We start from the raw sequence: 56,302 nt of genomic DNA on the forward strand, positions 1-56,302 counted from the left end.
CGATCAGCAACGAGTCGAGACTCCCGCCACAGCCGGAATCTCATGCCTGCCCAGCGGAATCCGCACACAGCATTCGGAAAGCGAACGGCCTCTAAAGGCTCCCTCCGTTTCAACTCTATCGAACGTTGATTCGAACATGCGAGTTTCGGACACCGAGGACCAGCCATCTGGCTGCTGTGACTGAGCACTGCATCTGTCCAATGAGCACTGGACCGGCCGCGCTGTGTATTCGAGTTGGCGGGCGGGTTGGCCCTCGTCGAGGCTGAGCTGATGGGGTCAGAGACGGCGTGAGCGCTGGACCGAAAGGGTTTGGCGCGGGGGCCACACGTCGACGATGATCACCTCATGACGACCAGAAAGGGCCATGTCTTCTAGGCGCCCCGGTTCCCTCTCCACCGCACGTGCACCGCCGCCGACGCTAACCGCAGCGCCCGACCGCCGTGACCGCCCATCCAGGAGAGCCCGCCCGTGCAGAAGACTGCCCTCGCTTCCTTCGCCCACCTCCCCCGAACGCACCACGACCGCCACGTCCTGACCAGCACCGTCGACGTCTTCGGCGTCGCCCACTGGCTGCTTGCCGACCGAGCGCCGCAGCCCGGCGGCGATGCCCGGCCCTTCGACGCCCTGGTCGTCTCCGTCCATCCGGGCGGCAACATCGAACTCACCGAGCTGAGCGCCGTGCGGGCCCGCTGGCCGCACCTGGACCGCCTGCCCGACGGCGGGTTCGTCGTCGCAGCATCCCGCACCCGCCGGTACGAGGACGCCGACCAGGTCCAGGTCTTCGACGCGCTCGGCCGCGAGACCTCCTCCTTCTCCGTTGGGGACGCCATCGAGCACCTGCTCGTGGACGAGGCCGGCCACATCTGGGTCGGGCACTTCGACGAAAATCCGGCTGGAATCCGCCGCTGGAGCCCCACAGGCCACATCTACTGGACGTCAGAGGGCGCAAGCATCCCCGGCCTCTTCGACTGCTACGCCCTGAACGTGTCGGGCACCACCGCCTGGGCGTGCACGTACACGGACTTCCCGCTCGTCGAGATACGCCCCGACCGCCCCGACCGGCCCGTGAGGGTTTGGCCGAACCAGGTACGGGGCGCCAAGGCAGTGGCCGTCCACGGCGAGCGGGTCGCCTTCTACGGCGGCTACGGCGAAGAGGCGGACCGGCTCACCCGCGGAGAGCTCACCGAAGCATCCGTCCACCCAACGGACGTCGGCCTGCTCACCCTGCCCGACGGCCACCTCCCCGGCCGCCGCCGCGCCGTCGGCCGAGGAAGCAGGATCTACGTCCAGGCCGAGCCGTTCACCGCGTGGGGCGTGTTCGACCTCAGCAGCTGAGCCCCCCGAATGGAGTTGCCGCAGCGCGTGCCAGCGAGGATCCAGACGGTCTTCGACGCGCAGGCGCCCGGCGCTCTTCTACTGCGCTGGCCTCTAACGTCACCTGGGGGCCAATTCTGTGCATCGGAGTTGTCCATCCGTGCCAGGCACCGTGCTCGGTCACAGCTGCCGCGACGGGAGGCCGGCTGGGGTGAAGGCGGTGCCGAGGCCGCAGTGGTGCGGCCGCCGCGATAGCTCTCGGGCCTGCGGCAGCGTCCTCCCCGGGCCTCGCCCGCCTCCGGCTGGGCCCGCCGAGTACCCCTGCCCGAGGCGGTCATCGGGGAAAGACTGTGCGCGGGCAGGCAAGGTGCGAAGAGCGTAGGACTGGACGGGTGCACCTTTCACCGCCGGTCGAGCCGATGCTGGCACGCTCCGTGACGACTCTGCCGCCATCCGGGCCCAGGCCCATGCTCTTCGAGCAGAAGGCCGACGGGTTCCATGTCCTTGTGTTCACCGGTCCCGAGCCGTACCTCCAGTCCAGGCGAGGCGCCGACCTTCGCCCGGCCTTCCCGGAGCTCGCCCGTGCCGCGGCCGCGCTCGGTGTCGAGGCAGTCGTCGACGCCGAGTTGGTGGTCTGGCACGACGGCAGGCTGGACTTCACGGCCCTTCAGCACCGAGCCCGGCTCCCGCGGGCCCCGCGCAGAACTCGCCGCCCGCGATCAGCCCGCCCACCTGATCACGTTCGATCTGCTCGAGGTCTCCGGCGCCGTCCTCATGGACCAGCCCCTGCATCAGCGCAGGAGGGCACTGGAAAGCCATTTCGCATCCCTGGAGCTCGCAGCGCCCTGGGCGCTGTGCCCACAGACCGCCGACGCCGCAACAGCCCGCACATGGCTGGATCCGGCCTGGGGAGCAGCCGGCGTCGAAGGCCTCATGATCAAGGATTCCGGCTCCCGGTACCGGCCCGGGGAGCGCGGGTGGCTGAAGCTGAGGACGCGCATGACAGCGGAAGGCATCATCGGTGCGGTCACCGGCACCGCGCACGCCCCCCGCAGCCTCTTGCTCGGCCGGCTCGACGCGACCGGCCGTCTCCGGCTGATCGCCCGCTCCACACCGCTGCCTCGCACGGCGGCGCTCGAGCTGGGCGCGGTGCTGCGCCCGGCGGGAGCCGAGCACTCCTGGTGGGGCCGGGAGCTCTCGGCGGGCTGGAGAACGAAGGAGCTGCTGGTCTTTGAGCCCGTCATGCCCGAGCACGTCGCCGAAGTCGACGCCGATACAGCGCTTGACCTGGGCCGACACCGCCACCCGGTGCGCTACCTGAGGCTGCGGGACGACATGGCTCCCGGAGACATAAGGGAGTGACCGCCGCTCGCCGGACCGCTCTCGTGCTGCGCCCTCGGGTCGGAGAGTGAGAGCCGAGTCACAGCCGTAGCGCCCAATCGTGGACTACGGCGCGCCTCTCACCTAGTCATGATCAGAACTCCACTCGCGACCAGGAGGAGTTCCGCTGTGCCGGTCCTGCGCCAGATCACCACATGCACCGCGCCGTCGACCGTCGTCATCAAGCGCCGCACCCGGGCACGGGGCCGGACGGTGGACTACCGGCTCGAGGTCTGCCACCGCCATCGGTGGCTGGCGAGCAACTGGACCGGGCGCCGCGGTGCCGGCGGCGCGGGAGGCCGGTGTGGCACCGTCACGGACTACCGGCCCTTCGCCGCGATCGTGCAGTCCCATGCTGACTTGTGGCTCCGGGCGTTAACCACGAACGGTCCCGAGGACCACGACGGTGACCTCGCGGCCGCGCTCCGCGCGGGATTCGAGTGGCTGACCACTTACCGGGAGCCGACCGGCGTGGCGATGGCACTGGAGCACGCGGCTCGGGTCGCCGAGGCGACCGCAGCCGGCACCCTTGAGCCGGCAGAGGGCCAGGTGCAGGTCCTGGCCGCGCTCAGCCTGGCGGAAACGCTCGACGCCGGCTCACGGGGAGCATGAGCCGACGCCGTGCGACCGCATGTGCCGTCACATGCGGGCCGTAGGGTCGAAGCCGACCGGCCCGTCACGGGGAGGCCAGGCCGTGCACGTAGGAGTCTAGTTTGTCTGCCCTCAGCGTTGCCCTGACAGCCGCTGTCGGAGCCCTGGCCGGTGCTGCGGCCCGCCCAGTGGTCTTCGCACGCTCCGTCCCGGCGGCCGCGCCCGCACGCAGCGACTGCCCGCACTGTGGCAGCGGCGTCCTCGGACACCGGCTGCCGGTGCTGCCCGTCTCCGGGCGCTGCCCGGCATGCGCCCAGGCGATCGGGCCGGGCGCCTTCACGCCGGAGGCGGCAGCCGCCGTGGCGTTCGCCGTGATCGCGGCGGGCGGGGCGAGCGGCTGGGTCGCCGCCGCCCAGTACTGGGTCGCCGCGTGCGGTGTCGCACTCGCCCTGATCGATGTCGCCGTGCAAAGGCTCCCTGACGTGCTCACCCTTCCCGCCTTGTGCGGGACGTTCCTCCTGCTCACCGCGGCCCAACTGGCGGACGAGCACGGGAGCCTGGGCCGCGCGGCCGCCGCTGCTGCCGTGCTCACCGCCGTCTTCCTCCTCATCGCATTCACCAGTGCCATGGGGCTCGGCGACGTCAAGCTCGCACCGGCCCTTGGGGCGCTCCTGGGCTGGAGTAGCTGGACAGCTTTGTTCTGGGGAGCAGCCGCGGGCTTCGTCATCGGCGCGATCTTGGAGGTGGCGCGGATAGCAGTCGGCCGTGCCCGCCGCACGCATGTGTCTTTCGGCCCCTACATGGTCGCCGGAGCCCTCGCTGTTTCGATCACCGCGGCCTGACCGCTGGCCTCATAGTCGCGTCCTACAGGTTCTCGCCGGGGATCGACAGGTACGTCTCCTGGAGCTGCCGCAGGACAGGGTGCTCCACGGCGAACTCGGTGTCGTCGATGGCGGCCAGGGGGCGGACCCCGATCGACGTGTTTGTGGCGAAGGCTGCGGCCATGCCCTTGGCCTGTTCCAGGGTGATGGCGGCAACGCGATGCTCGGCGTACTGCTGTAGAAGAGCCATCGTGACGCCGGGGAGTACGGGCGCATTCGGCCACACGACCGTGCCGTCCTGGTCGATAAACGCTACGTTCCAGGTGCCGCCCTCGGAGACGAGTCCATCCCGTCTGACGAACAGAGCGTCGTCGAAGCCGGCCCGTTGGGCTGTAGCGCGGCTGTGCAGAGCACCGAACAGGCCGACATGCTTCACCTCGGGCAGGTCGCGCTCGAACACTATGCTCTTGGCGCGCAGCGGCTGCGGGGGCAAGGCGCCGGCCTTGCGGGACGTCACCAGGACGTGTGGCTCGTGGGCATCTGCGGGGCGCCCCATGTCCACCGTCGGATCAAAAATCGTGACGCGAACGACGCAAGGGAGCTGATGGCCCTCCAGGGCCTGCCGGACGCAGTGGCGGACATGACGGGTGTCCAGGTCTACGTGCCACACGTGCTTGCAGTCCCGTGCGAGGCGCTCGAGGTGCATCGACAGGCCCCGGATGCTGCCGTCATCGGAGACACGCATGGACGTGAAGTGCCCGGTGTTGGCCAGTGCCAGGCTGAGCAAGTCGTCTACGGATGCGGGCTTTCCATCAAGAGTTGCCATGCGATCCAGCATGTCAGCACCCCTTGTCGGCGTACATGTGAACGTGCCCAGTCACGTACGGATGGACGTGCTCAGTTTGTGAGGTGCGGTGAGCCGTTGCTGGGCAGTCTGCTGCTGATCTGTACGGGCGGCAGAGAGCGGCTCGTTATGGTTTTCGGCCCTCATCGGTGGTTGGAGCTTCGCCGGTTTGGCGGTCTGTATGAGTCTGGTGCGGTCAGCCTGTCGGAGATCGCGAAGGAGACCGGGCTGAACCGTCGGACGGTCCGGAAGTACCTGTCGGCCCAGGCCCCGGTGGCGCCGCCGCGGCGGGCGACCAGTGGTCGGGCACGCCCGCGGGTGATAGATGAGGTTGTCCCGCTGATCGACGCCCGGCCCCAGCCACCGGCTCAAGAACCGGCTCGCCGCCATCGAACGGGACACCCAAGTGGCCTGACCAGCGAGAACGGCGGCGTCCATCACCGGATAACCGAAATCTCCGGCAGCGGCTGCTGCCATTCACCCAGCTCGGCAACGAGTACCCGGCGGGCCAGCCGCCGGGCCTGACTCCACCCCTCATCGACGGACAACGCGTCCTTCGTCCATCGATCAGCGTTCTCCGCACCGCTCATCCCACTAAGAACAGCGTCGATCTCCTGCAGGTCAGGCAAACGACCGCAACCGAGTTGCCCTTCATCCGCCAAGGCTTCAGCCATACCAAAGGCGTGCTCGAAGTCCAGGGCTATCTCATCCGTCGCCACGTCGTGCTTGGTCAACCAGGCAACCTGGGACGGGGCATCAGCAGCCAGCACGACCAGCGACTCAAACAACAAGCGCCGACGGAACAAAGGACCAGGACTCTCCATAACACGATCGTCGCACGCGTCCACCTGCCCGAACCCACAAACGAACACCTGGCTGAGCACGTTCGTCCGTACTTCCTTGAGCACGTTCACCAGTACGCCGACACCCCTCGCTTCGGTGGCGCTCCGAGCCGAGTAACTGACGGGACAACGTCACTTGAAAATGCGTCACTGTCCGATGCTCGCTGGTCACCGGGCGAACGCGGTCGGTGATCTGCGCCATCCGTCTCAGCCGCACATACCCGCCTGGACGTCCCGGGTTCAGGCAGCAAGTGGCTGCTCAACCAGACAGCGTTTCTGAGGAGTTCCAGGCGGGGACGCCGTCTCGTAGGTACCGGGGGATTCCGTCAACGAGGGCACCGAGTGCTTGGGTCGTTCGTGCGCGCTGCCGTTTCGGGAGGAGGCGGAGGGCTTCATCGGGCGGGAAGAACCGGAAGCCATTGAGCTCGTCGTCCTTGATGGATAGCTTCTCGACTCGGTCATTCGGTAGGACACCGCCGTCGAAGACGAAGGCGAGGAGGTCATCCCACGGGCCGTGGGGACCCACCCAGTCCATGCAGAGTAGGCCGCGCATCTGGACGCAGTCGGCTTCGAGCCCGAGTTCTTCGCGGAGTTCCCTCGCGACAGTGTCGAGAGGTTCCTCGTTGGCCTCAGCCATGCCGCCAGGCAGATCCCACCCCTCCTTGTAGGCCGGGTCGACCAGGAGCACGTGTCCTTGGTCGTTTCGGATCAGGGCGTCCGCGACCACGCGTTTCCGGGCCTGCTTGGCGTTGCCCTCAGCGAGGTACACATCACGACCGGGATCTCCCGGTTGAGGTGCGTTGCTCACACCTGAGACCCTTCCGTGACGATGAGGCTGGCCAGCAGCAATCTACGGTGCCGGGCCACGACGGTCATATGGTCAAGGACTTCTTTGACGTGTCTGGAGCTGGCGTACGGCTCGAGTGCGGTCCGAAGTTCCGCAAGGTCCCGGCTGATGCGGATGGAGCCCAGCGATTGGCAGGTTTGCAGTAGGTCGTGGGTGACGGCACAGGCCGCGTCCACCTGGTCTTGCGCGATCAGTGACTGGGCGAGCGTGATCTGCCCGAGGCTACGGCTACGGGCCCGGCTGGCGTCGCGGAGCTTGAGGGCACGGTTCGCCTCGGCGGTGGCCGCCGCAAGGATTCGTAGGTCGAGCAGGATGGATGCGGCTTCGCTCGCTAGTGCCGCGGCGTCGAAGGGGGCCACCCAGTCCGGCACGAGCGCTGTGTCGGCAGCGGCTAGTTCCTCGCGTGCCGAGTCCAAGCACTGCTGTGCCTGCTTGGCGTAGCCGCCGCGCGCGAGCGCCCGGGCCTTCATGGCGTGAAGTCGCGCTGCCAGCACCGGCACAGGCTCGGCGGCACGGAGCCGGTCCAGCCCACTGCGTGCAAGTTCGACCGCTTGGTCGGCGTTGCCTCCTTGGAGGGCCAGGTGGCTCATGCCGGCTTCCACATTGGCGGCGACAGACGGGTCGCTGGCTGCTTGGCCGAAACGGAGAGCACTGAGGAAGTGTCCCTGGGCAACGGTGTCGCGCCCCGAGTCGTGTGCCATCCAGCCGGCCATCTCCGTCAACACTGCCGCATCGCGGAACGCCTCTACGCCTTGGACGGCGCCGAGACCGATGAGGCTGGTGGTGACTTCGGTGCGGAGGTAGAGCAGAAGCGAGTTGTAGACGTGGCCGCCGCCGAGTTGGCGGTCGGCGAGCCGGAAGGACGCCATCGCGTCGAGGTGAGGCGACAGCGCCTTTTCCTGCTCCTGTCGTGGTGGAGCGGGGCGCGGCGGGCCGAAGAGGACCTCTGCGGGTTCGCCCAGGAGGTGCTCCAGGACTCTGCAGGTGTCGGCCCGGGGAGTGCCCTGGATGTCCCCGTCCATCCAGCGGTCCCAGGCGCTCCGCGAGACCATCGCCGTCGCGAGACGGGGATTCTCGTCCAGTTGAGCCACTTCATGGGCGGCGCGTACAAAGTGGGAGCAGAACGACTCGAAGAGGTGCAGGCGTCGTTGGTGGACCACCTGGCGAAATCGAGTAGCTCTGCGCATGGCTGTCGACGCCGTCGCCGCTAGTTGTGAGGGCCGAAGCCGAGGATGGGTACTTCCCCACCGAACAGGTGTGGGTCCCGGCTTCGGGTCAGTGCTGGCCCATCCGTGGCTCCGATCACCTCCACCACGGGGATCTCGCAGATGAACTGGACGGTGGCGCCGAGAAGGTGGGAGACGCGCCCGTCGGCGGAGGCGTCCTTGATGCCGGCTGCGACGTGGATGTGTGGCGCCAGCTGGCCCTTTTCGGCGTCCCAGGCGAGCGTGCCACCACCGAGGGCCTCGAGATGTTCTACCTCGACCTCTTCCCACAGGGGAGCGTCCGGGTTCTCGAGGGGCTTGCAGTCGCCGACGAGTCGCGCAGTGCGGAAGCCCCCGACGAAGGAGGGGATGTAGCCCGACCGAATGTCGTGCTTGGCGCACGCTTCGGCCAGGCCGGCGTAGAAGTCCTCGCCGTGTTCGAGGACAACCATGATCTGGCGGCGGGCGGTGAGCTCAGTGGAGCGCATGACGGAATCTCCGAGGGGTGCGGTCGTGGGTCACCGGCAGGTGGCGAAGGCGGCTTCGATGTCAGCGCGGGAGCTATTCGCAGCAAGGTGGGCGCTGAGCAGCAGCCGGGCCTTGAAGGGGTCGAGAGTGCCGGCGCCGATCAGTCCCCTGGCGAGCAGGTCGCTTTCCGATCCAGCAAACCCGTAGGTGCTCGTGAGCACGGAACCGGTGCCGATCCGGGAAGCAAGGACCACCGGAATCGTATCGACGAGTGCTTCGAGCCTGTCACACCAAGAGGCCGGAACATGGCCTACGCCGAAGGCGGCGATCACGAGACCTTGGACTGTGTCCTTGAGTGTGTCAAGGAGAGCGCCGTCGCTTCCGAGTGCGGCGGTGACCACCTCGACACGGGGCTGCGGGCCGCCGGGCCAAGGAACGGACGGTGTGCGCTGTCCGCGGTTGTGGATGCGAGGGGTGCCCTCCACAACGTGTCCGATGGGCCCGGCGTTCGGGGACGCGAAGGCGGTGATGCTGGTCGTGTGCATCTTGCGCACGTGCCGGGCGGCGTGGATCTCATCGCCGAAGACGACCAGGACTCCGAGGCCGCGGGCCTTCGTTGAGGCGGCAGTTTGTACTGCGGCGAGGATGTTGGCTGGCCCGTCGGCGCCCGGGAGGCTCGCATGGCGCATGGCGCCGGTGAAGACCACGGGGATGTCGCCACGGTAGTACAGGTCTGCCAGGAAGGCGCTCTCCTCGATCGTGTCGGTGCCCTGGGTTACCACCACGCCTCGGACGCCCTCGGCCTCGGTCTTTGCGATGTGCTCCACCAGGGCAACGATGTCTGCGGGAGTCAGTGAGGCGCCTGGGAGCTGTCGGAAGTCCTCCACCGTGATCCGCGAAGCGCTACGCAGATCAGGAACGGCGTCGACCAGGTCGGCTCCGGTTAGGCTCGGCGTCGCGCCCCCCGCCTGGGAACTGCGTGTCATGGCAACGGTTCCGCCGAGAGTGATCACTTCGACGGTGTCGTTCGTGCTGGAGGAGGCTGGCACAGGAGCCCTTTCAGATTCGCGGCGGCGGAGGAGCGTAAACAGTTTCAGATTCTGGGGGCGAAGGTGCCGAGGAACGACAGTGCATCGTCGAGGCCGTCACTCGTGAGCAGGCGGCTCCGCGTCCGGACGAGGCCGGCGACACCGTGCTCGGCCACTTCTCGGCATCGTGTGGTGATCCACTCCCAGTCGATGTCCAAGTAGCGAGCGAGCTCTTCCAGGCGCCCCTTCGGGTCGGGGCTGATGAGGATGTTGATCTCTTCGGCATCGCCGAAGGCGGTGCGATACGAGCGAAGATCCCCGCGACTGCTGGTGGTGCTGGCGGCCCACAACGCCTCTCCGGTACGCACCCAGTTGGCGACGACGGCCTTCTGGCCGGGGATGAATGCGACACCGTCCATGTCGGCGTAGGCGGGGTTTGTAACGAGTCGGACGCGGATGCCGTGGCGTTCCATGAGGGCAATGGCGAGCAACAGCAGGATGCGTTCGTGGCGCTCGGTGCGGGTGACGGCAGCCTCGGGGACGCAGAAGACACGGGAGGTCGTCTGGCCGCCGTCGAGGAAGCGGCCCATGCGCCGCAGATAGTCGATCTTGTGGGAAAAGATCATCCAGGGTGCTGCCTCGGCGCCGCGTTGTTCGCGCGTCCAAAATGCGGGAATCTCTCCGGCGCTTTGGAGTTCCCGCTCGATGTAGTGGGCGCAGAATGCTGACCCCCACCAGCTGGACCCCGCAGAGGTCAGTTCCAGCAGCTGTCGGTTGGGGGCAGAGCGCGGGAGCGCGAGGTAGGTGTCGAGGTTATGGCTCTCGGCGTCGAGGGCCTGGTCGTCGGCGAGGAGACCGTCGTCCAGTTGTGTGAGGGACCAGAGAATTCCGTAGGTGAGGTCGTCGAGGAGGTACGCCCTGGGGATGGAAACGGGATTGCTGCGGGCGGAGGCGACAGCCTGGGCACGCCTTGCCGATGCGGCGTCAAGTACGTACAACCCGTAGTCCTGGGCATGCTCTGCCACGCCGAGAAGGAAGCCGCGGCGGGCCGCGGGCCGTAAGAACTGTTTCAGGCCTTCGTCCGAGTCGAGGACCCGTACCTCGTCGCCGTCCTCCTCGTGTACGGCGGTCATGACCTGTACAGCGGCGGCGGTACCGGCCAGGGAGTCCCGGCCGGTGAGCTCCCACATCCCTGCGGCTCCGGTAGCCGGCACGATGAGGCGCGATGTGGAGGGCCAGCGGTCGTCAATCACCGCCGCCGCTTCGGTGGTCGGCTGGCGAAGCTCGGCAGGTGTACGGGCCGGGCTGAACAGTTCGTCCGTGCCGTGGCCGAAGATGTGCTCCAGGATTTGAGCCGCTTCTGACCGCGGCCGGCCACAATAGGTGGGCTGCGCCCAGCGTTCGAACGTGGTGCGACCGACGCTTGCGGTGGCAAGGCGACGCTGGCCCGTAAGCTCCGCCAAAGCCCGCCCGCCAGCCGTGAAGTGGATGCAGAACTCTTCCCAGCTGTCCCAGCCACGTCGCTTCAGCTCAACGTGGAACAACGTGGGGCGGCCCATGGTGCGGCCCTCCTCGGACGAAGGCGGGGGGACGAGCTGAGACCGGCACAGCCAGCGGCACATGCCACAAGCCGCGACGAATCTCGTACGCATCGTGACCCTCGCTAGGATGCGCCTGCCGACGGGGAGTTAGCAACATGAGTGAGCAAATTGCTGAAGACATTTGTTGTCGGGAGCCCGGCGAGAAGGCACACTAACCGGCATGTCGCCCGGTAACGAGGCTCCGTCGTCACTGACGCTCCGTGAAGTAGGCGCGCGCATGGAGGAGTTGCGCGAGCGCCATGGCCTGACGCTGGCCAAGGTCTCCGCGCTGCTCGTGGAGCAGGAACCGCCGCGCAGACTGGGGCCCAGTCAGCTGAGCCGCATCGAGCACGGCCAGCGCAAGCGCTTCGCCCAGGAGACGGCGCTGGCGCAGGCGATCCTTGATTGCATCGGAGCGGAGCCCGCCGAGCGGGACGAGATCCTCGCGCTGCTGAGCTCCGATAGCCCCTCCACCCGTCCACGGCCGGCTCTTTGGCGACGCAATGCCGGAGTCCTCGGGCCGATGAACTTCGAGGGGTTCCTCGCCCTGGAGCAGAAGGCGACACTGTTCCGCACCTATCAGCCGCGGATCGTCCCCGGCCGGCTTCAGACCCGGCAATATGCGCTTCACGTCATCGGGCGCATGCGTCCCGATCTGCGCCCTGCCGAAGTGAAGGCACTCGTCGACATCCGCATGGACCGTCAGAGGCGAAACGCCGGCAGCGCACTCAGCGACTTCCAGGCCCTGATCGACGAGGACTGTCTACGTCGCACCCTCATGGACAAGGCCGTCCTCGAGGAGCAGCTGGAACGACTGGTCGACGAGTCCGAGCAGCCCAGATGCACGATCAGGATCCTGCCCGGTGCGGACACCATCGGTGTCCACCCCGGCGTCGCGGGCGGATTCGTACTGATGGATTTCCCCGGGCCTGCGCGGTCCGTCGTATGGCTCGAGAGCATGGTCAGCTCGGGGTATGTCGACGAGGAGCTGTACACGGACCGCTACGCCGCGGTGTTCACCGACCTCTGGAACCAAGCGCTGGAGCCAGAGGAGACCCTCGTGCGCCTCAAGAAAATGTTGAAGGAGTTGTAGTGACCGTGCAGTCGCAGAGGCCCGACCTCTCCAAGCTGGATTTGTCCCGTCTGGAGGGGACGGTGTCGTCCTACAGCGGCGGGGGTGGGGACTGTGTGAGGGTTGGCCGAATGGGCGACTGGATCCTGGTCAGCGACACCAAGTGCACCGACCGCCAGCCCCTGCTGTATCCCCTGGACGGAGCTCGGGCCTGGATTCAGAGCGTGAAGGACGGTGCGTTCGACCCGATCGCAGGCTTGGACTGACGTACGAAGTGACCCCTTGGGGTCGGCTGGCCGCCACGCCAGTTGAGGCCGACGCCCCCGGATCTGTGCCCGTCTCAACGGCAGGAACACCACCCGTTCAGGCCGACTGTCGGCCGAAAACCTTGTCCGGCTCAGCCGAGCCCCCCGACTCGCTCGTGCATGACAGGCCGTCCCGCTAGCATCTGCAGGCTGAGCCTCATGCGGGCGAAGACGGCATCGATCTGATCAACCTCGTCTTGAGAGAGCGAGCCGGGCAAGGCATCGAAGCACTGCTCAATCAGGTGTTCTTCCGTGACACCGACGGCGACGAGCGCATGGGGCGCCTGCTGGAGGCTCGACCGCAGCAAGAGCGGGGCCAAGCTACCGTGCCCGGATCCGAATAGCCCGGCCAGCTCCCGCAGGCCGCCCTCTACAACGGCGGCAGCCGCCTCGGGACAAACACCTTGCCCGCAAAGTGCCCCCAGCGCTCTGCGGTTGCGCTGGCCGGCGAGCATTCCGTGCCCGAGCGGGGAAGCAACGACCAGTCCCAGGCCCCTTCGCGCGGTGAACTCGCTCAGGTTCTCGCCCTCCTCCAGAATGGCTGTGGGCAGGAGGCCGTTTGCCTGGGCCCACACGATGTCGGGCTGGATCTCCTCGACCAGCCAAAGGAAGCGCCGTATCTGGTGGGCGCTGTCAGCGCTGGTGGGGCCTCGGAGGCCGATTGCCCGGATCTGCTCAAGGTCGCGCATGGCGCGCATCTGCGCGATCACGGGGCCGAGGTACATATCTCCCGGGCCGAAGTCGTATGAGTCCAGCACGTAGACGGTTAGATCGTCTCGGTACAGATTCTCCAGGGTCTGCTCCAGCTGGTGGCGGACCCTCGGGCCGGCGTACGGGTGTGGGGCGGAACCACGGAGCCGCCCGACCTTGCTGATGGCGTGTACCCCATAGCGACGGTATTCCCGAAATACCTTCCCGACCAGCCGTTCAGCATGTCCGTCGCCGTGGGCATCGGAGGTGTCGACGAACGACGCTCCCAATTCAATCGCCCTGCGTAGACCTCTGAGGATCTGCCCGTCATCGGCAATCTGCTCAGGGGAGTCCCAGCGCGTGGTCCCTGTGCTGACGCCCAGCGGGCCGAGACTCAGTCCGGGGGTGAGGTCTCTGGGGCGCAGGTCGCAGCCCTTCATCGCCCTTCCCCGGCCTGCTGGTGAAGAAACAGTGCCACGACGCTCTTGCCCATGTCGGTCGGCCGCACGCCCCACGAGCTCGCCAGAGTGTTAATCAGGAAGAGGCCGCGCCCTCCCTCGTCCTCGAGTGCCGGCTCCTTCGGCTCACACGAAATGGCGGTGATGTCGCGCCCGCTGTCTTCGACTTGGACAACTGCCCCCCATTCGTACACGTCCACGGCCATCCTTATCGGCTTGCCGGCCTCGACGTGCTGGTGAGCATTTCCCACCAGCTCGTCGGCGACCAGGACGATGACGTCCGTCCACGAGTCGTTCGCGTCGGCGAGTACCTTGTGGACGAGGTGGCGGGCGACTACCTGGGGGGCCAATAGGCCAGTGAGGTCGGCCTCGGCGTGTGCGAGGGGCTCGCCACGCAGGGCGGCAGCGCTCGCCGAGGTTGTAGCGGGGATGGGCATGCCCTCGTCTCCTGGTTGCTCTGAGACGCCCGGGGGCGTGGACCGGAGTAGTCCTCTGGACCACGTTGGCTCATGGCAGATCGGCGCGGTACACGAGAAGGCACCCCACTTCACCCCACTTGGATGAGTGCGCTGGGCCGCCTCCTGGCCGCCAGGGAGATGAATTACCCCAATTGCCTGGTCTTCTCGCGGTCGGCGCGCGACCGGAGGCGTTCGGCACGTCGCCGCACCGCCGCAGAGTTCACCCGCCCGCAGCACCAGGCCCGCTCAGGGGGATCTGACCAGCCGCAACGCCACGCCTGCACGCCGCGTCCCGGACCCGCTCGGCCGCATTCAGAGGGCTAGCTGCACGCAACGGTCAAGCCACTTCAGCGAAGTGGGGTGAAGTGGGGTGCTGGACTCATCAGGCGGCCGGGCACCCGATCCGAACGGGGAGCGCTCGGCAGAGTATCCCCCTAAGGGCTAAATGTCCCCACGTCCGCAATGCATACACGAGAAGCCAAACGCTCTGATCGCTCGCCCCAAGTGGGGTGAAGTGGGGTGCGGATTCATCTACCGATGGCGCTGGCGACCGGGAAGGCTTTGGTGCACGGCCTCGGCTCATCCGAAGCGGCCGCCTGCTGCCCTTCGTGCACAGGACTCGGTTTCCCCTCAAGGATCTCGACTAAGGAACCACCACCGTGGCGACTCACCCCTCGCAGCTCGGCGTCCTCGGCGCGCTCCCGTCCGGCATCACCAGGCTGGTGTGCTGTCGCGAGGACGTCCTGAAATCGGGCTCGGCGGCATGAAGAACAACGCACTCGGCTTCCTCGGCTCCCGGGCTCCGTAAGCCGTCGCATGAGCGGCGGCCGCGTCCGTCGACCTCGCACTCATCGACCTGGGCACCCGTTTCGGCAATCCCCCGTTTGCCGCTCGGGCTGCCCGACCTGGGCTCCGACTTCCGTCGCCTGGGGATCGCACGGGCCCTCGATCCCCGGAAGTTGAGAGCGAGACTCAGCGCACCTCGCGCTCGGTCTCCCGGCTGCCGCCGGCGCGGGGATCCACTCCGCCCAGCGGCAGCCGGCCCACCTGCTGTCCTGCGACCGGCGGGCACGGGAGCGCGGGCACAACTGCACAAGGCTCGTCGCTCCTCGCCCCGCTCACCGTGGTCCCTGCCGCGAAGGTTGCGCACTGACCCGACGACGGGCTTCCCGTCCTGACCGGAGAGCTGATGACTCCCCTGATCACGCGCCATGCCTGGCGGATTCAATTCGGCGAGGCCCCCCTCCCACCGAGGCTCCCGCGCGACTTCGACATCGTCCGCGTCGGCGTGGGTCTTGGCATGGCTTCGGTCGACTTGATGGTTGACCAGAGCCGCGAGGTCGGACCGCTGCTGTGCTGCCTCACCCACCAGGTCCTGCTCATCCCTGTGGGATCCGGTACCGCCGACCGGTGGGGGGCACCGCATTCCGTTTGCAGCAGCGGCCGGAGCCTCCAGTGCCCCACCAAGGGGTATCAGCTGCCATGCCGGGCGCGGTTCTGGGCCAGTGCGCCTGAGCCAACGGCTGCCGCGGTCACGGAGTCGGCAGCGCTTCATGAGTCGCTCAGCCAGACACGGGCCGGCATGCGACGAGTCCGGGCTCACCGGCGCGAGGTGTGCCATGTCTGAGCACTTTGCCCGCGAGCAGACCGCGACTGGCGGCAGCCGTCGCAGAGCGCACGCCGATGGCAGCCTTCGCCTGCCCCCCGCAGTCCTCTCCAGCACGCTCTCGTCCCTGGCACTGGGTGGGGCATGGATCCTCGACCGGCTCGGCGCCGTGCCCACCGAAGCCAGCGTGGTCGGCGCGGGCGCCGCAGCGGGGGGCCTGTTGTGGTGGACGGTGACTCGCTCTCGACGCGCCCACAGAGCTGTTGCGCACGTCTTGCAGCTCCGCGCCGAGCACGATGGAGCGCTCAGGCAGCTCTGCGCCCAGCGCGACGAAGCACTGCGCGCCTTGGCCAGTGTCATGGCCGCGATCGACAAGGGCCGGGAACAGGTGCGCTGGGCGCTCGGGCAGGCCCAGCAAGGCGCGGCACGGACCAACTTCGCCGAGCCCGCTGTCCAGCCGCGCACAGGCGACGTGCGCCTCGATGTGATCCCAGCTCTCGAAGCGGGGTTCACCGAGGCCTGGCAAGCCGTTATGCGGGCGGCGGCGCATACGCACGGTGTGCTGAACCCGCAGGCAGAGCTGGCTGAGATCTTCAAGTCGGTCGCTCCCCGGCTTCAGGGCCTGGTCAACCGAAGCATCAGCGTCATCTCCGATGTGGAGAACGGCGTTGAGGATCCGGACCTTCTGCATCAGATCTTCAGCATCGACCACCTTCTGACGCAGATTCGGCGCGCTGTAGAAAGCCTGGCGGTCATAGGCGGGAGTCTGCGGTCCCGCAACACCCCGCCCATCCTCGTCGCGACGACCATCCGCCGAGCTGTCGCCGAGATCCCCGAGTACGCGCGGGTGCGTGTCGAACTGACACCCGTGACGGCGTCGGTCCCCGGATACGTCAGCCCCAACCTGGTGCATCTCCTGGCCGCACTGATGGAGAACGCCACAGACTTCTCCACCGAGAAGGTCGAGGTTCACACCACCCAAACCGGCGACGGCATCGCCATCGAGGTAGTCGACCGCGGTACGGAGATGTCTCAGGACAAGCGTGATGCCCTCAACCGGCTCCTGGCCAACCCCGAAAGAGAGGATCCGCGCGACCGTCTACGCACGGGCCAGCTCGGACTCCTGGTAGCCGCACTCCTTGCCAGGCGCCACAAGATCACCATTCAGCTTCGGCCCAACATCGTGGGCGGCACCCACGCCATCGTCTTTCTGCCGAGCGAACTACTCGTCGAGGCCCACGAGACGCCGACGCAGTGCGCCGCTGTCGCGGGCGCACCAGCCTCGCCTCCAGGCCCGAGCGGCGTGCCGCACTCTGGCAGCGCAGGGTCGCCCAGGACGGGCCAGACAAACGATCTTCCGCCCACGCCCGCCCGGCCGCACCCTCCAGCAGACGCTGGCAGCGACAGGCCGCCGTTGCCGGTCCGGGACGTCAGCCAGCCAAAGGACCATGCGCCGCGACCGCGGCAGCAGGAACCTGCCGGCCGTCCCACTGGCGGCTTGATGGCCAGCTTTCGGTCTCGTGCGCCCCTCGATGAGGGGCAGCGGCAGTCGGCAGCTCCCAACACACTGACCGCCACCGACGGCTCTTCGACCTCCAATCCCCCCATGCAGAGCAGGAGTTGACAATGGACGCGGACAGCCAGGCCATCACCAGCGACCAGGCAGCGTCGGCGCGAGCCCAGTTGGACGGACTTCTCAGCAGCTTCGTGAGCCGGATCCCTGGCGCCCAGCACGCTCTGCTGGGCACTGGTGACGGCCTCAAACTCGCCTATACGGAACAGACGGTTGACGAGGCGGACACCACAGCCGCGGCCATCACCGGGATCTGGGCCCTGGCCCGACAGCAGTTCAAGAACGCCAAGGGCGGTGTGCGTCAGGTCGTAGTAGAGCACGACGCCGGATACCTCTTCCTGATGAGCGCCGGAATGGTGAACGAGGCGGTCCTCGGCACCGTCCTGGCCGTCGTAACCGACCCCCAGGCCGACGTGGGGCAGGTCGGGCACGAGATGGAGAAGCTGATCAAGGGGCTCGACGAGCACCTGATCATCCAGGCCCGGCGCAACAACGGCTACAACTCGGGACTTTGACGTGGGATCGCGTGGCGGGTGGTCCGACAGCGCGTTAGGGGATGTGCGCCCTTACACAATCACCGGAGGACGCACCCGCCCTACCCACCCGCTGCACCTGACCACCTGCCTTATCACCGAGGCCACAGTCCTGCCCGATCAGCTGAGCCGTGAACACGAGTCGCTGCTGTTGCACTGCAGCGGCGCTCCGTGTTCCGTCGCGGAGCTCGCGGCTCGGCTGCATCAACCGGTCCAAGTGGTCAAAGTCCTGATCAGCGATCTTCTCGACGCTCAGGCACTCGCTCTCGCCAACCCCGCTGGCGCGTCCGACCCCGACGTGCACCTTCTGGAGAGACTGCTCAATGCTCTACAAACCTCCCTCTGAAGGCGACCGCCACGGGCGCGCCGGCACACCTGCGGAAGAACTCAAGATCGTCGTGGCAGGCGGCTTCGGCGTCGGCAAGACCACGATGATCACGACACTCAGTGAGATCGAACCTCTGACGACCGAGGAAACCCTCACCGTTGCCAGCGCAGGGGTCGACGACCTCGCAGGAATAGCCGACAAATCCGTCACCACCGTGGCCATGGACTTCGGCCGGATCACCTTCGCCGACCCCCACTCGCTGATCCTTTTTCTGTTCGGAACCCCCGGACAGGAGCGGTTCTGGTTCTTCTGGGACGACCTCTCCTACGGCGCCGTGGGCGCCGTGGTCCTCCTCGACACACGGCGTCTGCCGGATTCCTTCGCAGCCGTCAGCTGGTGTGAGGAACGTGGCCTGCCCTTCGTCATCGCGATCAACGAGTTTGACGGCGCCTTCCGATACACCCCCGATGAAGTCCGCCAGGCCCTCCGTCTCGCCTCGCACATCCCCGTCATGACCTGCGATGTGCGGCAGCGCTCCTCGGCCAAGCACGTCCTGATCACTCTCGTGCGCCGCAGCATCGAACTGCGCGGCGTCTCCTCCTCTGGAGCCCTCACATGACCCGCCCGAACCCCACCACGCCACCAGCCCATACCGCCGAACAGCTCGCGCGTGCGGACGCGCAGCGTGCTCTGGGCCTCACCGGCCCCGACGCGGAACTCGACGCCTTCGCCATCCAGCTGGCACAAGCCGCACGGGTGCCCTACGCCATGGTCAACATCTTCGGCGCTGACCAGCAGTTCTTCGGTCTGGCGACCCCCGGCGACGACAGCGAGCTGCCCACGGTAGGCCGGAGCATGTCCCTCGACCACGGCTTCTGTCCCGAGGTCGTGCACAAGAAGAAGGCACTCATCCTGCCTGACGTATTCGCCTCCCCCCGTTTCGCAGGCAACGCGGTGGTGGACCTGATCGGCATCCGTACCTATGGGGGCGCACCCCTGATGCATGAGGACATCGCGCTCGGGACCGTCTGCTTCGTCGGCCCCGTCGAAAAGCCCCTCGCCACTGGTCAGGGATCGCTCCAGCTGATCAGACAGTGCCGCGACGAGGTCATGGCCTTCCTCTATCGCCGCGCCGGCTTCCAGCCGCCGCACTAGAAGACACCCCGCGCCGCGCCCTACAGCGCTCTCTCAGGGAGGGAACCCCCACCATGTCCGCCTCGTATCTCGCTGCAGAGCACCACCAACTCCGTGAAGCCGTACGGGGTTTCGCCGAGTCCCAGGTCGCACCGCGTGTGGATCAGATGGAGCAGACCGGGGAGATCGAGACCGACCTCGCGGCCGCGATCGCCCGCCAGGGATGGATCGGCGCCACGATCGGCGAGGAATACGGCGGCATGGCCGCTGGCCACTTGGCCAAAACGATCATCATCGAGGAACTCTCGCGCGTCAGCGCCGCTATGGGAGCCATGGTGCAGGCGTCCCAGCTCGGAGTCGCCAAGATCATCCATTTCGGCACTGAAGACCAGAAGCGTCGTTATCTGCCGAAGGTTGCCGCAGGGGACTGCCTGCCCACTATCGGGGTCACCGAGGAAAAGTCCGGCGGCCACGTTCTCGGCATGGAGACCACGGCCGTACGCGACGGCGACGAATACATCCTCAACGGCGCAAAGGTCTACGTCGGCAACTCCCACATCGGCCACCTCCACGGCGTGGTCGCCCGCACCGGCACCGGATCCGGTGGCCTGAGCGCGTTTCTCGTCGAAGCGGGCACCCCCGGACTGACCCTTACCCCGCACCCAGGGACCCTGGGGCTCCACGGATTCAGCTTCGGCGAGCTGATCTTCACCGACTGCCGCATCCCGGCGAGCAACCGGCTGGGCGCCGAGGGCGACGGCAGGGACGTGGCCTACTCCTCCAGCATCCTGTACGGGCGCCTCAACCTGGCCGCCGTGGCCCTCGGGCTGCACCAGGCCATCCTCGAGACAACCACCGCCCTCTGCCACGAACGCGAGCGCTACGGCAAGCCGCTCCACCACCTGCCAACAGTGAAGGACAAGCTCGGCCGGATCCAGTCACGACTGATGACCGCACGGCTCTCCGCCTACCACGCGGCCAGCCTCCTCGACCAGGGTCTTCCCTGCGACCCAGAGTTGATGAACGCCAAGCTGGTCGCCGAAACCGTGCTCGACTCGGCGCGCGCCGCAATGGAGATCCACGGGGCCGCGGGCCTGGTCGACAACCGGCCGATAGGCCGCTACGTGCGCGACGCCTACCACATATACGCACCCGCCGGCACTTCCGACATCCAGGCGCTGCGGCTGGCCGAGTTCGCCCTGGGCATCGACAAGGGCCACTACTCCGAACGTCTCGCCAGCCAGCAGGACAGCCCCACCACGCAGGTCGTGCCGGCCTGACACAGCACATCGGGCAGCCAAGCCGCACCGCCGGCGGCCCTGCCGCACGCCCCGACACCGCTTACTCGCCTGGAGACACCACATGGCCACCGTCACCGCCCCGCTCGCGCCGCCGCACCACGGCACGGCGGACAGGCCAGCCGCAGACGTCGAACCATGCCCCACCACGCCGGCCCTCGACGATCCTGAACAGGAGGCATTTGGACTTCTGGGCCCAGCGTGGCGCAGTTCCACCGCCACAGCATTACCGACGGGGCGTGCCTTCGACGTCGTCCAAGCCCCCGCACACCATGCTGCTCCAGCCCTCCTGCAGCTCAAGCGTCTCGGCCTGCCCCAAGGAGCCGTCTTCGCCGACGGCAGTGTGTGGCACTTCCTCGTCCCGCTCGGATCCGGCTACGTACCTCCGCAGCTTGGTGGTCCGGGCTGGCCACCCCCAGCCAACTACTTGAGCGGAGAGTGGATCACGATCCCTCCGCGCCGAGCCCGCACCGCCGATGTGTCCCTTCGGTGGGTGACCCGACCACTGGCCGGCCGACTGCTCACCGCCCCGATCTGGCTCTTCGTCGCACTCTCAGTCCAGAGGCAGCAGGCTGCACCCCACAGCGGACAAGCGGCCCCCGACGAAGACGCGCTGGCGCCGCCACGCCACAGCAGATACGCGCCCACGGCTGTACCCGGCCCGATGCGGGGGTAGCAGTGATGCCCGATCCCCAGATCGCCCTCTTTGACCTGGTCCTCTCCGCTGTGTTCACACGGCCTATGAAAGGCAGATGACGTGGCGCTTTCCCCAGCCGAGTACATGCCCGAGGTACCCGCCAAGGCGGTGTTGAAGGTGTCCGGCGGACGCCCGCTGCGCGGCCGCTACCGGGTGCAGGGCAGCAAGAACGCGGCGTTGCACCTCATCGCCGCCGCCCTTCTCTGCGACACCCCCGTCACCATTCGCCGCGCACCGGACATCGTCGACGTGTTCGTCCACGAGCGGCTGCTGGGCCACGCGGGCTGGCACGCCGAGATGGATCGTAATCGATCCACCTTCTCGCTCGATCTGCGTAAGCCGAGTTGCGAAATCCATCCCGTCCTGGGCGGTCTGGTCCGGACGACCCCGGTCCTGGCAGCAGCCATGCTCGCGCGTACCGGTCGCGTGACCTGGCCGCGTCGTGCTGGCGGTGACGCCTTCTGCCCGCGCCCCACCGACCGCCACGAGGCCGTCATGCTCGCCGCAGGCGCCACCATCGAGTCCGGCGCGACCAGTCTCACCGCCACTTTCCCTGCTGTGCGGCGGTCCTTCCGCGTCGATGTCGCCACAAGGTACGGCGCCAGCAGGGGCGCCACCGTCACCGCCCTGCTCCTCGCAGCGCGAGCGCGCGGCACTTCTTTGATCACCAATCCGAGCAACGAGCCCGAGATCCGTGCGACGGTGGCTTTCCTTGCCGAGCGCGGCATCCTCGTCGAGCAGGACACAGACGGGCTCCATGTCACCGGCGCCGACTGGATCGCCGGCGGCGAGGTCGCCGTGCCCGGCGATCGCGACGAAGCCGCCACGGTGATCTGCGCGACCGCGGCGACAGGCGGCGAAGTCGGCATTGACGGCATCGGGCTCGACGAGCTGACCGTCGGCCTGACTGACACCCTCAGCCGGACCGGCATCGCGATCAGCTCCGTAGGCGCCCACGCCGTGGAAGCGAAGGCCACGGGCCCTCTGACAGGAATCGAAGCGGTCACGGGCGAAGGCCTGCTGCCGAGCAACGCCGGACCGCCGCTCGCGGCGCTGCTAACGCAGGTCTGCGGTGACTCGGTCATCACAGAAGGCGTCTATCCCTCCCGCGACACCCACATCAGCCCGTTAAGGCGATTCGGCGCCCGTATCTCGTCAGACGGTCCGGTCATCCGGGTCCGAGGCGGCACGCAACTGCGCGCGGCCGACGCCGCCGTCGGGGACATCCGTGGAGCTGCCTCGATCGTTATTGCCGCGCTCGTCGCACCAGGGACGTCCCTACTCCACGTGGGCCATCCGGCGTGGCGCGGCCACCAGGACCTCACCAGCGGCCTTCGAGCCCTCGGGGCCGACCTCCTCGTCGAATACCCGGAGGACTGACACGCCAACCCGCCGTGTGCCCCAGCCTCTCTACCGCCCTGCTCTGGCAGATACCGGCTTTCCGGGACGTGCTGCATATGGACCCGCCGCAAATGCCGAGTGATCTCCTTGAGAAGAATGGACCCGTCGTGGTCGGCTTCTTAACCCGTAGCCGCACGGACCCACGAGCGGACACCGCCCTCCGCCTCGCCACCGCCTGGGGCCCCCGGTCAGGCCGTGGGCGGCGTGAACGCCCTGGGCCACGCCGTTCACGTGGCCAACACCCTTGGCCCATATACCGACCACCTCGCCTTCGGCCACGGTGCCCACGTCTGCCTCGGCGCCGAACTGGCCCGCATCGCCCTTCCCGAGCTCTTCACACGCTTCCCCGACCTCCGCCTTGCCACCCCCGCCGGCCGTCTTCAGCCGCTGCCCAGCTTCATCTCCAACGGCCACCAGGTCCTCCCCGTCCTCCTCGGCCAGCTGGCCACCTGACCCCGCGACCAGGAACTGCTGATGAACACCTCTCTTTCGATAAGACCGCTCACGAAGGCCCAACTACGCGTCGCTCGCCGCGCCATGAACGTGGAGGGATGCTCACGGGCCGTCCTCGCCCATGCCCTGCTCTCCCATCATCAGGTCGACCCGCCCGAGTGCCACAGACCGGCCCCGGACTTCACCCCACACGAGCTGAAAGTCCTCGACGCGCTCACCAACCACAGCATCCGCCAGGACATCGGCCGTGCCATCGGCCTAGAAGACCGTGCCGTGTCCAACGCGATCAAGGCCCTCGTCAGCAAGGCGGGTGCTGACAACCGCGTCCACCTGATCGGCATGTGCCACGCGTGGGGCATCCTGGGCGGCCCTGCGGGGCCGGCCCGGGTTACGCGACGGCGTGCAGCAGTTCAGGCACGCCCTGCGCCGTGCGGTAGGGGGTGAAGGCGGGGGCGAGATCGCGGACGAGTTGAACGCATCGCGGGGCCCCGATCCGTTCGGCCAGGTGGAGCGCTTCGAGGGCGTCGGCGGCTGCTGCTTCGGGTTCGCGACGGCTGAGATGGCCCTGCGCCCGGTACGCAAGGAAAACCCCGCGCGTCTTGTCGCGGCTGGCCGGCAGGAGCGCTTGGCCCTCGGCAATAAGGCGGTGCGCCTGTGTGGTGTCACCAAGGTCGAGCAGGCAGCGGCCAGAGTCGACCGCGAGGTCGGCGGTCGACATCCACGAGCACCAAGCGGGGGTGTCGTCTGTGTCCCCGGCGTTGAGCAGGCGTTCTGCCGCGTTCAGGGAGCGCAAGGTGGCGCTGCGTTCGCCGAGCGCGGCTTGGGCGCGTGCCAGTCGCAGGTGCAGCAGCGAGCCGGCGGCGGGGTGGGTGGTGCGGCTCAGGGCCTTGGTCAGGATGCCGGCGGCGGTGGCGGGGTCATCCCGCCAAGAAGCCTGATAGGCGAGGTCGCTGAGGAGGGCCGCGCCCATGTCCCGGTCGTTGCCGACGTGAGCGTTGTGCAGCCCGGCGATCCAGTACCGGCTGGCGGCGCCGTGCTGGCCGTGGTCGAAGCGGATCCAGGCGACCGTCTGGGAGAGGCTGGCGGCGAGCTTGTGCAGGCGCACTCCCAGGGGGCGGGTGTAGCGCTGTTCCTCGATCAGGTCGGTGACGCGGGCGAGGTGGGCGTCGTAGAGGGGTGCAATGTGCTGGCGCTGCTCGGTGGCCAGTGCGTTAAGGCGGGCGCTGGTCTCCTCCAGCAGGGCGACGACATCCTCACCCACCGCGGCGCCCGGGCGCGAGGGGCTGGCGGCGAGGGCCGCGGGCTGGGTTGCGGCCCAGCTTCCGGCCAGGACGACGAGCGCGGATCCTGGGATCGCGCTGAGGAGGGTTCGGCGGTCCATGGTGTGCAGGGCCTCTCGCAGAGCGGGCACGATGTTGGCGGGGCCGAGCGGCACGACACCCTGGTCGACGCGGGGAAGCCAGGCAGGCCAGGCGGCAGGGTCGACGTCACCGGCCGGGATGCCCAAAACTTCCGCGATGTAGGTCTGGGAGACCGCGTCGGGCCGTACGCCGTTGGCCTCCCACTTGCGCACCCGGGCCTTGTCGACGCCGGAGCGAAGTCCGCGACGGTGAGCAGCGCCGTGTATCGCCTCGGCGAACTCCACACGGTTGAACCCGCGCGCGATGCGGACCGCGGCCAGCGGGTGGGGTGTGCGCTCATCCTCGTCCACGACGAAATCCAATCAGGCAGCCACGGCCTGAGAGTACCGCCGCAGGCGACGGGACTCCCGCGGGACTCCCGCCAATCCCTTTGGCTACACGCACAGTTGGCCGACACTCGATCACCTCAGCGGTCTCGTGTGCCGGGCCGCCAGCACCGACAGGTCGGTGCCGGCTGCCCGGCCTCTTCGTCCGCTGGCCCGCGGAGCGGCACAGACCCACGTCACCACCGTTCGCATCCCCCCGTGATCTCGAAGGATGTCCCGAGACCGGGCCAGTCGACCGTTCGAGAGGAGATCGACGTGCAGCCTCCGTTGGATCGGGCGAACTCCGCGCCGCCCGTCCCCGCCAAGCCCAGTGGGCCGACCTGGCTGGTGACTCCTGGTATCGCGCCCGCGCGTTTCGACACGGCAGTCGGCTCCGGCGCCGAGGTGGTGCTGCTCGACCTGGAGGACTCGGTGCCGACCGGGTCCAAGGCCGATGCCCGGGCCGCCGTGCTGGCGTTCGCCGATGCCCGGACGCGGAGGTCCGACGGGCCGCTGCTGGGCGTGCGGATCAACGCGGTGGACGGCGCCGAGGGCCTGCGCGACCTTGCTGCCATGGACGAGGGGAGGCTGCGCCCGGACCTCATCGTGGTGCCCAAGGTCGAGGCGGGCCGCGAGATAGAGGCCGTGGTGCAGGCCGCCTGCGGGGCGCAGGCGGCGCCGAAGATCTGGGCGCTGATCGAGTCCCCGCGGGGAGTCGTCGGTCTGCCCGGCATCGTGCGCACCCCGGGCCTGGCGGGCGTGCTGTTCGGCGCCGCCGACTACGCGGCAGCGGCTGGCTGCCAGCTCACGTCCCGGGCGATGTGGTACCCGCGCGCTCAGCTCGTCACCGCGGCCGCCGCCGCCGGAATTCCGGCCGTGGACTCGCCCTTCTTCTCTCTCGACGACCAGGACGGGCTGCGCCGGGATGCCCTGGAGGCGGTCGAGCTGGGCTTCGCGGGCAAGGTCGCCGTCCACCCCCGCCAGCTGAATGTCATCGCGCAGGCGTTCGCTCCGAGTCCTAGCGAGCTGGAGGCAGCTCGTGCGGTGCTCGACGCGGCCTCCTCGGCGGCCCAGGCGGGCGGCGCCATCACCACGGCGGACGGCGTGATGGTGGGACCGCCGCTCGTAGAGGCCGCCCTCGCCGTCGTCCGCCGAGCCGGGCCACCGCCCAGCCGTCACCACCACCTCTGTCACGAAAGCGAGCTGATGATGCAGAAGCAGCAGTCCCCGTCGTCCTCCCCGGCCGGGTTCCGCCCGGTCGCGGACGGTCGGATTCGCGAGGTTGTCGGCCTGGGCCTGGACGACCTCGTTCCCGGCCTGGTCATCGAGCACCGGCCGGCACGGACGGTGACCGAGACGGAGCACGTGCAGGTCCTCGCGCTGATGGGCAACGAAGCGCCGGTCCACTCCGACATCGAGTACTGCCGCCGTACCGGCCACCCGCGGGTTCTGGTGTGCGGGATGCTCACCCTCAACATCGTGCTCGGGATGACGGTCCGCACCACCAGCGGCATGACCACCGGAAACCTCGCCCTGGATGAGGTCAGCTGGAAGAAGCCGGTCTACGTCGGCGACACCCTGTCCGCGCGCAGCACCGTCCTGTCAGCCCGCCTCTCGGGCAGCCGCCCGGACCAGGGCATCGTTACCTGCCGGGTCGAGGGGTTCAACCAGCGCGGCGAGCTGGTCGTCACCGGCACTCGCACCTTCTTCGTGCCCGCCGACCCGGACGTCGTCCGCGACGCCACCGGCTACTAGAACAAGGGGGAGCCCCCATGGACGCGGAGTTCACCGAGGCCGACGACGCCCAGTGGGAGGAGTACGACGCTCTGACCCGCCGCGCCTACGGCCAGCCGGTGCCCGACATCACGCGCCTGGGCGCGTACGCGGACCGGCGGGTGGCGGTGCGAGGCGGCCGGGTCGTGGCCGGGGGCATGGGCATGATCGTGCCGCAGTGGTTCGGCGGCAGGCCGGTACCCGCCGCGAGCATGGGCTGCGGCTGTGTTGCCCCGGAGGAGCGCGGCGGTCGCCTCGCCGCCCACCTCGCTCAGGAGAGGGTGCACGCCTTGCAGGACCAGGGCGCGGTCCTCGCCACGCTGTGGACGGCCTCCAACGGCTACGTGCGGCGGCTGGGCTGGGAGGCCCCGGCACAGGTGTTCTCCTGGACGGTGCCCACCGCTGCCCTCAAGCAGGCCGCCGCGGACTCGATGGAGATCACCCACGGCGACACCGCGCAGCTCGCGGACCTGCGTGACCGGCTGGCCGGTCGGTGGAACGGGCCGTGGCAGCGACCCGCGTGGTGGGGGACCTGGCAGCAGGAACGGCATCCGGATCTGGAGACCTACGCGATCGCCGAGCACGGGCGGGAACCGAGCGGCGTCCTGACGACAGCGACGCAGCGCACCCCTGACGGCCAGCAGCTGGTCGTCCACGACTTCTGGGCCGCCGACGCGCCGACCGCCGACGCGATGCTCGCCTTCCTTGGACGACACCACGGCCGCATCCCCACCGTGATGTTCGAGCGCACCGGACTGCCGCCCGGCCCGCTGCTGCAACAACGCCTCGCGAGCGTGGGCACGGCGGCGGCCAGAGCCTGGCATCCGTGGATGCTGCGCGTCCTCGATCCCGCCGGCGCCGTCGAGCTGCGTGGCTGGCCCGAGCACCTGGACGACGAGTTCGTGCTCGACCTCGCCGACCTGGACGGCGGCGGCTTCAGCCGCCACACTCTGAGCATCAGTGCAGGCAGCGCCCGCCTCGCCCCCGGCGGTGCGCAGCGCGGCCGTACCGCCGATGTCACCCTGACCATGGGGCAGTTCGCGCTCTGGTACGCCGGCGCCTACCGCAGCCCGGCCTCCGCCGCGATGGCGGGCCTGCGCGGGGAGGACGCCGTCCTCGCCCGCCTGCTCGCCGCCACCGCCGACCGGGAGCCCTGGCTCGCCGATTACTTCTGACCCTCACCCCGCCCGGCATCCGGCCGTTGAACCGGCAGAACCCGCGGTGCTCCCCTGGCACCCGCGTGCACGACCTCACCGAATCCACCCCCTCCACGCCCAATCGGAGACCTACCTTCATGACGACCTCCAAGCCCTTCCCGCCCGAGCTGCGCGACTGGGTCGTCGGCCACCTGCCCGGCCTGGACGCGAACGAGGACCGTTCCTGGCCACGCAGCACCTCCCTCGTGTGGCGCGTGAGCGCCGGAGACCGGCACGCCTACGTGAAGATCAGCCCCAGCGACCTCGACTTCGACCGCGAAGTCGCCGGATACGCCTTCACCGCGGCGCACCTGAGCGAGACGGAGGCTCCGCGGCTGCTGGCCTGCGACCCGGGCCTGCGCGCGATCCTCAGCACACCGCTGCCTGGCCGCGTCGTACGGGACCTGCCTCTGGAGACGAACACCGAGTTGCGCCTGTACGAGGACGCCGGGCGGCTGCTGCGCCGCTGGCACGACGCGTCCGAGCCCGGCACGGACGCGGACCGCGCCGCGGTGCGCTCCGACATGGAGGACAAGGCCCGCGAGGCCGCCGACTGCCTGGAGGATGTCGCCCCGCACCTGGCCGGCGACCGGCTCGCCCTGGTCGAGGCCGCGTCGAAGGAGATCCCCGGTCTCGCCGAGCAGCTGCCGCTGGTCTACCGGCACGGCGACTACGAGACCCGGAACTGGATGTACGACGAGGCCACCGGCGGGCACGGTCTGATCGACTTCGCGATGGCCTCGCACGGCGTCGCCGCTTCCGAGTTCGTGTGGCTGTGCGGTGCCGTCTGGTCCGTCCGCCCGAAGCTGCGGGAGGCGTACTTCACGGGCTACGGCCGACCGCTGACGGCCGAGGAGGACCGCCTGCTGCATCTGCTGACCGTCCGCCTAGGCGTGTCCTACCTGCGCAACGGCCTGGCCAAGAACCGCGATGAGCTCGTGGCGCGCGGCCACCTCGTCCTGGACCGGATGGCTGCCCGCCATCCCTAGCACGAACCGCGCGGACCCGGCACGGCCCTGGAGCCGGGTCCGCGTCCTCCCCCTGCCGCAGCGATCCGGATCAGGAGTTGCCCGATGACTCTCACCCCCGACCTGCGCCGCCGCCACACTGCGGGCCGAGGACCGCTGGGCGCACCTCGGCGCGGGCTTGGACCTCGGCCTGCTGGCCGGCGACCGGCTCGTGCACACCGACTTGAACGAGGGGAACATCCTCGTTCAGGGCGACGGCAGTGCCTGCCTGCTGGACTGGGCGTGGCCCGGGCGGGGCGCCGGGTGGCTCAGCGCCGGTTTCCTGCTCGCGCAGCTGATCGACGCCGACACCCCAGCGGCCGACGCCGAGGCGTGGGCCAGCTGGGCGCTGCCCTGCTGGGCCTCCTCTTCCCCCGACGCAACCGACACCTTCGTCACCGCGCTCACCCGGCGACGCGCCGAGCAGGCCGCCACCTGCCCTCCCGCTCGCCGCGCCGAGCGGGAGGGGCAGTTGCGCTCCGTCATGACCTGGCACCGCTTCCGCACCCGCACCTGAACCACCACCCCCCCTTCCCCACGTTCTGAACGCCACCGTCGAACGGAGAACCATGTCCGACACAGCCACCTCCACCGGCGGCTCCGCGCTGGCCGAACGGGCCAGCGTGCAGGTGCCGATCGCCGAACTCGAGGACCTGATGGCCCGGACCTGCGCGGCCGCGGGCGTACCCGACAGCGCGGCCTGCCGGGTGGCCGATCACTTCCTGACCGGAGAACTGCGCGGCAAGCCCGCCCACGGGCTGGCGAAGTTCGCCTTCGAGTCCCGGTTCTTCCCCGAGCGGCAGTCCTCGCCCGAGATCGTCCGCGAACGCGGAGCGTTCGCCGTCGTCGACGCGCACCGGGAGATCGGACCGCTCAGCGCCGACTTCGCGACCACCGCCGCCGTCGAACGGGCGCGCCGTCTCGGGGTCGGCCTGGTCGGGGTCATCAACACCCAGCGCTACGGCGTCCTGTCCACCTTCACCGAGGCCATCGCCGCACACGGCCTGGTCGGCATCGCCGCCAACACCTCCCGGGCCGAAGCCGCACCGGCCGGTGGCGCCACCCCCGTACTCGGCGTCAATCCCCTCTCGTTCGCCCTGCCCACGCTCGGCGAGCCCCTGAGCGCGGACATGGGCACCACCCTCGCGCCGATGGGCGTGCTGTGGGAGCACCGCCGCTCGGGCCGGCCTCTGCCCGAGGAGTGCTTCGTCGACGCCGAGGGCCGCACCACCCTCGACCCCCACGCCGCCTCCTCCGCGATCGTCTTCGGCGACCACCGCGGCCTCGCGCTCTCCCTGCTCCTGCAGACCCTGACTGGCTCTCTGTTCGGCTTCCCCATGGGCCGCGACGTCGACTCCACCTGGACCACCGGCTACGCCTTCGTCGCCCTCGACCCCGCCTTCGCCGCCCCCGACAAGGACGCGGCCGCCGCGAACACCCGCCTCGCGGACCAGCTGCGGGCCGCAGCGGCGGCCGACGGCACCTGGCGCGTTCCCGGCGACCAGGGTCGCGCGCTCGAAGCCGCCGCCCGCGAGAAAGGCACCGTCCCCGTCTCCGGCCCTCTTCTCGCGCGTCTGTCCGCGCGCGCGGCCGGCGACTTCACCTCGGACTGACGCCCAGGAGACATCCTTGAACCGCTTGCAGTTCCACTGGTTCCTGCCGACCGGCAGCGACGGCCGCACCCTGACCACCGGGATGCGCGGGGTCCACGGGCCCGGCCACGACACCACCGCGGCAACCGGACCCGGCGCCGACCGTCACCGTGCCCCCGACCTGCTCTACATGACCCAGGTCGCGCAGGCCGCCGAGCACATGGGCTTCGACGCGATCCTCACCCCCGCCGGTACATTCAACGAAGACCCGTGGATCACCTGCGCCGCCCTCGCCCAGGCCACCGAGCGCCTGAAGTTCCTGGTCGCGCAGCGCCCGGACTCGATATCCCCGACGCTCGCCGCGCAGATGGCCGCGACGTTCCAGAGGCAGACCCGGGGCCGGCTGCTGCTGAACGTCGTCACCGGAGGCGACGCGGCCGAGCAGGCCCGCTTCAGCGACCACCTCGACAAGGCCGCCCGCTACACGCGCACCGACGAGTGGCTGACCGTCCTGCGCGGCGCCTGGGCCCCCGAGCCGTTCGACTTCACCGGTGCGCACTACGACGTACGCGGAGCCGCCGTGTTCTCGTCTCCTGACCCGCGGCCCGGCGTGTACTTCGGCGGCTCCTCCGCCGAGGCCGCCCCGGTCGCCGCCCGGCACGCGGACGTCTACCTCACCTGGGGCGAACCGCCCACCGACGTCGCCGCAAAGCTGGACCGCATCCGCGCCCTGGCCGCAGACGCCGGGCGCAGCACACCGCGGTTCGGGATCCGGTTCCACGTCGTTGCCCGCGACACGAGCGAGCAGGCGTGGGCCGCCGCCGAGCGCCTGCTGACCGGCATCGACCCGGAGCACGTCGCACGGGTGCAGGCCACCCTGGCCCACAGCCAGTCCACCGGGCAGGCCCGTCAGAGCGGCCTGCACGCGGCCTTCCGGGACAGCGGCCGGACCTCCGACCTGGAGGTGTGGCCGAACGTGTGGGCGGGCGTGGGGCTGCTGCGCGGCGGCGCGGGCACCGCGCTGGTCGGCTCGCACCGCGAGGTCGCCGACCGGATCAACGAGTACGCGGCGCTCGGCATCACGGAATTCATCCTGTCCGGGTTCCCCCACCTGGAAGAGGCGTACGAGGTCGGCGAGGGCGTCCTGCCGCTGCTCGGCGCCGGGATCAGCCGCGCGGCGGTGGGCCGGTGAGCGGTGCCGTGAACGTGCTGATCGTCGGGGTCGGCCCGCACACCCGCCTCAACCACCTGCCCGCGCTGGCCGTCGCCCAGGACGCCGGCCTCGCTGGCACCGTCACCGGCGCCGACCTGCCCGACGCGGCAACTGCCACAGTCGAGTACGGCACGCCGGGCCGTCCGCGGCGCATGCCCGTCGTTCCCGTCCAGCCGTTCCCCGTCTCCCAGCGATCCCTGCCCGACGGTGTGCGGCGCGTGCTGGAGGGCGTGGTGGCGCGGGAGCGGATCGGCGCGGTCGTCGTGGCGACCGAGCCGTCCGTGCACCTGCCCTACGCCCTGTGGGCGATGGAGCGGGGCCTGCCGGTGCTGCTGGACAAGCCGCTGACCGTGCATCCGGGCGCGTCCATCGACCCGGCGGCCGCGGCGGCGATCGCCGACGACTTCGACACCCTGCTGGACGCCTACCGGGCGGCGCGGCGGCTCGATCCGCAGATGGTGGTCAGTGTGCTGAGCCAGCGCCGCTGGCACCCCGCCTTCCGCCGGGTGCGGGAGCTGATCGCCGAGGTGGCCGAGGCCACGAACTGCCCCGTCACTTCGGTCCAGTCCAGCCACGGCGACGGCCAGTGGCGGCTGCCGGACGAATTCGTCGACCTCGGCTACCACGGCTTCGACCGCGGCTACGGCAAGGCCGCGCACTCCGGCTACCACCACTTCGACACCGTGCCGTGGTGGCTGGCCGCAGGAGAGCGCCCGGGCAAGGAGATCGACGAGATCGAGGTCCACGCCGCGTGCACCAGGCCCTCCGACTTCCTCGCCCAGCTCACCGTCGCCGACCACGCCCGGCTGCTGCCCGGCTTCGCCGACCGCAACCCGTACACCGGGCAGGACCTGGACCGGCTCACCGCCGGCTTCGGCGAGGTCGACGTGTTCCTCAACGTCGCCTACCGCAGCTGCGGACGGGTGATGACGCTCGGCAGTCACAACCTCAACCACACCACTTTCTCCCAGCGCAGCGCCCTTCACCCGGTGCCCGGCGGCCTCTACAAGGGCAACGGCCGGATCGGTCAGGAAACCCACATCATCCAGCAAGGGCCCTTCCAGGCCCTGCACCTGCACGTCCTACAAACCCTCCACGGCGACGAGGACGGGGTCGACCGGCGGGCGGCAGGCGGTGCCGACCACATCGAACTCCACGTCTTCCGCAACGACCGGCTGCGCCCCGACTGGCAGCGGCACCGCGCGCTCGCCTTCGCCGACCTCGTCCACGGCAGCGGCGACAACGCGGTGCTCCCGACCCAGCGCTCGGCACGCACCTGCGCCATCACCGAGTTCCTCTCCTACCTCACCGGACACATACCCCGCACGGAGATGGCCTCCGACCTGGCCGACCACCGGCGCCCCGCGCGCCTGATGGCCGGCGCCTACCTGTCGATGTCCCAGCGATGGGCCGATGCCGGCCGGCCCGCCGCCCCCGTCGTGCTCGACTTCCGCCCGGCCGCGCCCCCGGCCCCGACCGCACGCGCCCTCGCCACCGTGGGAGCCACGCGATGATCAACTCGCTCGCCATTGACCTCACCGAACCCGACCTGGGAACGGTCCTCGGCCCGCACCTGCACCAGGTTCTGGCCGCATGCCATCCGCACATCGGACGCCCCGCCCGCGTCGAGGCGTGCACCGGCGGAAACGTCAGCCACGTCTTCCGCCTCCATGGCGAGGCCGGCACCGTCATCGTCAAGGTCCGCGGTCGCCGCTTCGCCCGGATCGCGCACATCGCCACCGACCCGGCACTTATCTCGGTCGAGCACCGTGCCCTGGCCCTCCACCACGGCCTACTGCCGGACCTCTTCCCGAAGGTCCTGGCGTTCCTGCCCCACGCGCACACCATGGTGATGACCGACGTCTTTCCCGACGGCCGAACCTGGCGCGAGCACCTCGACCAGCGCGCCGCCACCCTCGAGGAGTGCACGCGCCTGGGCACCGCCCTGACCCGCATCCACCACACCACGGCCGGCCTGCCGCCGCTGCGCGATGGCGACGGCGACGACCTCTTCCGTGTCGAGCATGCCTACGGCTACTGCCTGCGCGCCTGCGGCCACCGCGCCCTCGACGAAGCGTGCCACCGTCTGGATGCCCTGCCCGGCCGGCAGCTGATCCTCGGCGACGCCTGCCCGAAGAACCTCAGCCTCGGGGCGGGCCGCACCGCGTTCGTCGACCTCGACAACGTGCACACGGGCGCGCCGCTGTTCGATCTTGCCTACCTGCTCGCCCACCTGGTCCTGCACCACGCAGCCCGGCCCGAGTGCCCGCACCCGCTCGCCGCCGCGTTCCTCGACGCCTACACCCTTCCCGGTCCTGCCTGGCCCTGGCGCACTGACGGCCTCCTCGCGACGGTGACCGCCGGAGTGCTGCTGTACCGGCTGGAGGCCCGCACCGTTCCCTACCCGGCGACCGCCCCTCCTGCCACCTCCGACCGGCTACGCCACACCCTGCGCTGTCTGCTGGACGCCGGGCCGTTTACCGTCCCCGACCTGCTGGACGTCGCCGCCGGACCGGTGACGGCATGAACGTCCCCCTCGCCCCGCCCGGTGACCATCCGGACCTGGTCCCGCTCGCCGAACTGAGCGCCCGCGGCGTCCACGTGCCCAGCATCCAGTCGCTGGCCCGCGACCAGAGCCCGTTCGCCCGCCCCACCCCCACCTGGACCCGCCACCTCGCACCGGGCGTCGTCCTCACCGCCCGCCCGATCGACCTCAGCGACGGCTGCCTCACCAACGCCTACACCCTCACCGTCGACCTGGACCGCACTCTGTGCCGACCTGTCTCTTCCCGGCGCGGCTTCCACCTGCGCCGCCTCGTTACCGGCCCCGTCATCGCCGCGGTCTCCGGGGCCTTCGCCTACATCTCGGACGACCCTGACTACCAGCCCGCCGAACCCTGCCTCGACCTCGCCGTCCGCGACCACCACGCCGCCAGCCTGCCCACCGTCACCAAACCCGCCCTCCTCATCCACCACGCTCGCCCGGTCGTACGCACCCTGTCCGCAACCGGCACCCTCACCGTCGCTGGCCGCACGCACACCTGGAGCGGCTCCAAGGAGCCACCGCTGGACCCGGCACCGCCCGGTCACCTCACCGTGTACGGCGCGGCGAACTGCCGCATCCGCTACCACGACGACCCCCGCACGGGCTTCCGCCGCGACGTCGACCCGGCCGCCAACGCCACGCCGCGCGACCCTGCAGTCCTCGACTGCACCATCGCTTCCACCCCCACCGGGGCGCGGATCACCGCCCTGCACCCCGGCGGCAGCGCCGACCTGTTCGCCGGCGCCTACGTCCTGCGCAGTCACCGGCCATGGCCCGCACACCTCGTCCCCGGCGCGCCCGTCGACGTCACGGCCATCGACGCCTTCGCCACCGCCGACGTCAGCGGCGCCCTGTCCCTGGGGCCGTCCGCCGGCGACGCCGCCGCCGGACTGACCGCCGCCTGGGACCAGAGCCTCGGCACGAGCCCATTCCGTCCCGACGTCCGCCACGCCCGCACTCTGCTCGCCCTCGACGGCCGGCATCTGACCCTCACCGTCCTGGACGGTGCACCGCTCGCACCCACATTCCAGGGCGTCACCGTCCAGGAGACCGCCAAACTGTGTGAGCGGGCCGGCCACGACCCGGCGGCGGTGTTCCACCTCGACGGCGGCCAGACCTCCAAGATCGCCTACAGGAACGGCCGCGAACCAGCAGACACCGTCGGCAGTCTCCACTACCTGCGCTGGCCACAGCACGAACACGAACCTTTCCTCTGGCAGGGCCTCGACGGCCGCCGTCTGCACAGTGCTCTGCAGATCACCCCCAACGAGGAGTCCCGTTGACCATTCCCCGGTCCGTCTTGGTCGTCGTCGCCCATCCCGACGACGCCGAGCTCGCCATGGGCATGCGCATCCGCGACCACGTCCTCGCCGGCGACCACGTCCGTGTCCACTGCCTGTGCGTCGGGCGCGCCGACAACGGCGACGGCGCTGCGCGCCGTGACGAGTGCCTGGCCGCCGCAAAGATCCTCGGAATCGGCGGCTACACCTTCTCCCCCATACCCGACACCCGGTTCACCGACCACCGCGGCACAATCAACGCGGCCCTGTTCGACGCCTTCGCGATCGAGCGCCCCGACATCGTCTACACCCACTACCCCGACGACCAGCACCTCGACCACGCCGTCACCGGCGAGGAGGCCAGCACCGTCGCGATGCGTGAGGCCGCCGACCTGATCTACTTCCGCTCCCCTTACAGCCGCAACTTCGAGCCGAACCTGTACTTCGTTGGTACCCCGGACCTCCTTGAAGCCAAGCGGGCGGCACTGGCCTGTTTCGCCTCACAGCAGCAGCTCGACATGGAGGTCTTCAGTGGCCTGACCGCGCTGGCCTACCGGCAGCACGTTCACCACCGCGTCGTCGAGCGCTTCCCCGACGGCGCCCACGGTGCCGAGATGTTCCGCACCGCCCGTCAGATCATCCAAGCCTCCTGGCAGGCCGTCGCCCGCTTGTAGACGTGACTCTGTGGACTCACGACCGTCGGCGTTTCGGCCAACCACTCTTCGAACCGGGGCCCTGAGCCGACAAGGGTCGGTGCATTCCACACGATGTGCGAACCCCGAACTGCTGGCATTTTCAGCCCGACCGAAAGACACCAGTTCGAAATCTGCGCCAGGTCGTTGAGTTTGTCGACCCAGCTGGACGACGGCCAAGGGGCGCCTCCGCGCCGCTGCACGCTCACCTCCCTTGGCCGATTGCCCGTCTGCGTATCCGCACGTCAAGGAGCCTGAGATGACCGTGTCTGAAGACCCGCGCGGAACGGCCGCACTGCTGGTCGACTCCCGTGGCCGATACCTGCTGCACCTTCGCGACGCCAACAAGAAGATCTGCGACCCCGGGACGTGGAGCATCCCGGGCGGTAATCGCGAAGGAACAGAGTCCTCAGACGAGGCGGTACAGCGCGAGCTGCTCGAAGAGACTGGCCTGGAGCTCCCGCTGGAAGAGTTCACGGTGGTCGACTGCGTCGGCCCCGACGGGGCCAAAGGCCAGATCCGCGTCTACCTCGGAACCTGGGACGGCGACGCCAACGATCTCCCCTGCCCGGAGGGGATCATGTTCCGCCACTTCGATGCCGAGACCATCCCGCACTTGACGATGTGCCCCTGGACGGAGCAGGTCATCAACCTCCACCAGGCCCAGGCTCCCACACGGTCGCGGGTTCCGGCGCAGGCCCGCCCCGGCGGGCAGGCCCGCCTCAACGTCGTCGGTGTCCACCTCTACCTTGAACAGGAAGGCATGGTCCTCCTCGGTCTGCGTCACCCCAGCGCCGCGTTTGCGGCCTCCCGTATGGCGACCGAGCCGGGCACGTGGACCCAGCGGAGCCAGCTGGCGCCGCCCGCGGACAGCGACCGCGGATTCTGGCTGGCGGCCGACCATCTCCTCGGAGGCGGTCTGGTGCGGGACTTCGGGTCTGAGCACCTGGCGATCGGCGCACCTGGCTGCGGATCCTGGATGCGCGCGGAGCCGGTGGGCCACCGGCGCTGGAGCGTCACCGTCCAAGGGCCGCGGGACATCTGGAAAGAGATCCAGGACCTCGCCGACCGGTGGCGGGCCGCACGCTCCCCCGACCGCTACCGCCTCTACTTCGACGCGGACGGCGTGCAGCGCGCCGTGTCCGAGTGCGGATGCCTGTCCTGGCACCTGCCCGCCTCCCACCCGCGCGATGAGGGAGCCACCTCGTGACCTACCCCGACGGGCCCCTTCCGGGCCTTGCACCGGAGCATGAGGCCATGTTCGAGGGCGCGGCGTTGACCTACGCCCGCCACCGCCCGGGCCTGCCGGAGGCGGCGGTGTGCCTGCTCGCCGGCACGCTGCGGGGCCGGCCGTCCCCGGTGCTGCTCGACCTGGGCACTGGAACCGGGCAGGTGCCCCTCGCGCTCCTGTCCGCCGGCGCTGAGCTGACGCACATCGAAGCGGTCGACGTCAGCCCGCAGATGCTGCATCAGGCCAGGCAGGCCCTCACCCCCGTGCTCGGCCACTGCACCCTCACCCTGGTCCACGCGGCGGCCGACGCCTACGAGCCGCTCGCGACGCTGCCCGGCGAACCGGACTCCGGCCCGGACCTGATCACCTTCTGCCGGTCCTACCACTGGATGAACGGTGAGGCGGTCCTGGAGATGGCCGACCGGGTCGCCACACCAGGTGCCGCAGTAGCGATCATGGGCGACGGGAGCCTGTGGACCCACGACGCCGACTGGACCCGTGCGCTGCGCGAGTTGATCCAGCGCTACCTGGGCGCCGAGCGCCGGGCGGGCGCCCGCCGTGCCTACGCCGAGCCCCGCCGCTCGTACGAGGAGGACCTCGCCGACTCGCCCTTCAAAGACGTCACCGAGCACCTGTTCCCGGTGACCCGCGCCTGGGCACCGCACGAGGTGCTCGGCTACCTGCGCACCACGTCGTTCGCCGCTCCCGAGCTCTTCGCAGGGCGGCACCAGGCGTTCGAGGACGAAGCCCTCGCACTTCTCCACGCGCACCCAGTGGACGGGTCTCTGGTCGAGGAAGCGACGTTCAGGATTCTGCTCGCCCGGCGTCCGGAGGGAGCGCGATGAGCAGCGAGCAGCGGCACACCGAGCCGGTGGACGTCCACCTGATCCTGCGTCGGGAGACCGCCGACGGGCCGCAGGTTCTGCTGTCCCGGCGGGCCGGGCAGGTGTACGCCGCCGGCTTGTGGCACCTACCGTCGGGGCATCTGGACGGTCCGGACGAGGACGTGGTCACCGCCCTGATCCGCGAGGCACGGGAGGAGACCGGTGTCGTCATCGACCCGGCCGACGTGCGGGCCGCCGTGACCGTGCACCACCGCAGCCCCGGAGGCGCCAGTCGTACCGGGCACTTCTTCGAGATCCGGCGGTGGAAGGGCGAGCCGGAGATTGCCGAGCCGGACGTCTGCGACGCGATGGACTGGGCACCCCTTACCGCCCTGCCCGCCCCAATGGTGGCGTACTGCCGTGCGGGCCTGGACACCTACAGCGCCGGCGCGCGGCTCGCCCTGCACTTCCAACTGCCCGGCGACAGCATCGCCTTCGACCCCGGTGCCGACCGGCTGCTCATCGTGCCGGACGTGACCGGCCAGGCATCTGCCGCCCGTCCCGACGCTGCGGTCGTGGAATTTGCGGAGCGGGCGGTCGGCGGGATCGCGCAGTGGACGGATACGTCATGGGCGCGCGAGGAGAGCCGGGTGTGGCGGGTCCACGGCGTCCAGGGCGGCACCTGGTATGTGAAGGTGCACCAGAGCGAGCGGTTCCACGGCAGGGAAGTGCGGGGGCTACGGACGTGGGCACCGGGACTGGGGGCGGCCGCCCCCCGGCTGGTCGCCGCCGACGAGACCCTGCGGGCGGTGGTCCTCACCGCGGTGCCGGGCCGCCCGCTGCACGGCGCCGTCCTTGCCCCGGAGCGGGAGAGGAAGGTCTTCCACCGGATCGGGGCGCTGGCCCGCCGCATCCACCAGTCCTCTCTCCCACGGCCCGCTCCCGCCGGCAGCGGCCCGGCCGTGGCCAAGGCCGACCGGCACCTGGCCGGGGCGCGGTCTCATCTACTTCCGGGTGATGAGGAGTTCGTCCGCGAGCTCGTCCGGCAGGCCGAGGACCTGCCACCACTGGAGTGGGTGGAGACCCACGGAGATTTCCAGCTCCGCAACATCCTCGCCACCCCCGACGCCGCCGACGAAACGGACGACCGTGAGGTCTTCGTGGCGGTTATCGACCTCGAGCGCAGCGAACCGGGGCCGGCCGTACGGGATCTGGTTCGCCTTTCCGACGCCTGGGCTGGCCGCGACGACCTCCTCGAGGCGTTCCTGACCGGGTACGGCAGGTCCCTGACCGCCGCCGAACAGGCCCGCCTCCTCATCGACGCAGCGCTCGATTCCGTGAGCGGGATCGCCTACGGCGCCGCCCACGGTGACCCCGAGCTGGTCGAACGCGGCCGGCGGACCCTGGCCCGGCTGCGCGCCGAGCACTGTGCCGCCCTCTCACCAACAGGAGACGCCCAGTGAACGCCGACTCAGCACCCACTGCCGCGGCCGAGCCGCGCGACGCCGCCGGACGGCCGCCGGTCCGCGCGGCAACCCCCGCTGACGCCGAAGCCGTCACCCGGATGCGCTCCGCATACGTCCTGTCCGCACCGTTCGCCGAGGACTGGGTCCGGCAGTGCACGGACGAGCTGGCGCCACGGCTCACGCCGGAGGGAGACGCCCGGGCCTTCGTCGTCGACGCCCCGGACCGCACGATGGCCGCCTGCGCCCTCGGCCTGATACACCCCGTGCTCCCGGCCCCTGCCTACCCCCGGGGCCGGGCGGCCCGCGTACAGATCGTCGCCACCCAGCCCGAGTTCCGCCGCCGCGGTTACGCCCGGGCGGTCTTATCCGCACTCCTCGACCACCTCGCCGACGTCGAGGACGTCACCCTGTTCGAGCTGCACACCAGCCCGGAGGCTGCGCCCCTGCACCGGGAGCTCGGCTTCAGCGGCAGCCCGGCGCTGATGCGGATGACCCGCCACCGTCAACGTGCCAGTGCTGTGCCCAGTGCGCAGCCGGACTCGACGTGGGTGCCGCCGCAGCAGTACGCCGACTCACTGCCCCGGGCGGCCGCGTACGTGTGCCTCTACGTCACCGACGAGGACGACCGGCCCCTGCAGCTGCACTCCGTCTACTCCCCCGGCCACCCCTGGCACATGATCGGTGGCGCGATGGATCTGGGCGAGCGGCCCTGGGACGCGGTGGTGCGCGAGTGCCGGGAAGAGACCGGCATGACCGCCGCGGGGCCGCCCCGGCTGCTGGCCACCGTGTTCGGGCTGCCCCGGGAGCAGCGTCCGTACAGCACTCTGCAGCTGATCTTCGACGGCGGTCGCCTGACCGATGAACAGATCCGGGGCATCACCCTCAATCCGCGCGAGCACGACGGGGCCCGCGTCCTGCCCTTGGCCGAGTGGGAGGCCTTGATGCCGGCCCGCGACTTCGTGCGGCTGCGCGCCGTGGAGGAGGCCCGCCGCACCGGCGTCGCCGCATACATCGACACCTGGGGGAACGCATGAGCGCCAGCAGCATCGTCTTGATGTCGGACCCGCGGGTCGCCGCGATCCCTGTCCAGGAGCGCGGCGAAGTCCTCCTCGACACCCGCGTGCACGGCCTGAGGGTCGACGACCGCAAGCAGGACGCTGCGGGCGCCTGGGCCCACGTCCGCCAGGGCGTGCTCACGCGGCTCCAGCAGGCGCAATCGCTGCTCCCCGGCGGTGTGCAGTTGCTGTTCATCGAGGGCTACCGGCCCCCCTCCCTGCAGCGCCGGTACTTCGAGGAGTACTCCGACGAGCTCGGCCGCGCCCACCCGGACTGGCAGGCCGCCGAACTCCGGGAGGCCGCCAGCCGCTTCGTCTCACCACCGGAGATCGCGCCGCACTCCGCCGGCGCGGCCGTCGACGTGACGCTGATCGACCACCAGGGCCGCGAGCTGGACATGGGCACGCGCGTCAACGCCTCCCCCGAAGAGTCCGAAGGCGCCTGCTACACCGACGCCCCCAACCTGAGCGCCCGGGCTCGCACGAACCGGGCCACCCTGGGCGACGCGCTGTCCACCGCAGGCTTGATCAACTACGGGACCGAGTGGTGGCACTGGTCGTTCGGCGACCGGTACTGGGCCCTGCAGACCCAGCAGCCGGCCGCCCTGTACGGCCCCATCGAACTGCCCTGACACCGCACCATCACCCCGCCTTTCACGAACGAGGAGCGACCTTGTGGGATTCACCCGCACTGACTGGTCCGAGCACTACACCGAAGGGCGAGGCTTCCGGCGGCTCGGCGACGAGGAGAAGCGCCTGCTCGTCGAGCATGCCCCGGCAGCCCAGGGCGGCCGCGCGCTCGACGTAGGGTGCGGAACGGGCGAGATGTCCGTCTACCTCACCTCGCTCGGCTACACCGTCGACGGAGCGGACTTCGCCGAGGGCGCGCTAGAGCGGGCCCGCGCGGAGCACGCCGGGGTGGAGGGGGTGCGCTGGCTGAGCCTGGATGTCGAGCGCGACGACCTGGCCGCTCTTGCCGAGGACGGCTACGACCTGATCGTGCTGCGGCTGTGCATCGCGTTCGTCCGCGATCGCGCCCGTGTCCTTCGCCGTCTGGCCGCCCGGCTGCGCGAGGGTGGGGTGCTGGTCATCATCACGCCGATCGTGGAGAACACGCCGGAAGAGCGGCGCCACATCGCGCTGGACGAGAACGAACTAGCCGCGCTCACCGACGGGTTCGAGGACGTCGAGCAGTTCGACGCGGAGGGCCTGGCGGTGCTGGTCCTGCGCGGACCGGCCGGATTCAGCGCGGAGGAGAAGCTGCGGCCCGAGCCGCAGGCCGTCTTCGGTGCCGCAGTGGTGGTCACCGATACGTTCGGCCGGGTCCTGCTGGGTCGCTCCACCCGAGGCATGTGGGAGCTACCGGGCGGCCGCATCGAGACAGACGAGGCCGCACCAGCGGCCGCGGTGCGGGAGCTGAACGAGGAGACCGGACTGACGGCCCGCGTGGACGACGCTCACGTCATCACCGTGCTGCACGACGACCGCCTGGATGTACGCCGCGTCACCGCCGTGGTCCGCATCTCCCGCTGGGACGGTGAACTCTCTCTGCCCGAGCCACACCGCTTCGTACGCTGGGAGTTCCACGACCTGAACACCTTGGCGACCCTCGGGAAGATCTTCGCGCCCAGTGCCCAGGGTCCGCCCGGCCTCCAAGGTCGACCTGGCCGGCGCCTGGTGGCAGACGGCCGCCGAACTACGGGGCCCGGCCCGGGACTGGATTCCCCAAGCCCAGCGCCCGCTCGCCTGGACGCCGCTGCTCGCCTCTGCGGACTGGATGACCCACAGCGCCCGGCTGATGCTCGCCTCCGCCGTGGACGAGGCCGCAGGCGCGCTCACCGACGCCCCGGCCCGGCTGGCCGAGTGGTCCGACCGGCAGGACCTCGCGCGGATCGGCGCAGACAGCGCCGGGTGGCGGACGCTCGCACTCGCCAGGCACGGCATCGACCTGGCCGCCCCGTTCCTGGACAACGAGGTAATCCGGGCCTGCCTCACCGTGCCCGCCGACGACCGCGGCGCCCCCGGCACCTACAAGCCGCTGCTGGACGCGGCGTTCACCGGCAGCCGGGTCCTGCCCGGCTTCGTGCTCGCCCGTACGACCAAGGGCGGATTCAACGCCCTCGCGTACGCGGGCCTGCGCGACAACGCGCCCGTCCTCAAGGACCTGCTGGGGCCGTCGTCGCAGCTGGCGGCGCTCGGGCTGGTCACCGAGCAACCGGTCGCAGACGCGCTCACGCGGGCCGCGGCCGGGCAGCCCACCGCCCAGGGCGCCCTGCACCTGGTGGTGGCCGCCGAGGTGTGGCTGCGCCAGCACGCCGCCGCCCGGGCGGCGTGCTGGGAGGAGGTGAGCGGCCATGTGGCGGCTGCGTGAAGGTACCCACCCCGTGCTCACCGACGAGGGCGGCGCGATCCTCAACGAACGGACCGGCCGCTGGGCCTACCTGACGCCGACCGCGTCGGCCGCGGTGATGCTCCTGCTCGCCTCCACCACCCAGGAGGAGGCCGCCGGCCAGTACTCCGAGCGGTACGGCATCAACGCCGGGCAGGCCACCGCCGACGTCCGCACGGTCGCCGAGGCCCTGGCCGCCCAGGGCCTCGCCCACGACGGCCAGGCGCCGGCCCGGACGCACTGCCGCCGGTGGAGGTGGCCCTCGTGACCAGCATGGAGGCGTACTCCACCGTCCGGACCGGCACCTTCTCCGAACGCCTGGCAGCCGCGGCCGGGCTCGCTCTCGCCCTGGTCCTGCTCCGGCTGCCGTTCCGGCACACGGTCCGGGCCGCCCGTCTCGCCCGCCGCCTGGGCCGGCGCGAGCTGGACGCGGCCCGGGCCGAGGCCCTCGTCGGCGCCGTACGGCACACCGCCCGCTGGTGGCCCGGGCGGGCCGCCTGCATGGAGACCTCTCTCGGTGCCGTCCTCGCCGCCGCCCTGCTCGGCCGCCGCCTCGACTGGCGCCTGGGGGCCCGGTTCGCCCCGCCGCCGGTCGAGTACCACGCCTGGGCCGACCTGCCCGGCCACGGCCCCGTCGGCGAGTACACCGCCGCCGGATGGCACCACCACACCGCCCTGACCATCTGACCCGCCAACGAACCGCCGGGCGCGTGTCCTTCACCCGCCCGGAGCAGTTCTCGCATACGAGTGCCCGTAGCCCCTCGAAGGAGTGAGCAGTGACCGCCGTCTCCGACGCCGCCACGACCGTCCCCGAACGCCACTACACCCACCACGACGGCCGCGGCGCCACCCCGCACCGCTCCAACCCGGCCGTCATCCACCGCGAGCTCACCACCCTCGACGTCCAGGCGGGCATGAACGTCGCCGAGTTCGGCACCGGCTCCGGCTACTCCGGCGCCCTGCTCGCCGAACTCGTCGGCCCCACCGGCGCGGTGACCAGCCTCGACATCGACGCCTACCTCGTGCGCTGGGCGAACCTCATCCACCACGAGCGCGGCCTCGACCACATCCGCTGCCACGTCGCCGACGGCACCGCCGGCTTCGCGGACAAGGCCCCCTACGACCGGATGGTGGCCTGGTGCACCCCGCCTCTGCTGCCGAAAACGTGGGTGGACCAGGTCATCGACGGCGGCCTGATCGTCGCCCCGCTGCCGATCGCGACCGTCCCCAACATGACCGTGGTCGCGAAGGTCCGCGTGCACGACACCGAGCCGGTGGTGGAGGAGGTGTTCACCGGCGGGTACATCGAGACGACCGGCTCCCCGAAGGACAACCTCGACCTGCCCGGCCGGTGGGTGGACTGGGAGAACCGCACCCCCGCACCGTCGTGGATCTCCATCGCTTGGCGCGGCCGCGACGACCGCCTCCACACCGGCGCCCGCACCGCGCTCGCCCGCCTCCTCAAGGACGCCCACACCGAGCCGTATGACGCAGACGAACTCGAACTCGACTGGCCGGCCTGGCGGACCTTCACCGCCGCCCAGGCCGACCCGCAGCTCACCATGGCCGGCCTCACCCCGGACCTGTGGGCCATCGGCCACTCCACTGCGACGACGGCCGCCGTCCTCCAGCAGGACGGCACGATCCTCGCCGACCGCCCCGACTCCCCATCCCTCGCCGTCCTGCGCGACTGGCTGACCGCCTGGGAGGACGCCGGCCGCCCCGCGCCCGAGACCTACATCCCCGCCCTCGCCCGCGGGGCCGACGGCTGGCACCTGCGCCTGACCCGGTAGACCACCGGCAGGCCCATCGGACTCAGGAGCCCGGGCGGGAAGCGTGACGGCCCCCGCCCGGGCCCCTGGCCGCTCTCGCCGTGCTTGCCGGTGACCGCGACCCGCTTGATGCCCATGACAAATTCCCCGCCCGGGTTCACCGTCTACGACCGGGGCCAGGCGGCCGGCGCACTCGGCGGCAGCGGGATCTCGTCCAGCCGCAGCCACCGCTCGCGACCCGTCGGATCGGGCAGGCAGAACCGCACGTCCCCGGCAGGTACTGGACCGGGGGAACTGGGCTCCCGAACTTGCCCGCCACGAATGGCGTGAAGGGCGAGGACGGCTGCGTGGTGCTGACCTACGCCCGGTCGGCGCAAGGGCACCTACACCCCGCCCTCGACCATCGACCGCCGCCTGTCCGGCGTGGTCGTCACCGGCCGCACCGACCACCACCTGGTCCTACGACCAAGTCGTTCAGCCTCTCCGCCTGGGTCCGTCTCTCGGACATCTCCCGCAGCCAGACCTTCCTCTCCCAGCAGGCGACCACGCTGGATGCGGTCCGCTATGTCGTCGACAACGGCGTCAAGTGGGTCAACCTGCCCTGTGACTGCCCGCCGTACCGGCGCGCGCACGCGTTCGCCCGACGCTGGCAGGTGACGGGCCTGCTCACAGAGCTCCACGACCGGCTGCGCGACAAGGTCCGCCAGAAGGAGGGCCGTTCGCCGGACCCGACGGCCGCCATCGTGGACTCGCAGTCACTGCGGACGGCGACGAACACCCCGCGCTCAACGTCCGGGTGGGACGGCGGGAAGAAGGGGTGGGAGACCGCAAGCGGCACCTGGTCGTGGACTGTCTCGGCCTGGTCCTGGCCGTCGCGGTGAGTGCGGCGAGCGTGCACGATCGCGACGCCGCCGTCCCGCTGCTCGGGCGGCTGGGCACCATGTACTTCTCCATCCGTCTCGTCTGGGCGGACGGCGGTTATGCGGGTCGGCTCGTCGACTGGGCGGCCGAGAAACTCCAGCTCACCCTTGAGATCGTCAAACGCACCGACTCCACCAGCGGATTCGTGGTGCTGCCGCCCAGGTGGGTGGTGGAGTGAACCCTGAGCTGGCTGATGCGCTCGCGCCGCCTGGTGCGTGACTACGAGACACTGCCCGCCATGCACGAGGCCATGGTGCTGTGGTCCATGACCATGCTCATGAGCAGCCGCCTGGCCGGGCGCCAGCCAGGCGCCTTCAGCCGACCGACGCCCCGATCGGGGTAAACACCCCCGACTGCACCTCCTGGCCGATACATCGCCATACCGGTCGATGTGCGCAAACAGGATCTCGTGGTCCTGCGCGACGCGGGTGCGCCAGACCCGGGCCTGCTCGCGGGTCAGGTCCTCGAGGACCAGCTCCCGGTCGACGACGTGCGCGAGCTCCGGCGCAGGTGCCGGGCCGGGAGCGGCAGCACGGCCAGGGCCTGCAGGGCGGCCGGTGCGGCGAGGGCGGAGCGCGCGGCCACGACGGCGGCGCGGGCCTTGGTGGCCGCCGCCTTGCGGGCGCGCTCCTGCTCCCAGCGGTGCTCGCGGGCCCACGGCTGGGCGGTCACGGTCTCGTGCAACTGCCAGCTGGCCGCCGCACGGCGCTCTCTGGCGTGGCATACGGCAGCGCGGCCTGCACGGCAGCCGTGACCACTTGGCGTCGGGCACGGCTGCCGACGCGCCGGCCCTCGCACCGCAGGCAGTGCCGGACCGAGTCCAGCAGCGTGCCCACGTCACACCGCCGGTCGCCGCACTCCTGACGCTGCGGCAGCGCACGGCTGACCAGCCAGCCCACAGGGCTCGTGATCGGCGCTCCCAACCGCAACTGCTCGTCCAGGCGCCGGGCGAGGGGGTCGGCACGGATCTCCGGCGCGGCTTCCCGGCACGCGAAACCCGCTACCTTGACCAACTCAATGCGGGTCGCGGCCTCCACCAGCTTGCGGCCGAATGCTCCAAGCGCTCCCACACCAGCCGGATCGGAGCCAAGACGATCTGCAGGTCCTGCAGCGGCAGAGGCACCCTCCCCTGCGGGACGACCGGGCCACCGCCGAGGCGGAGGCACCAGCCCGATACGCAGGACACTGCGTATCGGCGTCACGGGTGTGCCCGGCACGGGCTGACACCGCCGGGGCCCGGCAGCCCGCTGGACGACTCAGCTTCTCGCGGCGCAAACACCAGCCCGTCACGGCTGCCCTGGCAAGCCTGGGCTGGCAGGGTCGTACTGAATGTCGTAGTCGCGAGCGAAGCGGCGGGCCTCCGCCGCCGACCCCGCCAGCTCATGCAGCCAGAACCCGTACGCCACGCAGGCCATCTGCATCGGGGTCAGATACAGCCGCCACCGCTGCACACCCCGGTCGAACACCGCCGTGCGTACCTGCTCGACCATGCCCTCCTCCAGCCCAACCCGCAGCTGAGCAGCGAGTTGGGTCAATACACGCAAGGCGTCCATCTGCGAGGGCACGAGCTCAACCAGCCGGTGGCCCGGCAGTGGTTCTCCCCCGCCCGGGACGGGTCGGCTGCGGGTGTAGAGGAGTAGGTCGTGACCGCTTGGGGCAAGGCGGACCGCCCACCGCACGGGGCGCTGCTCCAGTGCGGACAGCGTCGCTCTCATCAGCACGTCGGCGCTCTCCACGAGCCCAAGGGCATGCACCCGGCCCAAGGCCTCGCGCCGCAACGGCGATTGCGGCCCATCCACGCTCCAGCCGTGCGCAGCCAACTGCTGCTGGTCGTGCACCAGCTCCAGCACCGCGTGTACGTCCGCCCTGCCGCTCATTCGCTCCCTCCACGGCCCACTGATTGCATGTACCTCGGCCGCGCGCCGCCAGTCGTTGCCGACCGAGCCCGGCGGGCGACCGCATGGTCTCGTGAAAGGCGATATCCGCCTCCGTGCGGGACTCGGCTGCCCGTTCCAGGTGCCTCTCCCCCTCTACAACGGCTCGCAGGCCCTGAGGTTCGCCTTGGCCAGCCCGTGTCCGCCGATGGGCGGGTGGATGCGGCCGCCCACTGAGCTCCTGGGCTCTGCCGCAATCGGCGTATGTCGGCATGCCACGTTCTGAACTCGAAAGTGCAGCCGCTCCACCGTCGGCTGCGTCTCGCCGTGGCCGGGTGTCCGCCCGGCAGGCCCCATCCCGCACCTCAAGTTGTCGAGCAGGCGTTCCACTTGTCACTAGCTTGAGTGAACTGCGGGTACGGCGGGGGAGATTCGCGGCCGCGGGCGCGTCTGGTGGGCGAGACGCGGAGCGCGTCCCTGTCCGACGGATGGAGAGCCACTTACATGACGCCGTTCTTGGAGTGGACCGGGTATCTCCCGGCCGCCGTGAGCGCGGTGCACGCGCTGGGCGCCCTGGTGCGCGTATGGCGGCAGAAATCTGCCGGCTGCGAGGCCGGACGACGCGACGCTGTGTTACAGCCCCAGGTCCGGGATGCCCAGGCCGGGGGTGACCCCGTCGTGCAGGTCAATGCCCCGTACGCGAGTGGCGTCGTGGTAGTACGGGTCGAGCTCACTGCCCAGGCCGCAACCGAGGACGCGGCGCCCGATTCGGAGCGCGGAGCGTGGTAAGCGACGGGCTGTCGGGCAAAGCCGTCGCGGTGAGCGGAGATGTCGGCCAGCGCCTGCTGGATGCGTATCAGGCATTCGTGAAGACGCAGCCCGCTGCTCTGCAGCGGGCGTACCGGACACTGTCGCTGGCCACATGCCAGGACATCGTGCAGGAGGCTTTCCTGCAGGTGGGGCGCAAGGCTGACAGAGGAGAGCTGGCGCCCGAGACGAATGTGACCGCCTACCTGCGGCAGGCGTCCCGCAACCTCGCCGTCGACGTGCTGCGCAAAAGACGGGGGGCGAGCGGACGCCTGGCGCAGCAGGGCAGCGCCGGGGTCTTGGACACCACGGTGCCGCGACAGCGTGATCTGGTCGATGAGGATCGACGGGTTTTGAACGAGCTCGTGATTCCGGCGATCGCGCAAATGCCGGCCAGCCAGCGCAAGCGAGTGGTTGATCTGCAGAGCCGCGGAATGAGCGACGCCGAGATTTCGGCGCTGCTCGGAATCCCTCCGGCCCGCCTTCACAACCTGCGCAATAAGGCAGTCATGCAGCTGAGGCGCACCCTCGCTGGGCATATTCGGGACGGGCAGCAGAAGAAGCGGCAGCAAGGAAAGCAGGGGAACAGGTGACCGATGTGGGCAGGTACGACGACCGCAGCAGCGGGGCTGGGCACCCAAAGCAGGTGGTCCCGGCCGGGCTCGCGGAATTGCTGGCCCGTCTCGCCGGACGAGACTTCTGGGACAGGCCCGATGGGGACTTCGGGCCTCTTACGGCCCTCTATGCGCTCAGCGGCGATGAGGCACAGCGTGTCAACTCCCTTTACCGGCTGGGAACGAAGGCCCTGCTGCGAGGAGAGCTGCTGCGAGCCGCTGACTGTCTCGGTGCGGCTGCCGAGGCCGGGCACCCCGGGGCGCTGTTCAGGATGGCGGCCCTCGCCTCCCGCGCAGGCGCAGACCGACGCGAGAACGTACGGTTCCTGGTCGCGGAGGCGGCCCGGCACGGACACGGCGATGCGGGCCGGCTGCTGAGTGCGGCGGACCGCCCGGCATCGACCGCTGGTGACGGCCTGGCTGCGGTGGAGGATCCGGAGTTCTTCGACGAGGTTCATGCAGCCCTGGGACTCCGGGCGGTTCCCCCTCCTGATCCTGGCCAGCACCTGCCGGTCATCCCGACATCGGGGCAAGGTGAGACGGTGGCCGTCCCAGGCACTATGCCGCCGGCTCGGCAGGGCGTGGAGCGGCAGTCGGCCCCACGTGGCTCTGCGGGGTGCGGGATCGAAGCAGCACAAGGACACACCGCCGACTCCGGGGGCAGCCCTGGGGCTCGTCCCGATCCGGCTTCTGCGCCGGTGGCGGGGGCGGATTGGGCGGCGCAGACGCTGCCGCCAGACACGTCGCCTGCGCGCCCCTACTGCGACACGGGTCATACGATGCTGCTGGCGGCCGGCCCCACGACCGGGTTATGGGCGCCGCCCCAGGGATTGTGGACCCCGTCCGCCCCGGCTCCAAGGTCCGAACACCGGCCTGGGGAATGGGAGTCTGCCCTGCGAGTGCTGGATGTCCTCCACCTCGTCCACGACTCGGGCGCGGCCGTCACCAACGCCGATGCCGCCCGCGCGGCCAGCGTCACCACGGCGGCGGCCGCCGAGCTGATGGCCTGGCTGAGTGAGAACAGCCTCACCACCGTCCTGCCCGACGGCACGTATGCCCCTGGCCCCCTGATGCAGGCGATCGACCGCGGTGAAGACGTCCTCCAGCAGCTCCTCGACCGGCTGCGCGAGGACACGGGCGCCGCGGTGTACGTCAGCGCCTATACCGACGGCGATCTCACCGTCACCCACGCCTCCTACACGGCCGACGCCCCAAAGGTCGACGAATACGTTTCGTTCAGGGAATGCGCCCACGCCAGCGCGGTCGGCAAGAGCATCCTGTCCCAGTTGACGTCCGAAGCAAGAAGAGAGCACCTGTCACGCTGGCGCCCGATCTCCCTCACCGCCAGAACCATCACCGACCACAAGGCCCTCTTCCAAACACTCGACACACACGGCCCCACCGGCTCCCACTTCGACGTGATGGAGTACTCCGACAACGAAGTATGCGCTGCGGTCTCTCTGCCGCTGCCCGGGCAAGCCCGCTGCGTGGCGCTGTCCCTTCCGGTCGCCGAACACCATCGCCTCACCACAGCCGCCCGTATCCTCAGCAATCGCTCCACCGGACTACTCCTCGCCGTCATCACAGCAGCAGCCCACCTTCAGCCCACGGCAGAAACAGGGCAGCCCTCAAAATCCACCGCACCACCAGGCAACCAACCCAACACACCCAACACCAGCAGCGACGTCGTCACGGCGCTCCGGTTCCATGAACGCATTGCCACCCCAGCCCGCTTGTTCATCGGAGGTCCTTGAAGCCACAGGGCCATCACCGAGGCACACCCCCAACCTCCTGCCCCGGCTGAAGCCCCGAGCAGTACGCGCCTCATCACACCGCACCTCCCCCACCTCGTACGGCGGATGAGCGGTCACACACCGCTCCCCGGCCGGTGCCTGCGCGGGGCAACGACGACCTCCGTCAGATCGCTGCCGAGGTCCTGCGTGAGGTCCGCTTCCGCGACAGCGGCCGCCGCGCCCACGGCATGACTCATCGCGGCCCGACCAGGCCAACGTGCCCGCGCCCTCCGGCAGCCGCCGAAGCGCAATGGCAGCGCGGCCTGCCGCACGATACGTCAGCATCCCCTCCCAGTACGCCTGGTGGATGGTGCCGCACTTGCCGTGGCACACGTCGCGGGTGAGCTTGGGGCGGGACTCCTGCACGGTGAACTGGTTCATCTGCCAGCGGTCGGTGTCGTCGACCGGGTCGACCACGGCCAGCAGGTGCAGGGCCTCGGCGATGCGCCCGTACTCGGCGAACGCCTACCCCGGCCAGGTGGGCCGTCCCTCACGGCCGAACATCCGCAGCAGGTCGGGCGCGGACCTGGTTGGTGACCAGGGAGCCGGCCACCCGCAGCATGTCCGGCCAGGCGTGATCATCTTGTTCAGGTTGACCCGGTTGCGGGCGATGTCCTCCAGCGGCCCGTACGTGCCGGTCTCCACGCCGGGCATCGCGCGCGTCAGAACCGCTGGTCGTCCAGGTTACGGATCCGCGGGCTGACGCCGTAGCCGACGATCTTGAACAGGCCGAACACTATGTCGGAGTAGGAGGCGTTGTCGGTGTCCACCATCTGCGGCTTCACCTCGCCGTCGAGGTTCAGTAGCGCGTCCAGGATGTGCAGCAAGTCGCGCGGGGGCCCGGGACGACCATCTGCCCGATGCCACCGCCCTCACTGACGACCTCAAGCTCGACTGATCGTTTCTCAGCCGGCCGGGGCCAGCGGTGCGAGGAGGCTGTCGACGACGCGGCGGACTTTCGCGGTTGCCGTGTCGTCGCCCAGGCGCATCGCGGTGTTCGCGGCGGTGAGCACGGCGTCGATCTGGAACGCTGTGAGGTCGGCGTCGAGGCCGTCACTCGTTGCCGCATCATCGGCGGCGTGTCGCAGCTCGGCGGCGATGCGGTCGCGCCAGGCTCGTTGCTGGCCGGCCAGCATGTCCCGCACCGGGCCCGGCCGGCTGTCGAACTCGGGCAGGTTCGCCGCCCAGAAGCAGCCGCCCGGGAACAGCGGCTGCTCGGCGTAGGCGAGCCAGTGCTCGATCAGAGCGCGCAGCCGCTCGGTGCCCTGGGGCCGGGCCAGCGCGGGGCGGATCACGGCTTCCTCGAAGGCCTCGCGGGCCGCGTCGATCACGGCCAGTTGGAGTTTCTCTTTCGTGGCGAAGAGTGTCTGGATGCTGCTCTTGCCGACGTTCAGGTCCGTCGCGAGCCGGCCGAAGCTGAGCCCGTCGAGCCCCTCCAGTGACGCAGTGTCGACGGCGTGCCGCACGATCGTCCGTCGCGACCGCATGCCTCGAAGCAGGCCACCCATCAGATGCTCGAGCTCGCCCAGGCGCTGGCGCACGCCAAGAGCCGTCAGGACCTGCCCGCGGCGCTCCGGCTCCTGCACCAGGACGTACGGCTGGAGTCGCCGCCCTTCGCCACCAACGCCCGCGGCCTGCCCGACACCGAGAAGGCGCTGGCACGCTTCTTCGCCGCCTTCCCCGACTACGAGGTCACCCTCGACGGGCACGCCGGCAACGACGACACCTGGTCTGCTGGGGAACGGCACGCATGACCATGACCGGTGACCGGTTCGGCGCGGCGCCCAACGGCCAGCGCGCCGAACTGCCGGTGTTCCTGAAGTTCACCTTCGCCGACGGTCTGATCGCCGGCGAGCGGTTCTTCCTCGACCTCGCGGAGCTGCGCGCCCAGTCGGGCGTCTGCACCGACCAGGTCCGCCACACCCTGCTGGGAGGCAGCGCATGACCCCCGACCCTCGCACCAAGTCCCTCCGCGAGATCACCACACGCCACCTGTTCGACCTCGTCATCGACCTCAGCCCCCGACTGGACTTCGGCGCCGGCCCGCTCGGCCGCAGAACCCTCTTCGGCGACACCGGAGGCACCTTCCAGGGACCGCGCCTGCGCGGCGACGTCCTCCCCATCGGCGGCGACTGGGCACTGCTGCGCCCCGACGCAACGATGTCACTGGACGTACGCCTCACCCTGCGCACCCACGACGGCGCCCTCGTCTACATGACCTACGGCGGCCGCTGGGTCACCCCGCCCGAACTGCGGGCCGACATCGCCGATCCGGCCAAGAGGTACGACATCGACCCGGCCCGCTACTACTTCCGCACCAACCCGCTCTTCGAGACCGGATCGCAGGAGTACGCATGGCTGAACGACATCGTCTGCGTCGGAGCGGGATACCTCATCCCAGGCGGCATCGCCTACAAAATCGCCCAGGTCGAATGAACACCGAAGGCCGAAGAGCCGTCACGACGAACCGCTCCGGCTCCGGTGGGACAGGACAGCCGCCGCGCCCAACTGGTCTGGCCGGTAGGGGCATAAGTGGCGCATCGTCGATCGGGCGCGGTGCGCCACCATAGGACGCCACCAGCAGTGATCACGACTGGGTGGGCATCCCGAAGCGCACTCGCACCGTGAGCCGTGGGCGCGATCCTCTGCCTGCTCAACGGACAGGGCCATCCGCGCAGTGTGGTTTCTCGCGCAGTTCCTGTGCCCCTCAATCATGCGCAATGAAAGGTTGCACGTTCGACCCAGCCGCCTTAGAGTCATGTGCAACCGAAGGTTGCGCGAGGGCGGGAGTGACGCGATGGAGTACGGCAGTATCTCGCGGGAGATCCACATCGAGGCGACGCCCGAGGTCGTCTACCAGGTGATCAGCAGGCCGGAGCACCTGCGGGAGTGGTGGCCCGACGAGGCCGAGCTGGAAACACCGCTACCAGGTGGCACTGGGACGGCGAGCTTCGGGAGCGGGCCGCAGGCCAAGGTCGAGCCGCTGACCGTCGTAGAGGCCGACCCGCCCCGGCGGTTCGCCTTCCGATGGGTCTGCGAGGACGGCGAGACCGCCGGGCCCGGCAATTCGCTGCTGGTGACCTTCGATCTCGTGCCCGCCGCCAACGGCACGCTGCTGCGGTTCTCCGAGACCGGCTTCCGCGAGAAGGGCTGGGAGGCCGCCGTGCTGGAGGAGGCGTACCAGGACCACGTCCGCGGCTGGGACTACTTCCTGCCCCGGCTTGTCGGCTACGCCGCCAAGGTGGCGACGCGATGACCATCAGCGGCGTGGACGACGAGCTGTGGTCCGCCGTCGGAGACCCGATACGCCGACGAATGCTCGACCTGCTGCTCGCCGAGAACGGCGGAACCGCCACCACGCTCAGCGCACACCTCCCGGTGACCCGCCAGGCGGTGGCCAGGCACCTCGGCGTGCTCGACCGCGTCGGACTCGTCCACGCCACGCCCTCCGGGCGCGAGCGCCGCTACGAGGTGGACGAGGCCCAGCTCGCCCGCGCCGTCGCGCAACTGTCCTCGGTCGGGGCCGCCTGGGACGCCCGACTTCACCGCATCAAGCGGATCGCTGAGGCGATCCAGCGCGGGCAGGGCTGACCAGCCCGCCCCGCCCGGAAGGAGACATCGACAATGGCAGACATCCTGCACCGCATCGCCATCACCGTCGCCCCCGAGGACGTCTACACGGCGCTCACCACCGTCGACGGCCTCTCCCGCTGGTGGACCGAGCAGACGGACGGGGACCCCTCCCTCGGCGGCGTGGTCCGGTTCCGCTTCGAGCCCGGCGGCTTCGACATGAAGGTCCTCGAGACGAGCCCCGCGGAGCGTGTGCTCTGGGAGGTCGTCGACGGGCCCGAGGAGTGGATCGGCACGCAGATCAGCTTCGACCTCAAGCAGGAGGGCGAGTACACCATCGTCCTGTTCAAGCACGAGGGCTGGCGCGAGCCGGTGGAGTTCATGTCCCACTGCAGCACCAAGTGGGCGACCTTCCTGATGAGCCTCAAGCGCCTGCTGGAGACCGGCGCCGGCGAACCCGCCCCGCACGACGTCCAGATCAGCAACTGGCACTGAGCAGGGTCCCATCCTGGAGGGCTCGCGTATTCAATTGCTGTGCCTCCCGGAACCCGGAGGGGTTCCCGCCTACTGACCTCTTCGGAGTGTTGTCGGCAGTGGTGACGTGTGGTGATCCCTGCGGTAGGCCGGTGGTATGCGATACGCGCAGGGTGGCGGACTGACCGCCGAGAGGCGGCGATTACGCGAACGGATCCGGTACGAGGCAGGCGAGCGGTTCGGTTGCGGTGAGAGAACCGCGGTGATCGCGAAGGATCTGCGGGTGAGTGAGCGGTCGGTGGAACGCTGGCGGCGTGCCTGGCAGGAGGGCGGGGTGGACGCACTCGCCTCCGCGGGACCGCCGAAACTGCCCAAGCTGTCCGATGAGCAGTTCGCCGAGCTGGAGAAGGAACTGGCGCTGGGGCCGGCCGTGCATGGCTGGGAGGACCAGCGGTGGACCCTGGCCCGGATCAGAGAACTGATCGCCCGGAAGTTCCGACTGGAGTGCTCCTCGGCGGCGGTGTGGCGGCTGCTGCACCGGCACGGCTGGTCCTGGCAGTGTCCCGCCCGCCGGGCACTTGAGCGCGACGAGCAGGCGGTGGGCCTGTGGAAGAAGGATGTGTGGCCGCAGGCGGAATGACTGCGGCGGCGCTGGGGGCCTACATCGTCTTCGAGGACGAGGCCGGATTCTCGATGACGCCGCCGCGCGCTCGCACCTGGGGCCGGCGTGGGCACACACCGGTGGTGCGGGTGCGGGGCCGCTCCTGGCGCCGCTGGTCGATCGCGGCGATGTGCTGTTACAAGCCGGGCGAGACTTCCCGGCTGATCTACCGGCCGCGCCGCCACCGCAAGCACAAGGGCAAAGGACGCGACACCTTCGCCTGGAGCGACTACCGCGACCTGGTCGTCCGCGCCCACATCCAACTCCAGGCTCCCATCGTCTTGATCTGGGACAATCTCAACACGCACCGGGCCGCCGGGATGCGCGAGTACGCGGCCGCACACGACTGGCTCACCATCGTCCAACTGCCCTCTTATGCACCGAACTTGAACCCGGTCGAGGGGGTCTGGTCGCTGTTACGGCGCGGCCCACTGGCCAACGTTGCCTTCACCGACGACGAGCATCTCGAGCGCGCCCTCCGCCGGGGCTTACGCCATATCCAGCTCCGGCCCGACCTCATCGATGGCTGCCTGGCCGGCACCAGACTGACCCTCACCCAGCAGCCGACAACAACCTGCGGAAGTCAGTAACACGCACCGCTAACGATCTGTCGGGCAACGACGGCACTACGGTGAGGGCGTATGAGGAGTTGGTTGCTGGATGCCGTGCCCCGTCTTGCCGGCTCGGTGATCCTTGGTGCTGGGGTTGGCGTGGCCGTCGGCATCCCGGCGGACCCGGCGCTGGGGGCTTTGGCCGCCATCGCCGCAATGGAACTGTGCTTCGTGCTGACGGGCTGGGTGGTGCTGTGGCCGATGGACGCCGTGGCGACCCACCGCAATGCGCGGCGGGAGGACTTCCGGCCTCTGCTCGATGAACTCGTCGTGGTGGCGGTGGCGCTGTG

Annotated in this window: 58 protein-coding genes and 4 pseudogenes (1 of these 62 cut by a window edge); 48 read left to right on the top strand and 14 right to left on the bottom strand. The window is 69.9% G+C overall.

Features of this window, described 5'->3' with window-relative positions; translation table 11 throughout:
• Positions 1-468: 468 nt before the first annotated feature.
• The 5 genes and pseudogenes from ACZ5NW_RS35410 to ACZ5NW_RS35430 all read left to right on the top strand — a co-directional run bounded on the left by ACZ5NW_RS35410 (position 469) and on the right by ACZ5NW_RS35430 (position 4,127).
• Positions 469-1,335 carry a hypothetical protein gene (locus ACZ5NW_RS35410; protein WP_468748141.1) on the top strand — a complete coding sequence of 289 codons (867 nt, stop codon included), beginning with the start codon at positions 469-471 and terminating at the stop codon, positions 1,333-1,335.
• A 446-nt stretch (positions 1,336-1,781) separates the two neighbouring features.
• Positions 1,782-1,934, top strand: a pseudogene (locus ACZ5NW_RS35415) (ATP-dependent DNA ligase); the annotation flags it as partial.
• A complete protein-coding gene (locus tag ACZ5NW_RS35420) occupies positions 1,915-2,676 on the top strand; it encodes an ATP-dependent DNA ligase (protein WP_468748225.1) in 762 nt (253 codons plus the stop codon). The pseudogene ACZ5NW_RS35415 and the gene ACZ5NW_RS35420, both read left to right, overlap by 20 nt.
• 147 nt (positions 2,677-2,823) lie before the next feature.
• A complete protein-coding gene (locus tag ACZ5NW_RS35425) occupies positions 2,824-3,306 on the top strand; it encodes a hypothetical protein (RefSeq protein ID WP_468748142.1) in 483 nt (160 codons plus the stop codon).
• 101 nt (positions 3,307-3,407) lie between these two features.
• On the top strand, positions 3,408-4,127 hold the full coding sequence (locus ACZ5NW_RS35430) for a prepilin peptidase (protein WP_468748143.1): 720 nt from the start codon (positions 3,408-3,410) through the stop codon (positions 4,125-4,127).
• A 22-nt stretch (positions 4,128-4,149) separates the two neighbouring features.
• On the opposite strand, the gene ACZ5NW_RS35435 is transcribed toward ACZ5NW_RS35430, so the two are convergent.
• The 7 genes from ACZ5NW_RS35435 to ACZ5NW_RS35465 form a co-directional block, all read right to left on the bottom strand.
• Entirely contained in the window at positions 4,150-4,944 is a 795-nt protein-coding gene (locus ACZ5NW_RS35435; RefSeq protein WP_468748144.1) for an aminotransferase class IV family protein, read from the bottom strand.
• Between the two features lie 443 nt (positions 4,945-5,387).
• Positions 5,388-5,864 (bottom strand): hypothetical protein, encoded by a 477-nt coding sequence (locus ACZ5NW_RS35440; RefSeq protein WP_468748145.1) that lies wholly within the window; start codon positions 5,862-5,864, stop codon positions 5,388-5,390.
• A gap of 187 nt (positions 5,865-6,051) precedes the next feature.
• Entirely contained in the window at positions 6,052-6,600 is a 549-nt protein-coding gene (locus ACZ5NW_RS35445; protein WP_468748146.1) for an NUDIX domain-containing protein, read from the bottom strand.
• A complete protein-coding gene (locus ACZ5NW_RS35450) occupies positions 6,597-7,799 on the bottom strand; it encodes a hypothetical protein (RefSeq protein ID WP_468748147.1) in 1,203 nt (400 codons plus the stop codon). Before ACZ5NW_RS35450 ends, ACZ5NW_RS35445 begins: the two co-directional genes overlap by 4 nt.
• A gap of 47 nt (positions 7,800-7,846) precedes the next feature.
• Positions 7,847-8,332, bottom strand: coding sequence for a PPC domain-containing DNA-binding protein (locus tag ACZ5NW_RS35455; protein ID WP_468748148.1), 486 nt, complete (start codon positions 8,330-8,332; stop codon positions 7,847-7,849).
• A gap of 30 nt (positions 8,333-8,362) precedes the next feature.
• On the bottom strand, positions 8,363-9,361 hold the full coding sequence (locus tag ACZ5NW_RS35460; protein WP_468748149.1) for an asparaginase: 999 nt from the start codon (positions 9,359-9,361) through the stop codon (positions 8,363-8,365).
• A gap of 44 nt (positions 9,362-9,405) precedes the next feature.
• On the bottom strand, positions 9,406-10,899 hold the full coding sequence (locus tag ACZ5NW_RS35465; protein ID WP_468748150.1) for a hypothetical protein: 1,494 nt from the start codon (positions 10,897-10,899) through the stop codon (positions 9,406-9,408).
• 259 nt (positions 10,900-11,158) lie between these two features.
• Between ACZ5NW_RS35465 and ACZ5NW_RS35470 the strand changes: the two genes are divergently transcribed.
• Both ACZ5NW_RS35470 and ACZ5NW_RS35475 read left to right on the top strand, forming a co-directional pair.
• Positions 11,159-12,013 carry a helix-turn-helix domain-containing protein gene (locus ACZ5NW_RS35470; protein WP_468748151.1) on the top strand — a complete coding sequence of 285 codons (855 nt, stop codon included), beginning with the start codon at positions 11,159-11,161 and terminating at the stop codon, positions 12,011-12,013.
• The gene (locus ACZ5NW_RS35475) at positions 12,013-12,258 is read left to right on the top strand and encodes a DUF397 domain-containing protein (RefSeq protein WP_468748152.1); all 246 of its coding nucleotides are present in this window, start codon (positions 12,013-12,015) and stop codon (positions 12,256-12,258) included. Before ACZ5NW_RS35470 ends, ACZ5NW_RS35475 begins: the two co-directional genes overlap by 1 nt.
• Before the next feature lie 131 nt (positions 12,259-12,389).
• On the opposite strand, the gene ACZ5NW_RS35480 is transcribed toward ACZ5NW_RS35475, so the two are convergent.
• Both ACZ5NW_RS35480 and ACZ5NW_RS35485 read right to left on the bottom strand, forming a co-directional pair.
• Complete coding sequence (locus ACZ5NW_RS35480; RefSeq protein WP_468748153.1) at positions 12,390-13,427, bottom strand: aldo/keto reductase; 1,038 nt, start codon at positions 13,425-13,427, stop codon at positions 12,390-12,392.
• Positions 13,424-13,882 carry an ATP-binding protein gene (locus ACZ5NW_RS35485; RefSeq protein ID WP_468748154.1) on the bottom strand — a complete coding sequence of 153 codons (459 nt, stop codon included), beginning with the start codon at positions 13,880-13,882 and terminating at the stop codon, positions 13,424-13,426. The genes ACZ5NW_RS35480 and ACZ5NW_RS35485 overlap by 4 nt, the downstream gene beginning before the upstream one ends.
• Before the next feature lie 1,640 nt (positions 13,883-15,522).
• Here ACZ5NW_RS35485 and ACZ5NW_RS35490 point away from each other — a divergent pair.
• From ACZ5NW_RS35490 to ACZ5NW_RS35525, 8 genes and pseudogenes are all read left to right on the top strand, one after another.
• Complete coding sequence (locus tag ACZ5NW_RS35490) at positions 15,523-17,133, top strand: ATP-binding protein (RefSeq protein ID WP_468748155.1); 1,611 nt, start codon at positions 15,523-15,525, stop codon at positions 17,131-17,133.
• Positions 17,134-17,135: 2 nt separating this feature from the next.
• A complete protein-coding gene (locus tag ACZ5NW_RS35495) occupies positions 17,136-17,597 on the top strand; it encodes a roadblock/LC7 domain-containing protein (protein WP_468748156.1) in 462 nt (153 codons plus the stop codon).
• Positions 17,598-17,640: 43 nt separating this feature from the next.
• The gene (locus ACZ5NW_RS35500; protein ID WP_468748226.1) at positions 17,641-17,961 is read left to right on the top strand and encodes a DUF742 domain-containing protein; all 321 of its coding nucleotides are present in this window, start codon (positions 17,641-17,643) and stop codon (positions 17,959-17,961) included.
• The gene (locus ACZ5NW_RS35505) at positions 17,939-18,562 is read left to right on the top strand and encodes a GTP-binding protein (RefSeq protein ID WP_468748157.1); all 624 of its coding nucleotides are present in this window, start codon (positions 17,939-17,941) and stop codon (positions 18,560-18,562) included. The genes ACZ5NW_RS35500 and ACZ5NW_RS35505 overlap by 23 nt, the downstream gene beginning before the upstream one ends.
• A complete protein-coding gene (locus tag ACZ5NW_RS35510; protein WP_468748158.1) occupies positions 18,559-19,098 on the top strand; it encodes a GAF domain-containing protein in 540 nt (179 codons plus the stop codon). Before ACZ5NW_RS35505 ends, ACZ5NW_RS35510 begins: the two co-directional genes overlap by 4 nt.
• A gap of 53 nt (positions 19,099-19,151) precedes the next feature.
• Positions 19,152-20,357 (top strand): acyl-CoA dehydrogenase family protein, encoded by a 1,206-nt coding sequence (locus tag ACZ5NW_RS35515; protein ID WP_468748159.1) that lies wholly within the window; start codon positions 19,152-19,154, stop codon positions 20,355-20,357.
• Positions 20,358-21,132: 775 nt separating this feature from the next.
• Entirely contained in the window at positions 21,133-22,452 is a 1,320-nt protein-coding gene (locus ACZ5NW_RS35520; RefSeq protein WP_468748160.1) for a hypothetical protein, read from the top strand.
• Between the two features lie 279 nt (positions 22,453-22,731).
• Positions 22,732-22,926 (top strand): annotated as a pseudogene (locus ACZ5NW_RS35525) (cytochrome P450); the annotation flags it as partial.
• Between the two features lie 388 nt (positions 22,927-23,314).
• Here ACZ5NW_RS35525 and ACZ5NW_RS35530 read toward each other — a convergent pair.
• On the bottom strand, positions 23,315-24,637 hold the full coding sequence (locus tag ACZ5NW_RS35530; RefSeq protein ID WP_468748161.1) for an XRE family transcriptional regulator: 1,323 nt from the start codon (positions 24,635-24,637) through the stop codon (positions 23,315-23,317).
• A 291-nt stretch (positions 24,638-24,928) separates the two neighbouring features.
• On the opposite strand from ACZ5NW_RS35530, the gene ACZ5NW_RS35535 reads away from it, so the two are divergent.
• From ACZ5NW_RS35535 to ACZ5NW_RS35645, 23 genes and pseudogenes are all read left to right on the top strand, one after another.
• The gene (locus ACZ5NW_RS35535; RefSeq protein WP_468748162.1) at positions 24,929-26,407 is read left to right on the top strand and encodes an aldolase/citrate lyase family protein; all 1,479 of its coding nucleotides are present in this window, start codon (positions 24,929-24,931) and stop codon (positions 26,405-26,407) included.
• A gap of 17 nt (positions 26,408-26,424) precedes the next feature.
• Positions 26,425-27,600 (top strand): GNAT family N-acetyltransferase, encoded by a 1,176-nt coding sequence (locus ACZ5NW_RS35540; protein ID WP_468748163.1) that lies wholly within the window; start codon positions 26,425-26,427, stop codon positions 27,598-27,600.
• Positions 27,601-27,719: 119 nt separating this feature from the next.
• On the top strand, positions 27,720-28,610 hold the full coding sequence (locus ACZ5NW_RS35545; protein ID WP_468748164.1) for an aminoglycoside phosphotransferase family protein: 891 nt from the start codon (positions 27,720-27,722) through the stop codon (positions 28,608-28,610).
• A 157-nt stretch (positions 28,611-28,767) separates the two neighbouring features.
• Positions 28,768-29,145: a hypothetical protein gene (locus ACZ5NW_RS35550; RefSeq protein ID WP_468748165.1), complete on the top strand. Its 378-nt coding sequence runs from the start codon at positions 28,768-28,770 to the stop codon at positions 29,143-29,145.
• 52 nt (positions 29,146-29,197) lie between these two features.
• On the top strand, positions 29,198-30,241 hold the full coding sequence (locus ACZ5NW_RS35555) for an Ldh family oxidoreductase (protein WP_468748166.1): 1,044 nt from the start codon (positions 29,198-29,200) through the stop codon (positions 30,239-30,241).
• 82 nt (positions 30,242-30,323) lie between these two features.
• Positions 30,324-31,412 carry an LLM class flavin-dependent oxidoreductase gene (locus ACZ5NW_RS35560; protein WP_468748227.1) on the top strand — a complete coding sequence of 363 codons (1,089 nt, stop codon included), beginning with the start codon at positions 30,324-30,326 and terminating at the stop codon, positions 31,410-31,412.
• Complete coding sequence (locus tag ACZ5NW_RS35565; protein WP_468748167.1) at positions 31,409-32,947, top strand: Gfo/Idh/MocA family oxidoreductase; 1,539 nt, start codon at positions 31,409-31,411, stop codon at positions 32,945-32,947. Before ACZ5NW_RS35560 ends, ACZ5NW_RS35565 begins: the two co-directional genes overlap by 4 nt.
• Positions 32,944-33,960 carry a phosphotransferase family protein gene (locus ACZ5NW_RS35570; RefSeq protein ID WP_468748168.1) on the top strand — a complete coding sequence of 339 codons (1,017 nt, stop codon included), beginning with the start codon at positions 32,944-32,946 and terminating at the stop codon, positions 33,958-33,960. The genes ACZ5NW_RS35565 and ACZ5NW_RS35570 overlap by 4 nt, the downstream gene beginning before the upstream one ends.
• Positions 33,957-35,261 (top strand): phosphodiester glycosidase family protein, encoded by a 1,305-nt coding sequence (locus ACZ5NW_RS35575; RefSeq protein ID WP_468748169.1) that lies wholly within the window; start codon positions 33,957-33,959, stop codon positions 35,259-35,261. Before ACZ5NW_RS35570 ends, ACZ5NW_RS35575 begins: the two co-directional genes overlap by 4 nt.
• Positions 35,258-35,932, top strand: coding sequence for a PIG-L deacetylase family protein (locus ACZ5NW_RS35580; RefSeq protein ID WP_468748170.1), 675 nt, complete (start codon positions 35,258-35,260; stop codon positions 35,930-35,932). Before ACZ5NW_RS35575 ends, ACZ5NW_RS35580 begins: the two co-directional genes overlap by 4 nt.
• 277 nt (positions 35,933-36,209) lie before the next feature.
• Complete coding sequence (locus ACZ5NW_RS35585; protein WP_468748171.1) at positions 36,210-37,160, top strand: NUDIX domain-containing protein; 951 nt, start codon at positions 36,210-36,212, stop codon at positions 37,158-37,160.
• Complete coding sequence (locus tag ACZ5NW_RS35590; RefSeq protein ID WP_468748172.1) at positions 37,157-38,026, top strand: class I SAM-dependent methyltransferase; 870 nt, start codon at positions 37,157-37,159, stop codon at positions 38,024-38,026. Before ACZ5NW_RS35585 ends, ACZ5NW_RS35590 begins: the two co-directional genes overlap by 4 nt.
• On the top strand, positions 38,023-39,468 hold the full coding sequence (locus ACZ5NW_RS35595) for a phosphotransferase (RefSeq protein ID WP_468748173.1): 1,446 nt from the start codon (positions 38,023-38,025) through the stop codon (positions 39,466-39,468). Before ACZ5NW_RS35590 ends, ACZ5NW_RS35595 begins: the two co-directional genes overlap by 4 nt.
• Positions 39,465-40,505, top strand: a complete 1,041-nt coding sequence (locus ACZ5NW_RS35600; RefSeq protein ID WP_468748174.1) for a GNAT family N-acetyltransferase — start codon at positions 39,465-39,467, stop codon at positions 40,503-40,505. The genes ACZ5NW_RS35595 and ACZ5NW_RS35600 overlap by 4 nt, the downstream gene beginning before the upstream one ends.
• Complete coding sequence (locus ACZ5NW_RS35605) at positions 40,502-41,158, top strand: M15 family metallopeptidase (RefSeq protein WP_468748175.1); 657 nt, start codon at positions 40,502-40,504, stop codon at positions 41,156-41,158. Before ACZ5NW_RS35600 ends, ACZ5NW_RS35605 begins: the two co-directional genes overlap by 4 nt.
• 43 nt (positions 41,159-41,201) lie before the next feature.
• Positions 41,202-42,068 (top strand): annotated as a pseudogene (locus ACZ5NW_RS35610) (bifunctional class I SAM-dependent methyltransferase/NUDIX hydrolase); the annotation flags it as partial.
• Positions 42,069-42,156: 88 nt separating this feature from the next.
• Complete coding sequence (locus tag ACZ5NW_RS35615) at positions 42,157-42,897, top strand: asparagine synthase-related protein (RefSeq protein ID WP_468748176.1); 741 nt, start codon at positions 42,157-42,159, stop codon at positions 42,895-42,897.
• A gap of 13 nt (positions 42,898-42,910) precedes the next feature.
• On the top strand, positions 42,911-43,183 hold the full coding sequence (locus ACZ5NW_RS35620; RefSeq protein ID WP_468748177.1) for a PqqD family protein: 273 nt from the start codon (positions 42,911-42,913) through the stop codon (positions 43,181-43,183).
• A gap of 5 nt (positions 43,184-43,188) precedes the next feature.
• Complete coding sequence (locus tag ACZ5NW_RS35625) at positions 43,189-43,602, top strand: lasso peptide biosynthesis B2 protein (protein ID WP_468748228.1); 414 nt, start codon at positions 43,189-43,191, stop codon at positions 43,600-43,602.
• 89 nt (positions 43,603-43,691) lie between these two features.
• Positions 43,692-44,708: a protein-L-isoaspartate O-methyltransferase family protein gene (locus ACZ5NW_RS35630; RefSeq protein ID WP_468748178.1), complete on the top strand. Its 1,017-nt coding sequence runs from the start codon at positions 43,692-43,694 to the stop codon at positions 44,706-44,708.
• 287 nt (positions 44,709-44,995) lie between these two features.
• A complete protein-coding gene (locus ACZ5NW_RS35635; protein WP_468748179.1) occupies positions 44,996-45,568 on the top strand; it encodes a transposase in 573 nt (190 codons plus the stop codon).
• On the top strand, positions 45,532-45,786 hold the full coding sequence (locus ACZ5NW_RS35640) for a transposase (protein WP_468748229.1): 255 nt from the start codon (positions 45,532-45,534) through the stop codon (positions 45,784-45,786). Before ACZ5NW_RS35635 ends, ACZ5NW_RS35640 begins: the two co-directional genes overlap by 37 nt.
• 15 nt (positions 45,787-45,801) lie before the next feature.
• Positions 45,802-45,951 carry a hypothetical protein gene (locus ACZ5NW_RS35645; protein ID WP_468748180.1) on the top strand — a complete coding sequence of 50 codons (150 nt, stop codon included), beginning with the start codon at positions 45,802-45,804 and terminating at the stop codon, positions 45,949-45,951.
• 113 nt (positions 45,952-46,064) lie between these two features.
• On the opposite strand, the gene ACZ5NW_RS35650 is transcribed toward ACZ5NW_RS35645, so the two are convergent.
• Positions 46,065-46,280 (bottom strand): hypothetical protein, encoded by a 216-nt coding sequence (locus tag ACZ5NW_RS35650; RefSeq protein WP_468748181.1) that lies wholly within the window; start codon positions 46,278-46,280, stop codon positions 46,065-46,067.
• A gap of 614 nt (positions 46,281-46,894) precedes the next feature.
• Positions 46,895-47,485, bottom strand: coding sequence for a DUF6417 family protein (locus tag ACZ5NW_RS35655; protein WP_468748182.1), 591 nt, complete (start codon positions 47,483-47,485; stop codon positions 46,895-46,897).
• A gap of 779 nt (positions 47,486-48,264) precedes the next feature.
• On the opposite strand from ACZ5NW_RS35655, the gene ACZ5NW_RS35660 reads away from it, so the two are divergent.
• Together ACZ5NW_RS35660 and ACZ5NW_RS35665 are read left to right on the top strand one after the other, a co-directional pair.
• Complete coding sequence (locus ACZ5NW_RS35660; RefSeq protein ID WP_468748183.1) at positions 48,265-48,882, top strand: RNA polymerase sigma factor; 618 nt, start codon at positions 48,265-48,267, stop codon at positions 48,880-48,882.
• A 920-nt stretch (positions 48,883-49,802) separates the two neighbouring features.
• A complete protein-coding gene (locus ACZ5NW_RS35665) occupies positions 49,803-50,657 on the top strand; it encodes an IclR family transcriptional regulator domain-containing protein (RefSeq protein WP_468748184.1) in 855 nt (284 codons plus the stop codon).
• A gap of 321 nt (positions 50,658-50,978) precedes the next feature.
• On the opposite strand, the pseudogene ACZ5NW_RS35670 reads toward ACZ5NW_RS35665, so the two are convergent.
• Positions 50,979-51,561, bottom strand: a pseudogene (locus tag ACZ5NW_RS35670) (Tn3 family transposase); the annotation flags it as partial.
• A 40-nt stretch (positions 51,562-51,601) separates the two neighbouring features.
• Entirely contained in the window at positions 51,602-52,183 is a 582-nt protein-coding gene (locus ACZ5NW_RS35675; RefSeq protein ID WP_468748185.1) for a TetR family transcriptional regulator C-terminal domain-containing protein, read from the bottom strand.
• Positions 52,184-52,207: 24 nt separating this feature from the next.
• Between ACZ5NW_RS35675 and ACZ5NW_RS35680 the strand changes: the two genes are divergently transcribed.
• The 8 genes from ACZ5NW_RS35680 to ACZ5NW_RS35715 all read left to right on the top strand — a co-directional run.
• Positions 52,208-52,450 carry a nuclear transport factor 2 family protein gene (locus tag ACZ5NW_RS35680; protein ID WP_468748186.1) on the top strand — a complete coding sequence of 81 codons (243 nt, stop codon included), beginning with the start codon at positions 52,208-52,210 and terminating at the stop codon, positions 52,448-52,450.
• Positions 52,447-52,641 carry a hypothetical protein gene (locus tag ACZ5NW_RS35685; RefSeq protein ID WP_468748187.1) on the top strand — a complete coding sequence of 65 codons (195 nt, stop codon included), beginning with the start codon at positions 52,447-52,449 and terminating at the stop codon, positions 52,639-52,641. Before ACZ5NW_RS35680 ends, ACZ5NW_RS35685 begins: the two co-directional genes overlap by 4 nt.
• Complete coding sequence (locus ACZ5NW_RS35690) at positions 52,638-53,132, top strand: DUF3237 domain-containing protein (RefSeq protein WP_468748188.1); 495 nt, start codon at positions 52,638-52,640, stop codon at positions 53,130-53,132. Before ACZ5NW_RS35685 ends, ACZ5NW_RS35690 begins: the two co-directional genes overlap by 4 nt.
• Positions 53,133-53,493: 361 nt before the next feature.
• Positions 53,494-53,952, top strand: a complete 459-nt coding sequence (locus ACZ5NW_RS35695) for an SRPBCC family protein (RefSeq protein WP_468748189.1) — start codon at positions 53,494-53,496, stop codon at positions 53,950-53,952.
• Positions 53,949-54,287, top strand: coding sequence for an ArsR/SmtB family transcription factor (locus ACZ5NW_RS35700; RefSeq protein ID WP_468748190.1), 339 nt, complete (start codon positions 53,949-53,951; stop codon positions 54,285-54,287). Before ACZ5NW_RS35695 ends, ACZ5NW_RS35700 begins: the two co-directional genes overlap by 4 nt.
• A 33-nt stretch (positions 54,288-54,320) precedes the next feature.
• On the top strand, positions 54,321-54,761 hold the full coding sequence (locus ACZ5NW_RS35705) for an SRPBCC family protein (RefSeq protein WP_468748191.1): 441 nt from the start codon (positions 54,321-54,323) through the stop codon (positions 54,759-54,761).
• A 136-nt stretch (positions 54,762-54,897) separates the two neighbouring features.
• Positions 54,898-55,991, top strand: a protein-coding gene (locus tag ACZ5NW_RS35710) for an IS630 family transposase (RefSeq protein WP_468748192.1) whose coding sequence is annotated in 2 segments (ribosomal slippage) — positions 54,898-55,359 and positions 55,362-55,991 — 1,092 coding nt in all. Because the reading frame shifts where the segments join, the coding sequence is not laid out codon by codon here.
• Positions 55,992-56,042: 51 nt separating this feature from the next.
• Positions 56,043-56,302, top strand: partial view of a DUF1345 domain-containing protein gene (locus ACZ5NW_RS35715; protein ID WP_468748193.1) — the beginning only. 370 nt of this gene lie beyond the right edge of the window; 260 of the gene's 630 nt are visible here — the first part of the coding sequence; the start codon lies at positions 56,043-56,045; the stop codon falls past the right edge of the window.

This window comes from Streptomyces sp. NPDC032126 (assembly GCF_055580085.1).

Bases quoted from the DNA above. Each gene is read 5' to 3' on its own strand.
- ACZ5NW_RS35455 (WP_468748148.1), bottom strand. From the start codon at position 8,332: ATGCGCTCCACTGAGCTCACCGCCCGCCGCCAGATCATGGTTGTCCTC.
- ACZ5NW_RS35575 (WP_468748169.1), top strand. From the start codon at position 33,957: ATGAACGTCCCCCTCGCCCCGCCCGGTGACCATCCGGACCTGGTCCCG.
- ACZ5NW_RS35625 (WP_468748228.1), top strand. From the start codon at position 43,189: ATGGAGGCGTACTCCACCGTCCGGACCGGCACCTTCTCCGAACGCCTG.
- ACZ5NW_RS35560 (WP_468748227.1), top strand. From the start codon at position 30,324: ATGCGCGGGGTCCACGGGCCCGGCCACGACACCACCGCGGCAACCGGA.
- ACZ5NW_RS35495 (WP_468748156.1), top strand. From the start codon at position 17,136: ATGGACGCGGACAGCCAGGCCATCACCAGCGACCAGGCAGCGTCGGCG.
- ACZ5NW_RS35540 (WP_468748163.1), top strand. From the start codon at position 26,425: ATGGACGCGGAGTTCACCGAGGCCGACGACGCCCAGTGGGAGGAGTAC.
- ACZ5NW_RS35510 (WP_468748158.1), top strand. From the start codon at position 18,559: ATGACCCGCCCGAACCCCACCACGCCACCAGCCCATACCGCCGAACAG.
- ACZ5NW_RS35655 (WP_468748182.1), bottom strand. From the start codon at position 47,485: ATGAGCGGCAGGGCGGACGTACACGCGGTGCTGGAGCTGGTGCACGAC.
- ACZ5NW_RS35595 (WP_468748173.1), top strand. From the start codon at position 38,023: ATGAGCAGCGAGCAGCGGCACACCGAGCCGGTGGACGTCCACCTGATC.
- ACZ5NW_RS35515 (WP_468748159.1), top strand. From the start codon at position 19,152: ATGTCCGCCTCGTATCTCGCTGCAGAGCACCACCAACTCCGTGAAGCC.
- ACZ5NW_RS35680 (WP_468748186.1), top strand. From the start codon at position 52,208: ATGCTCGAGCTCGCCCAGGCGCTGGCGCACGCCAAGAGCCGTCAGGAC.
- ACZ5NW_RS35690 (WP_468748188.1), top strand. From the start codon at position 52,638: ATGACCCCCGACCCTCGCACCAAGTCCCTCCGCGAGATCACCACACGC.
- ACZ5NW_RS35695 (WP_468748189.1), top strand. From the start codon at position 53,494: ATGGAGTACGGCAGTATCTCGCGGGAGATCCACATCGAGGCGACGCCC.
- ACZ5NW_RS35585 (WP_468748171.1), top strand. From the start codon at position 36,210: ATGACCGTGTCTGAAGACCCGCGCGGAACGGCCGCACTGCTGGTCGAC.
- ACZ5NW_RS35545 (WP_468748164.1), top strand. From the start codon at position 27,720: ATGACGACCTCCAAGCCCTTCCCGCCCGAGCTGCGCGACTGGGTCGTC.
- ACZ5NW_RS35480 (WP_468748153.1), bottom strand. From the start codon at position 13,427: ATGAAGGGCTGCGACCTGCGCCCCAGAGACCTCACCCCCGGACTGAGT.
- ACZ5NW_RS35470 (WP_468748151.1), top strand. From the start codon at position 11,159: ATGGAGGAGTTGCGCGAGCGCCATGGCCTGACGCTGGCCAAGGTCTCC.
- ACZ5NW_RS35605 (WP_468748175.1), top strand. From the start codon at position 40,502: ATGAGCGCCAGCAGCATCGTCTTGATGTCGGACCCGCGGGTCGCCGCG.
- ACZ5NW_RS35675 (WP_468748185.1), bottom strand. From the start codon at position 52,183: ATGCGGTCGCGACGGACGATCGTGCGGCACGCCGTCGACACTGCGTCA.
- ACZ5NW_RS35485 (WP_468748154.1), bottom strand. From the start codon at position 13,882: ATGCCCATCCCCGCTACAACCTCGGCGAGCGCTGCCGCCCTGCGTGGC.
- ACZ5NW_RS35435 (WP_468748144.1), bottom strand. From the start codon at position 4,944: ATGCTGGATCGCATGGCAACTCTTGATGGAAAGCCCGCATCCGTAGAC.
- ACZ5NW_RS35505 (WP_468748157.1), top strand. From the start codon at position 17,939: ATGCTCTACAAACCTCCCTCTGAAGGCGACCGCCACGGGCGCGCCGGC.
- ACZ5NW_RS35645 (WP_468748180.1), top strand. From the start codon at position 45,802: ATGCGCTCGCGCCGCCTGGTGCGTGACTACGAGACACTGCCCGCCATG.
- ACZ5NW_RS35490 (WP_468748155.1), top strand. From the start codon at position 15,523: ATGTCTGAGCACTTTGCCCGCGAGCAGACCGCGACTGGCGGCAGCCGT.
- ACZ5NW_RS35700 (WP_468748190.1), top strand. From the start codon at position 53,949: ATGACCATCAGCGGCGTGGACGACGAGCTGTGGTCCGCCGTCGGAGAC.
- ACZ5NW_RS35465 (WP_468748150.1), bottom strand. From the start codon at position 10,899: ATGGGCCGCCCCACGTTGTTCCACGTTGAGCTGAAGCGACGTGGCTGG.
- ACZ5NW_RS35570 (WP_468748168.1), top strand. From the start codon at position 32,944: ATGATCAACTCGCTCGCCATTGACCTCACCGAACCCGACCTGGGAACG.
- ACZ5NW_RS35555 (WP_468748166.1), top strand. From the start codon at position 29,198: ATGTCCGACACAGCCACCTCCACCGGCGGCTCCGCGCTGGCCGAACGG.
- ACZ5NW_RS35705 (WP_468748191.1), top strand. From the start codon at position 54,321: ATGGCAGACATCCTGCACCGCATCGCCATCACCGTCGCCCCCGAGGAC.
- ACZ5NW_RS35685 (WP_468748187.1), top strand. From the start codon at position 52,447: ATGACCATGACCGGTGACCGGTTCGGCGCGGCGCCCAACGGCCAGCGC.